The following is a 54,419-nucleotide window of genomic DNA, read 5'->3' as shown; positions in this document are numbered from 1 at the left end:
CGGGGTAGCGCAGCCGCACCGTCGGGTTGCGCAGCGCGGCGGCCAGCAGGACGTGGGTGGTCACGCCGGTGGGGAAGAGCCAGGACGTCACCTGCTGGTGGAAGGGCGCGGCGGGGTCGAGGGCCGCGAGGCCGGTCTCGATCCGCCGGCGGGCGTCCTCGCACCTGCGGCGGACCCAGGGCAGCGCGGCGAACCGCGCCGCGATGTCGGCGTGCAGGGCGCGCAGGTGCCCGGTGGGGTCGTCGATGACGGAGTCGGTGCGGAAGCTGCCCGCCAGGTGGTAGGACCCGAGGACGCCGTCGGCGGTGGCGAGCAGCGACCAGGGCAGGTAGCTGACTTCCAGGAGGACACCGCGGTGGCGGAGTTTGCCCGGCTTGGCCGGCGGGGCGTCCGCGGCGGTGACGACCACCACGTCGACGTCGGAGGACGGTGCCAGCTCGGCGCCGTCCGGCAGCCCGACCGTCGAGCCGCTGAAGTACGCCCCGCGGAAGCCCGCGTCCGGCCGGGCGTACCGCTCGACCCACGCGGCCGCGGCGGACCGCCCCCTGCCCACGTTCACGTCGTCCCCTCCTCCCGCGCCCCCGCCCGGGGCCGCACCACTGTACGGGCTCAGGCCGCTCCGACGGGGGCGGCGGGGCGCGTCACCCTGCCGGGCCGGAGCGCGCGTCACCCTGCCGGGCCAGGGCGGTCAGGAGCTGAGCGCGCCCAGCGGGTCGTCCAGCACCGGCTGCCACGCCAGTTCCGCGGCGCCGACCAGCCCGTTGTGCTTGAGCTCGCACGCCAGCAGGGGCACACTCCCGCTGCGCCCCCACAGGCTGCGGTCGGCGACCACGGCCCGCAGCCGGTCGGGGTCGGCGTCGAGCAGGTGGCCGTGGAGGCCGCCGAGCAGGATGCGGTCAGGGTTGAGCACGTTGACCAGCCCGGCCAGGCCCGTGCCGAGGCGGTCGATCAGGGTGTGCGCGGCGCCGCGTACGGCCGGGTCGTCGTACTCCGCGCGCAGCAGGTCGCGGCTCTGCTCCAGCAGTGAGACCTCCGGGCCGGCCGGGCGCCCGGCGGCCTCGAGGAAGGCGAGCGGGTCGGCCTCGACGTCGAGGCAGCCGCGCGAGCCGCAGTGGCAGGGGCGGCCGTCCGGCCGGACGGTCAGGTGGCCGACCTCCAGGGCGAGCCCGGAGCTGCCGGTGTGCAGGCGGCCGTCGAGCACCAGGGCACCGCCGACCCCGCGGTGGCCGGAGGCGACCACCAGGAGGTGCTGGGCGCCGCGCCCGGCGCCGTGGCGGTGCTCGGCGAGCGCCGACACGTTGACGTCGTTGCCCACGAAGCAGGGCACCGGGCGGCCGGTGGGGCCGGTGATGCCGGCCTTGGCGACCTGCTCGGTGAACACGCGCCGCACGGGCGCGCCCGCCGGCCACGCCAGGTGCAGCGGGTTGAGCGCGGTGCCCTCGGGCTCGGCGACCGCGGACGGCACGGCGAGCCCCGCGCCCACGCACACCCGCCCGTGGGCGCGCAGCAGTTCCGCGCCGGCGGCGACGACCTCGCCGAGGACGTGCGCCGGGTCGGCCGGCACGGTCATGGAGCCGGGCGCGGTGGCCACGGTCCCGCCGCCGAGGCCGACCAGCGCGGCGCGGAACCCGTCGGCGTGCACCTGCGCGGCGAGCACGACCGGCCCCTCGGGGGCCACCTCCAGCCGGTGGGAGGGGCGGCCCTGGGCGCCGGAGGGCCCGGTCGGCCGGGTGTCGACCCGGATCAGGCCGAGTGCTTCGAGTTCGGCCGCGACGGCGCCTGCGGTGGCCCTGGTCACGCCCAGTTCGGCGGTGAGCAGGGCGCGGGTCGGGGCGCGGCCGGTGTGCACCAGGCCGAGCGCCGGACCGAGCGCGCCTCGGCCGCGCTCAAGCCTTGTCCGAATCTGTGTCACCAATCTATTCTCACTTTGTGCCGACGCTGAACAAAATAGGGACGGCGCTGTCCCGATCCCACCACACATTCGCCGCCGATCCGGGCCTGCGGGCCCTGCGCGTCGCGGTCACCGTCTTCTTCGCGGTCGACGGTTTCCTCTTCGCCGGGTGGGTGGTGCGCATCCCCGCGATCAAGGCCCAGGTCGGCGCCTCGGCGGGGCAGTTGGGGCTGGCCCTGCTGGGGGTGTCGGTCGGTGCCATCGCCACGATGGTGCTCACCGGGCGGCTGTGCCGCGTGTTCGGCAACGAGCGGGTGACCGTCGCGACCGCGGCCCTGCTGGCGGTGAGCGTGGCCCTGCCGCCGCGCACCCACTCCGCCCTCGCCCTCGGACTGGTGCTGCTGCTGTTCGGCGCGTCCTACGGCGGCCTCAACGTCGCGATGAACAGCGTCGCGGTGGACTTGGTCGCCGCGCTGCGCCGCCCGGTGATGTCCAGCTTCCACGCCGCCTACAGCCTCGGCGGGCTGCTCGGCGCGGGCATCGGCGGCCTGCTCGCCTCGCACCTGTCGCCCGCCACCCATCTGATGCTGCTCACGCCGATCGGCTTGTTGACGGTCCTGTTCGCGGGGCGGGTGATGCTGGCGCACCGGATCGGCCACGCACGCGTGACGGCGCCCGCCGCCCGGGCCGAGGCCGCGCCCCGTCCGGAGGCGGCCGGGTCTGCCGGGACCGTCGGGACCGTCGGGACCGGCAACAGCGGTACAGCGTACGGCGATACGGCGCACGGCGGAACGGTCCGCGCCGATCCGGTCCCCGGCGGGTCCGCCGGCGGCGGGCGGCGCACGACGGCGCCAGGGGCCGTACCGGAGGCCGTACAGCGAGCCGTGGCCGAGGTCGCGGCGGAGGACCCACCGGCGCGGGCCGGTGCGCGCGGTGCGGCGGCCGGGCACCGGACCGCCCTGCTGGTCGCCGTGTTCGGCCTGATCGCGGCGTGCTCGGCGTACGGCGAAGGGGCGCTCGCCGAGTGGGGCGCCCTGCACATCCAGCAGGACCTGCACAACGGGCCCGGCGTCGCGGCCGCCGGCTACGCCTGCGTCACCTCGGCGATGACCCTCGGGCGGCTGTCGGGCACCGCGCTGCTCACCCGCCTCGGGCAGAGCCGCGCGCTGGTGCTCGGCGGCCTGACCGCCTGCGGCGGCATGCTGGTGGGCGCGCTCGCGCCGGTCACGGCGCTGGTGATGGTGGGCTTCGCGCTCACCGGGCTCGGTCTGGCGAACCTCTTCCCGACCGCCATCGCGCGCGCCGGGGCGCTGACGGGCGCCGGCGGGGTGGCCGCCGCCTCCACCCTCGGCTACGGCGGGATGCTGCTCGGCCCGCCCTCGATCGGCTTCCTGACCGACGCCGTCGGCCTGCCGACCGCGCTGACCACGGTCTCCGCGCTCGCCGCCGTCGCCGCGGTGATCGCCTGGTCGGTCCGGCACACCTCGCCGCCGCAGGCGGCCTGACCTACGGAAACCGGGTCCTCGAAGGGCTCCCCCACGGCGGCGCGCGGTTGACGGGCGGCGCTGGAGCCGCACAATTCCCTTGTGGAGAACACCGAGTTCGTAGAGACGCTGCGCCGCGAGGGACCGCTGCTGGCCGGGGCGGCGCGGCGCGCGGGCCTGGACGCGCCCGTGCCCGCCTGCCCGGGCTGGCAGGTGCGCGACCTGCTGCGACACACCGGGGCGGTGCACCGCTGGGCGGCCGGGTTCGTCGCCGAGGGGCGGACCGAGCCGGTCGGGATGGACGAGGAGGCGGCGCCGAGCGGCAAGGGCGCCGACGGCAGCGGGGACGACGGCGGCGAACTCGCCGACTGGTATCTGCGCGCGCACGCGCGGCTGGTGGAGGTGCTGGCCGCAGCCCCGGCGGACGTGGCGTGCTGGACCTTCCTGCCCGCACCCTCGCCGCTGGAGTTCTGGGTGCGCCGCCAGGCCCACGAGACGGCCGTCCACCGGGTCGACGCCGAGTCCGCCGCCGGCCTCGCCCCGGCGCCGATCGACCCTGCCTTCGCCGTGGACGGTGTGGCCGAGATGCTGCTCCGCTTCGAGCTCAAGGGCCGCAAGCGGGCGCGCAGTCCGCAGCCCCGCACCCTGCGGGTCCGTGCGGACGACGTGGCGGGGGACCCCGGCTGGACGCTGCACTTCACCCAGGAACCGCCCCGCGCCGAGCGCGGCGGCCCGGACGGCCCAGCCGACTGCGAAGTGAGCGCGCCCGCCGCCGAGTTGTACCTCGCCCTGTGGAACCGCCTCCCGCACGACCGCCTCGTCCTGCGCGGCGACCGGTCCGTCATGGACCTGTGGCACGCCTCGGGCGCCGCGTCCTGAGCCGCGCCTTGAGGAGCTGAAGCAGGACGGGCCCGGCGGGACGGCTCAGGACTTGACGAGCATCCGCTCCAGGACGGCGCGGTGGTGGGGGCGGGCCTGCTCGTAGCGCCTGCGGCCGGCCGCGGTGATGGCGACCTTCACCCCGCGCCGGTCCTCGCTGCAGGTGCCGCGGTCGACCAGGCCCTCCTTCTCCAGGCGGGCCACCAGCCGGGACAGCGCGCTCTGGCTGAGGTGGACGCGGTCGGACAGCTCCTGCACGCGGAAGGAGCAGCCGTCCTCCGCGTCGCCGGCCAGTACGTCCAGCACCTCGAAGTCGCTGGCGCCGAGTCCGTACTGATGCAGCTCGCGGTCGATCTCACAAGCCGTACGGGCGTGAACAGCGAGGATGTCCCGCCATTCCTGCACGAGCGCGCGCTCACCCTTGTCGCCGGTCATGGCGCCACGGTAGCAGAAAACGGACGATTATGCACGAGCAATTAATGCACTTGCATTGGATGCGTATGCATGTACTCTTCTCGGCATGACCTCTCCGTCATTGCCGTCCCCTACCGTCCCCCGCCACGACGAGCGATGGAGCGCCCTGCAATGGGGCACCCTCCTCGTGCTGTGCGCCGCGCTCTTCCTCGACGCCCTCGATGTCTCGATGGTCGGCGTCGCGCTGCCCTCGATCGGCAGCGACCTCCACCTGTCCACGTCCTCGCTGCAATGGGTCGTCAGCGGCTACATCCTCGGCTACGGCGGCCTGCTGCTCCTCGGCGGCCGCGCGGCCGACCTGCTCGGGCGGCGCCGCGTATTCCTGATCGCGCTCGCGGTCTTCGCCGTCGCCTCGCTGCTCGGCGGCCTCGTCGACTCCGGCGACCTGCTGATCGCCACCCGCTTCGTCAAGGGCCTCAGCGCCGCGTTCACCGCGCCCGCGGGCCTGTCCATCATCACCACGAGCTTCGCCGAGGGCCCGGTCCGCAACAAGGCGCTGACCATCTACTCCAGCTGCGGCGCCACCGGCTTCTCGATGGGCCTGGTGCTCTCCGGCTTCCTCACCGAGGCCGGCTGGCGCTGGACGATGCTGCTGCCCGCGCCCGTCGCCGTGGTGGCCCTGGTCGCCGGGCTCAAGCTGATCCCCAAGTCGCCGCGCGAGAAGGCCGGCGGGCGGGGCTTCGACCTCCCGGGCGCCGTCACCGGGGCCGGGGCCATGCTGCTCCTGGTGTTCACCGTGGTCTCCGCGTCGTCCGCCGGGTGGGCCTCCGCCCGCACCCTCGGTTCCTTCGCCGCGGTCGCGGCCCTGCTCGCCGCCTTCACCGCCATCGAGCAGCGCTCGTCCCACCCGCTGGTCCGGCTCGGGGTGCTCCGCGACTCCCGGCAGGTGCGCGCCAACCTCGGCGCCGCCACCTTCTTCGGGTCCTACGTCGCCTTCCAGTTCCTGGTCACGCAGTACCTCCAGAACATCCTCGGCTACAGCGCCATGCAGACCGCGCTGGCGTTCCTGCCCGCGGGCTCGCTGGTGGCGATCCTGTCCACCCGGATGGGGCCGGTCGTCGACCGCTTCGGCACCCCGCGGGTGATCGCGGCCGGCTTCACCTCGCTGGTCGTCGGCTACGTCCTGTTCCTGCGGCTGAGCCTGCACCCCAGCTACGCGGCCGTCATCCTGCCGTCGATGCTGCTGCTGGGCGCCGCCTTCGCCACCGCCTTCCCGGCGCTGAACATCCAGGCGACCAACGGGGTGCGCGACGAGGAGCAGGGCATGGTCTCCGGGTTGCTGAACACCTCCTTCCAGGTCGGCGGCGCGATCTTCCTCGCCGTGGTCACCGCGGTGGTCACCTCCGGCGCGAGCGGCCACGCCGCCAGCCCGCAGGAGACCCTCGACAGCTACCGGACCGGCCTGTGGGTCGTCACCGGCGTCGGCTTCGCCGGGCTGCTGCTGACCCTGAGCGGGCTGCGCCGGCGCCGTCCCAGCTACGGCATCCTCGTGGCCTCCTCCGAGACCGAGGCGGCCCGCGCCGCTGAGGACGACGGCAGCCGGGTGACCGTACGCGACTGACCCGCAAGACCGTACGCGACCGAACCACCGGAGCGTCCCCACGGACGTCCCGGCACGACCGGCCGGCCCCGCGCGAGGAGGGAACGCGCGGGGCCGGCCCGTTGTTGTCACCGGCGGCCGACCGCCGGGCGCAGCACGCGCCTTCGGGGGAACGCGGCCGGACCGTACGCCGTCTACTGCCGTGCCGGCGCCATGGGCAAGGGGCGGGCGGCGCGAGCGCAGGGGGAGGCGGGCATGAGGAACACCGGGAACAGGGGCGGCAGCGGCGGGCACGGGCTGACCGGGCGCCGGACCCAGGCCGAGCGCGAGGCCGCCGCGGTCGAGGCGATGTACGCCCTGGCCACCGCCGCGGTGCTCGGCGCGGCCGGGTTCGTGGTGGCGGCCGCGCCGGTGCTGGCGGGCGCGGTGCGCGGCCCGGTCCGCGACACGTGGCTCGGCGCCGCGGCGGTCCTGGCGGCCGGGCTGTTCTTCGGCCGGGTCGTGCTCACCCTGCACCGCTTCGAACGCCGCACCCGGCAGCAGCGCCGGGCCGCGCCGCCCGCACCGGCGCTCCTCCCGCGCGGCTACGGCGGCGGCCCCGGCGACACGGCCGCCCCTGACACGGCTGCCCCTGACACGGCCGCGCCGCTCGTACCGCTGGTCACCCCGCACCGGCCGCGGCGGGTGGTGCGGCAGGCCGCCCGCAGCGGCGGCGAGCGGCGGGCCGACCGGCCCGGCTGAGCACCCCCGCCGGCCCGGCCCCCCGCGCGTCCGGTCAGGTGCGGTCGACGGCGTCCAGCGCGCGGCGGGCGAGGGAGTGCGTACGCACCAGCTCGGCCAGCGACCGCTTGCCGCGGGTTATCCCGGCGAACGCCCGCCAGGCCGGCGGGAAGGTGGTGAGCGCCGCGTGCAGCAGCCCGGGGCGCCGCTCGAACAGCGCCAGCATCCGCCGCCCCACGCCCATCTCGACGCCCAGCCCCGCCTTGACCGCGAAGGCGTAGTTGAGCGCCTGGCGGCGCGCGTCCACCGCGTCATGGGCCTCGGCGATCCGCACCGCCCACTCGCCGGCCAGCCGGCCGGAGCGCAGCGCGTACGAGATGCCCTCGCGGGTCCAGGGCTCCAGCAGCCCCGCCGCGTCGCCGCAGACCAGCACCCGGCCGCGGGAGAGCGGCGAGTCGTCGGCGCGGCAGCGGGTCAGGTGCCCGGAGGAGACGCTCGGCTCGAACCCGGCAAGGCCCAGCCGGGCCACGAAGTCGTCGAGGTAGCGCTTGGTGGCGCCGCCGTCGCCGCGCGCGGAGATCACGCCCACGGTCAGCGAGTCGCCCTTGGGGAAGACCCAGCCGTAACTGCCCGGCAGCGGGCCCCAGTCGATGTGCACCCGGCCGGCCCAGTCCTCCGCGACCGACGCGGGCACCGGGATCTCCGACTCCAGGCCCAGGTCGACCTGGTCGAGCTTCACCCCGACGTGTGCTCCTATCCGGCTGGCACTGCCGTCGGCGCCGACCACCGCGCGGGCGTAGACGGTCTGCTCCTCGCCGCGCCCGGCCCCCGCGCTGCCGGTCACCACGACCGCGACCGTACGACGGTCGGGCACGCCCGGGCCGTGCTGCTCCACCCGGGAGACGGTCACCCCGGTGCGCACCTCGGCGCCGGCCTCGCGCGCCGCGTCCACCAGCCCGGCGTCGAACTCCGGCCGGTTGATCAGGCCGAAGAGCATCTGGCGCGAGCGCTTGGTGCGGGTCAGCCGGCCGTTGAGGCTGAAGGTCACCGCGTGCACTCGGTCGCGCAGCGGGAGTTCGAAGCCCGGTGGCAGCGAGTCCCGGGACGGCCCGATGATGCCGCCGCCGCACGTCTTGTAGCGCGGCAGCTCGGCCTTCTCCAGCAGCAGGACCCGCCGGCCGGTCACCGCCGCCGCGTGGGCCGCCGAGGCGCCCGCCGGTCCCGCGCCGACCACCACGACGTCCCAGACCGGCTCGGTCCCGTCGTTCTCCGCACTGCTGCCCTGGGCCGGCTGCTCACCGCTCACGTCGTTTTCGCTCCCGCTCGCCACGCTCGGCTGTCCTCGCTGTTCAGCGCTGTCCGCAAGCATCCTATTGCGCCCGTGGCCTAGGGCTCGCTGTGGCACCATCGGCAGCGGCCCGCCGGCCCCGGCGGGGGCACCGGTCTGCCGGTGCCTGTCACGCTTTGCCGGCGTTCGTCCGGCCGTGCCGCCCGTCCCTACCAGGAGCGTTCATGTCGTCAGATCCGAAGTCCGAGGCCCCGCAGCCGTCCGAGCCGCAGGCTGAGCCGTCCGGCCCGCTGGCCGGCACCGTCGCGTCGCTGATGCCCCGTGCCAGGACCGAACTGGCCGAGCTGGTGTCCTTCGCGTCGGTGGCCGACGAGCGGCAGTACCCGCGCAGCGAGTTGCGGAAGGCGGCGGACTGGATCGCGGCGGCGCTGACCGCGGACGGCTTCGAGGACGTCGCCCTGCTCGACACGCCGGACGGCACCCAGTCGGTCTACGGCCTGCTGCCCGGCCCGGCCGGCGCGCCCACGGTGCTGCTGTACGCGCACTACGACGTGCAGCCGCCGCTGGACGAGGCGCAGTGGCTGTCCCCGCCGTTCGAGCTGACCGAGCGGGACGGCCGCTGGTACGGGCGCGGCGCGGCCGACTGCAAGGGCGGCCTGCTGATGCACCTGACCGCGCTGCGGGCGCTTCGCGCGCACGGCGGTGTACCGGTCAACGTCAAGGTGATCGTGGAGGGTTCGGAGGAGCAGGGCACCGGCGGCCTGGAGCGCTACGCCGAGGAGCACCCCGAACTGCTCACCGCGGACGCCATCGTCATCGGCGACACCGGCAACTTCCGGGTCGGCCTGCCCACGGTCACGGCCTCGCTGCGCGGCATGGCGATGGCCGAGGTGCGGGTGTCCACCCTCGCCGGCAACCTGCACTCCGGGCAGTTCGGCGGCGCCGCCCCCGACGCGCTGGCCGCGCTCATCCAGATGCTCGCCTCGCTGCGCGACGCCTCCGGCGCGACCACCGTGGACGGCCTGGACAACACCGGCGAGTGGACCGGACTGGCCTACGAGGAGGCCGACTTCCGCAAGGACGCCAAGGTGCTCGACGGGGTCGGCCTCGTCGGCGGCGGCGCCATCGCCGACCGCCTGTGGGCCCGGCCGGCCGTGACCGTCCTCGGCATCGACGCCCCGCCCGTGGTCGGCGCCACCCCGTCCGTCCAGGCGGAGGCCGGCGCCCTGGTCAGCGTCCGGGTGCCGCCCGGCACCGACGCCGCCGAGGCCGCGGAGGCGCTGGAGAACCACCTGCGCGCGGCCGCGCCGTGGGGCGCGAAGGTGCGGGTGGAGCGGCGCGGCAGCGGCCAGCCCTTCGCCGCCGACACCGCCAGCCCCGCGTACGCCTCGATGTCCGCGGCCATGCGGGAGGCGTACGGCCAGGAGATGGCGATCGCCGGCCAGGGCGGTTCGATCCCGCTGTGCAACACCCTCGCCACCCTCTACCCGTCCGCCGAGATCCTCCTCATCGGCCTCAGCGAGCCGGACGCGCAGATCCACGCGGTCAACGAGAGCGTCTCGCCGCAGGAACTGGAGCGCCTGGCCCTGACCGAGGCGCTCTTCCTGCGCCGCTACGCTGCCGCCCGGGCGAACTGACCCGTCCGCGCTCCCGCGCCGCGCGCCCGGCACCCGCGGAACGGGGCCGGGCGCGGCGCGGCCGGTCAGCGGGCGGGCTGGCCGGCGGCGAGGTTGAGGGCGCGGCCCTGTTCGCGGGCGCGCAGCGCCCAGCGCAGCCGGTCCAGCCGGATCGGGGGCAGCAGTCCGGCGGCCTCGTCCTCGGTGACGAAGCGCCAGCCGCGCAGTTCGGTGTCGGGCAGCAGCAGCCGGCCGATGTCGGAGGAGGGCATCCGGCCGCCGTCGAAGAGCAGGCGCAGCCCGCCGTGGCCCGGCGGCTGGGGCGGTTCCCAGTCCACGACGAGCAGTTCGAGGCCGCCGGTCAGCTCGATGCCCAGTTCCTCCGCGACCTCGCGGTGCCCGGCCCGGACCGGCGACTCGCCGCGCTCGACGATGCCGCCGGGGAACTCCCAGCCGGGCTTGTAGGTCGGGTCGACCAGCAGCACGCGGTCGGCGTCGTCGAAGAGCAGGACACCCGCGGCCACCGTCTCCGCGCGCGGCTCGGGCGTCTGCACGATGCCGCACACGCCCTCGCCGCGGCCGACCGCCTCGGCGACGGCCACCGCGGTCTGCCGCGGGTCGAGCCCTGCGGTGTCGACGACGTACGCGTCGCCGGTCAGCCAGGGCAGCGCCGCGGTGTAGTCGGCGATACGGTCCAGTGCCCAGCGGCGGGCGGCGTCGTCGGCGCCCGGCTCGCCGGGGTGTTCGGCCCGGGCGGTGATCCGGGCGCGCAGGATCGTTTCTCCCGGGTCGAGCAGGATGTGCCGCACCTCGATGCCGCGGGCCGCGAGCGCGCCGAATATCTCGTCGCGGTGCTCCTGGCGCAGCAGCGTCATCGGTGCGACGAGCACCCCGCCGACCTCGGCGAGCAGCGAGGCCGCGGTCTCCACCACCAACCGCCGCCAGATCGCCAGGTCCTGGTAGTCGGTGGCCTCCTGGAGCCGCTTCTCCGGCAGCAGTCGGCGCAGGCACTCGCCGAGCACCTCGGGCTCGTACAGGGTGCTCTCCGGTACCAGGTCCAGCATTTCGCGCGCCGCGCCGGACTTGCCGGCGCCGAACGCCCCGTTCACCCAGATGATCACGGTGCCCCCTTCTCCGTAGACCCCTACGAATTGCCCGGAACTTCGGGCCCGGCAAACGCGCCCGGTCACGTGGTGAGACCCGCCCGGTCCACCGCGCGCCCGCGCAGGGCCGGTGCACGGTGTCCGGCGCGCAGTCGGAAGCGCGGTCGGAAGCGCGGTCAGAACAGGGCCTCCGGCAGCGGGGGAGGGGAGCGCAGCGGCGCGGTCGGGGCCGGGGCGGACGCCGCCGGGTCCTGGTCGGCGGCAGGACGGCGCAGCGGCCAGCCCGCCGCCAGCCGGGCGTCGAAGAGCAGCGGGCCGCCGGGCGTGTCCAGGTACACGTCGTGCCCGGCGACCGCGCGGACCGTGCCGGCCAGGGCGTGCCCGGGCAGCAGCGCGGTGACCTCGGCGGCCGGGGGAGGGGGCGGCGGGTCGGCGGCGAGCCCGAACAGCCCGGCGTGGTCCACGCAGCGCGGCTCCGCGAGGGTGAGCGCTTCCGGCAGCCGGTCGCGCAGCGCCGTGACCCGCGCGTGCAGCCGCGCCACCTCCGCGGCGCGGTCCGCCGGGCCCGGCAGCCGGTGCCGGGCCGCCCGCTTGGCCGGGTCCGCGACCCGGTCCGGTACGCCGAGGGCGGCGCCCAGCACCGATTCGGTGCGGCGTGCCGCCATCAGGGGGCCCTCGCCGAGGAAGGCGAAGCACACCGCGGCCTGCTCCAGCAGCCGCAGCCGCCCGCGGGCCGCCGCGGTGATGCCGACCTTGAGCAGGCCGGGCCCGAAGTACGCCAGGTACACGCGGTACGGCCGCGGGTCGTCCGGCACGGTGTCCGCGGCCACCGACGACCTGCGGTCCAGCGCCCCGCACTCCTCGCACTGGTCGCGCCGCGCGGCCGGCGGCAGTTCGGCGCCCCGCGGGCAGGGGACGGCGCGGTCCGCGCGCCACACGCCCGCGCAGCGCCGGACCGCGGCGGCGTCCAGCGCCAACCGCAGCTCGGCGCCGAGCGGCAGCGGGCTCGCGCGCCGGCCGTACGAGGGGTGCCACCACGTCCAGCGGGCGCCCTCCTCCCGCCAGCCCATGCCTGTGCTCCGCCACATGCCTCCACGGTAGGGCGAGGGTGTGACAACGCCGCCGGGCCTGCCGGACGACAACGCCGCCCGCCTCCCGCCCGCCCGCCGGACGACAACGCCGCCCGCCCGCCCGCCGGACCGGCCGCCTCCTCCCTGCTCACGGGAGGCGGCGGCCGGTCCGGCGCTCACTTCTGCGGTGCACGTCCGCGGCTGCGGTGGGGCGGGGTCGGGCCGCTCGGGCCGGTCGCGTCCGGCGGGCCCGGCGGGCGGTCAGGCGACCGAGGCGACGGCGAGTTCCGGGGCCGCGGTCGCCGCGGTCTCCTCCAGCGGGACCGTGACGGACCGCAGCGGGACGAGCTTCGGCTGCTGGGTGGGCGTGCGCAGCACGAACCACACCACCTTGCCGCTCTCGTCGGGCAGCAGGTCGGTGCCCCAGCTGTCGCACATCGCCTCGACCATCGCCAGCCCGCGGCCGGTGGTGGCGGTCGGCTCCATCGGCTGGAGGTGCGGCAGCCGGGTGTCGTGGTCGGTGACGGCCACGGTGAGGCGGCCGGGCACCAGGGTGAGCTGCACCGCGCACTGCTTGTCCGGACGCGCGTGCCGGTGCACGTTCGCCAGCAGTTCGCTGATGCCGGTGGAGGCCGCGTCGACGAGCGACTCCACCCGCCAGTAACGCAGTTGGGCCGACACGATGCGGCGGATCTGCTGGATGCGGTACGGATGCGCCTCGAGTTCGAGTGCGCACTCATGGCGTACCGGGTCGGTCTGGTCGGATTGCATGATCACGGCTGCGACTCCCTCCGCGGTGGGGCCGGCGCCCTGCGGGGCCGGGATGCACCGCTCCGATGGGAACACTTGAGCGGGAATGCGTAGAGTGACTGCGGCAGTACTCCGTGATGCGTAATCAGGTTCACCCGTTGTGGGGGCGGGCGCAACTCGGAGTCTTACGGCGCCTTTACCGCCCGCCCGTCCGGAGCGCCCCCGCACCCGCGGCCCGCCGGCGCGGCCCCGGCGCTACCAGGCGGCCGCGGCCTGCCGCAGCCGGTCCTGGACGCGGCGCACGTCGGGATGGGTGTCGGCGCCCGGCCGCCGGACGAGGAAGAGGGTGTTCAGCGGCGGCTCCGCCGGGTTGTGCAGGAGCGCCAACCGGCCCGTGTCCAGGTACTCCTGGCACAAGGAGCGAGGCAGCACGCTGTATCCGGCGCCCGCGTTCACCGCCGACAGCACCGCGTACAGGTTCGGCACGGTGACCGCCGGGCGGGCGCCGAGCGGCCGGCCGAAGACGGTGCGCCAGTAGCGCCGCACGATCGGCAGGTCCTCGGCGTACGCCACCAGCGGGACCTCGCGCAGCGCCGCGCACAGGCCGTCCCCGCCGGTGCGCGGCGGCAGGCGCCCGGCCCAGGCGGGGGCGGCGACCAGGACGTACTCCTCGTCGGCGAGCGGCACCGACTCCAGGGCCCGGCCGCGCGGGCGCCGGGTGGCGATCACCAGGTCGTGCCGGCCCGAGCGCATCTCCTCCAGCAGCGGTTCCGGCAGCCCCTGGGCGACCCGGAGCCGTACGCCGTCGGCCGTCAGCGGGGCCAGCGCGGGCAGCACGCGTACGCACAGCAGCTCCGACGGCCCGGCCAGCCGGACCGGCGCGGCCACGGCGCCGGTCTCCGCCAGCGCGGCCAGGGCGTCCAGCGGTCCGGCCGCCTGCCCGGCCAGCTCGTGCGCGTACGGCGTGGGCTGCGCGCCGCGCGGCAGGCGGGTGAACAGCTCGCGGCCGGTCTGCTGCTCCAGGGCGCGGATCTGCGCGGTCACCGTGGGCTGGGAGAGCCCGAGGCGCGGCGCGGCCGCCGTGAAGGAGCCGGTCCGGTACACCGCCAGGAACGTCCGCAGCAGGTTCAGGTCCGCGTGTGGCGGCAGCTGCTTGCCGTCGGCCGGTATCGGGTGCCCCATGGCCGCCACCGTAACAATCGGCGGCATCAGAGTTCCGATGGCGGACATCGGCGGACCGATTGGTTGCCGGATGGCGTTTCGGCCTACGGTCGAAGAGGCAGCCCGTCGGCGCCGACGCGGGCGGCGGCCGCCCCGGCCACGGCGGCGGCAGCAGACGGCACATCCAGGACACGGGAGAGACACGTGGCGAAGATTCTGTTCGTGATGACCGGAGCCGACCGGTGGACGCTGGCCGACGGCACCGCCCACCCCACCGGCTACTGGGCCGAGGAGGCGGCGGTCCCGTACGAGATGTTCCGGGCCGCCGGCCACGAGATCGCCGTCGCCACCCCGGGCGGCGTGGTCCCGCCGGTGGACGGCGCGAGCCTGGCGCCCGCCGTCAACGGCGGCGCGGACAACGCCCGCCGAGTGCGGGACATCCTGGACGGCGCCCCGGAGTTCGCGGCGCCGATCGCCCTGGCCGACGCGGATCTGGAGGGCGTCGACGCGGTCTACGTCCCCGGCGGCCACGGCCCCATGGAGGACCTGGCAGTCGACGCGGACTCCGGGCGGCTGCTGACCCGGGCCCTGGAGCGCGGCCTGCCGGTGGGCGTGGTCTGCCACGGCCCGGCCGCGCTGCTCGCCGCCGTACGGCCGGACGGCACCAACGCCTACGCCGGCCACCGGATCACGGCCTTCACCAACGCCGAGGAACGCCAGGGCGGACTGGCCGACCAGGCCAGGTGGCTGCTGGAGGACCGGCTCAACGCGGCGGGGGTGGAGGTGTCGGTCGGCGAGCCGTGGGCCCCGCACGTCGAGGTCGACCGCAATGTCGTCACCGGCCAGAACCCGGCCTCCTCCGGCCCGCTCGCGGCCGAACTCCTCAAGAAGCTCTGACCGCGCCGCGCCGCGCCGAGAACCGCTGAGCGGGCCGCGCTGACCGAGCCGCCGCCGGCCGAGAACCGCTGACCCACCGCACGACCGCGAAGGACCCCGTCATGACCACGCAGAACGCGATCAACTGGCCCGAGAAGTACCTGCCCGGCACCGGCGACAACTTCGTCTCCAACGAAGTCGTCGTCAGGGGCGTGACCGCCGCGCAGGTGTGGCGCCTGCTCACGGACACCTCCACCTGGGAGTCGTACTACGACAACGTCGCCGACATCTCCTTCCCCGACGGCGGCGGCCCGGTGCTCGCGGACGGCCGGGACTTCCGCTTCGGCACCTTCGGCTTCCCGCCGCTGGCCGCCCGGGTCGTGGAGTTCGCCGCCCCCGCGGCGGGCACGCCCGGCCGGCTGTCCTGGACCGCCCGGCAGGACGGCGGCCCCGACGAGCGGCTCGACGTGCTGCACGCGTGGCTGGTGGAGGACCTCGACGGCGGGCGGGTCCGCGTCCTGACGCAGGAATCCCAGATCGGCCGGCCCGCCGCGGAACTGGCCGGGCAGGTGCCGAACCCGATGCTCAACGGCCACCAGGCGTGGCTCGACGGACTTCTCCGCGCCGCCGCACGGTGACAGCCCGCCGCACCGGGGCGTACCTTGCCCGGCACGGGGCCGACCGGGGCGCCGCCGGACGGGCAGGGGGAAGCGCCAGGTGGGCACGGTAGCCGTGGGCGGGGTCACCATCGGGTACGACGACAGCGCCGGGGGAGCGGACGCGCCCGGCGGCGGCAGCACCGGGCCGGTGCCGCTGCTGCTCGTCCACGGGCACCCCTTCGACCGCACGATGTGGGCCCCGCAGGCCGCCGCGTTCGGCGCCGGGCGCCGGGTGGTCGTCCCCGACCTGCGCGGCTACGGCGCGAGCACCGTACAGCCCGGCCGTACCGGACTCGACGTGTTCGCGGGCGACCTCGCCGCGCTGCTCGACGCGCTCGGCATCCCGCGGGCCGTGCTGTGCGGGCTGTCCATGGGCGGCCAGGTGGTGCTGGAGTTCCAGCGGCGGTTCGCCGGGCGCGTGGCCGGGCTGGTGCTCGCCGACACCTTCGCGCGGGCCGAGACCGAGGCCGGCCGCAAGGAGCGGTACGACCGGGCCGCGGTGCTGGAACGCGACGGCATGGCGGCCTACGCGCACGGCGTGCTGGACTCGATGGTCGGCCCCGCGACCGTACGCGACCGGCCCGAGGTGGCCGCGCACGTGCTGCGGATGATGCTCGGCGCGCCACCGCAGGGCGCCGCGGCCGCTCTGCGCGGCCGGGCCGAACGCCCCGACTACACCCCGACGCTGGCCCGGATCGCGGTGCCCACGCTGGTGGCCGTCGGGCGCGACGACGTCTTCACACCCGTCTCCGACGCGCGGTTCCTGCACGAACACATCGCCGGCTCGCGGCTGGTGGTCGTCGAGGGCGCCGGGCACCTGCCCAACCTGGAGCAGCCCGCCGCCTTCGACGCCGCGCTGGCCGACCTGCTCGCGGCCGTCGACGCGGCAGTCGACGGGGCAGTCGACGGGGCCGGGCCGGGCGGGAGTTGACGGGCCGCGGCCCGCCGCCGGTGTGAGGAAGGACGGAATCGGCCGCCGCCACTGGCTTTCGGCACCTGCGCGTGCTCGAATCGTTGCATGGACAACCAGACGGCCGGGCCCGCGGCGGACGCCGCGCCCGGCCCCGAGGACGGCCGCGGCACGCCGGTCGGGCGGCGGGTGGTGCTGGGCATGCTCGGCCTCGGCGCCGCGGGCGTCGCGGTCGGCGGCGCGGTGCAGGGCCGGCTCGACTCGATCCTCGCCTCGGTCAGCGCGAAGGACCCGACCGGGGTGACCGGACTGCTGCCCGGCGGTGGCGGTTTCCGGTTCTACTCCGTCTCCGACTCCATCCCGCACCGCGGCGAGAGCGACTACCGGCTGACCGTCGGCGGCCTGGTGGACCACCCCGCCTCCTACGCGCTCGCCGACCTGCGCGCGCTGCCCCAGGTGCGGCTGGTGCGCGACGTGCAGTGCGTCACCGGCTGGCGGGTGCCGAAGACCGCGTTCTCCGGGGTGCGGTTGTCCACCCTGCTCGACGCCGCGGGCGTGAAGTCCCCCGGCGCCGCGGTGCACTTCACCTGCTTCGACGGCGTCTACACCGAGAGCCTCACCCTCGCCCAGGCCCGCCGCAGCGACATGCTGGTGGCCCTGACCATGAACGACAAGCCGGTCACCGCCGCCCACGGCGGCCCGGTGCGCCTCTACGCGGCCCCGATGTACTTCTACAAGTCCGCGAAGTGGCTGTCCGGCATCACCGTCACCGAGCACGTGCAACGCGGCTACTGGGAGCAGTACGGATATGACGTCGACGGATGGGTCGGAAAGTCCAACGGCCGCCATGACGCGCCGACGTCGTGACCGCCCGGTCCCGCCGGGCACGGTACGGCGCTTCACCCGCGCCGAGACCTGGGTGCACCGCACCCTGAACACCCTCATGGCGGTCTGCGTGGCCAGCGCCGCCTGCCTGTACTTCCCGCCGCTCGCCGAGATCGTCGGCCGCCGCCGGCTGGTGGTCACCGTCCACGAGTGGTCCGGCATCCTGCTGCCGGTGCCGCTCCTGCTCGGCCTCACCTCCCGCGCCTACCGCGCCGACACCAGGCGGCTGGGCCGGTTCTTCCCGCACGACCGGGCCTGGCTGCGCACCGCCCTGCGCGAGCGGCGCCGCGACCGGCTGCACGCGGGCAAGTTCAACGCCGGCCAGAAGCTCTACGCGGCCTTCGCCGTCGGCGCGGTCCTGGTCATGCTGGGCACCGGGCTGCTCATGTGGTTCCCGCGGCTGAGCCCGCTGGTGTGGCGCACCGGCGCCACCTTCGTGCACGACTGGCTCGCGCTGCTGGTGGCCGCCGTCATCACCGGGCACGTCTGGTTCGCCGCCGCCGACCCCGAGGCGCGCCGCGGCCTGCGCACCGGCCGGGTGGAGCGGGCCTGGGCCCGCCGCGAGCACGCCCTGTGGCGCACACAACCGCCCGCCCCCGGCGAGGGCGCGCAGGACCGGGCCGAGGACGCCCGCTGACGGCGCTCCCGCCGCACCGCGCGCCCCCAACTGCCCTGGTTCCGCCGCCCGTTCCGTTCCGTTACAGCCAGGACACCGTACGGCCGCCGGACAGCCACCGGGGTTTCGCCGCCCGCACCTAGCGTCACCGCATGACCACGTCGCAGTTGACGAGCCGAAGGGCCGCCGGGCCGGCCGAGCCCGAGGCGCGGTCCACACCGCCCGCCGCCCCGCCCGAGCCCTACCGTGCCCGCCGCCGGCTGCGGCTGCGGCTGACCGGCCCGGGCCTGCTCGGCGCCCGCGCGGCGCTGGCCGTCCTGCTGCTCGCCGCCCTGTGCGCCACCGCCGTGATCGGCGCGGTCACCGTCCGCGGCGACACCTCGCGACTGCGCACGACGGTGTCCGAACGCGCCGCCGTCGCCGCCCAGTTGAGGTTCGCGCTGGCCGACCTCGACGCCCAGCACGCCGACACCCTCGCGCCCGGCATGTCCGCCGACGGCAGCGGCGCCTACGTCGGCAACCAACTCGAAGCGCTCATCACCGCCCAGCAGCGGCGCACGGAAGTCAGTGACGCGCTAAGGCAGTTGAGCGGCGACAGTGCCCACAGCGACCAGGTGGGCGCACTCCTCGACGGACTGAGCCGCTACGACGACCTCAGCGGCCGCGCCGCCTTCGTCGACGAGCAGTCGCCCGACCGCCTGGCCGGCCACCCGCCCGCCGTCACCGTGGCCATGAACGCCCAAGCCGGCGCCGTCATGACGCAGACTCTGCTGCCGACGGCCGACAAGCTTGCGGCGGACTACCGGCAGCAGGCCGGCCGCGCCGCCGCGAAAGTGCACACCGACACCCGCCGCTGGATCGCCGTGGTCGGCGCGCTCGGCGCCGCCGCCCTGCTCTTCCTGCTGTGGTGGCAGCGCGAACTGGCCCGCGCCTACCGGCGGTTGCTCAGCCCGCCGCTGGTCGCCGCGACCGCCGCGGTGCTCGCGGTGTGCCTGGCCGGCACCGTCGCCCTCAGCTCCGGCGCGGGCGCCGCGGGCACCGCCGACAGCCAGGGGCTGCGGCCCTGGTCCCGGCTGGCCGAGGCGGGCGCGGTGGCCGCGCAGGCCGCCGCGGCCGAGAGCCGCTGGTTCGTGCAGGGCGACGACCTCGGCCGCAGCGACGCGGCCCGCTACACCGCCCTCACCAAGCGCCTCGACACCCTGCTGGCCCCCGACGGCTACGCCACCGCCGCCGAGCGCCCCGCCTACGAGGACGTCCTCACCCGCTACCGCCGCTTCCGCGCCGACGACACCGCGCTGCGCCGCCTGAAGGACGCCGGGCGGACCGACGAGGCGGCGGTGCTGCTGACCACCGTCGGCCGCGGCGACATCGCCTTCGACTTCTGGGACTTCGCGACCACCCTGGACCAGCTCGCCGCCCGCCGCCTCGACGACTTCGCCCACCACGCCGGCGACGCCCGCGGCGCCCTCGGCGGGTGGCCGGCCGTGCCGGCGGGCGCGCTCGGCGCCGCCGCGGCGCTGGTACTACTGGCGGTCCGGCCGCGGCTGGCCGAGTACCGCTGAGCGACGGCCCCGGGCCCGCCCGGCACCCCGGTTTTCCGGGCCGCTGCCGGAGCCCGCGCCACCGGGCGCCGCACGAACGTATATTGGATCGAAGCCGTACCGCCTGGGGGAGGCGTGCAGCCCGGCACCTCACCCCGGCCGTCCTGGACGAGATGAGAGCCCGCCCGATGACCACAGACTCCGCGCCCACCCCGGAAGGGGAGTCGTCCATCCCGGACGAGGTGTGGGAACAGTTCCTCTCCGACAACGAGCGGGACATCCGCGCGTCCGCGCCCAAGGAGCCGTCCGCGCGCGCCCGGATCGTCGCGCGCCGGCTGCGGGAGCAGCAGGAGCAGGCCGCCGCGCAGGGCAGCCGGCGGCGCCGCGGCCGGCGCAGGACCGCGGCCGCACCGGCCGACACCTCCTGGCGGACCGGCCGCACCGACGAGGGCGACCGGCGGACGCTGCGCCGCGGCCGGCTGCGCGGGGTGGCGGCTGTGCTGCTGCTCGTGGTGGTCCTGCTGGTGGTGCTCTCCCCGAGCCACGCGTGGTCCCTGGTCACCGGCAACGGCTGAACCGGCAACGGCTGAACCGGTGGCGGCTGAACCGGCAACGGCTGAACCCGCTGAGGCCGCGGCCGGCCCGGCGGCCATCCGGCCCGCGCGCCGCCGCGGTTCAGTCGGCGGCGGGCGGGCCGGGCTCGCCGGCCACGATCAGGTCCGGCAGGTGCTCGGCGATCTCCTCGCGCAGCACCTCGGGGATGCCCGCGTCGGTGACCAGGGTGTCCACGTCCTCCAGGGCGGCGAAGGAACTCAGGCCCACCGTGCCCCACTTGGTGTGGTCGGCGATCACCACCACGCGCCGCGCGGAGCGGACGAACTGGCGGTTGGTCTCGGCCTCCGCGAGGTTCGGCGTGGACAGCCCCGCCTCCACCGAGATGCCGTGCACGCCCAGGAAGAGCAGGTCGAAGTGGAGCGACTGGATCGCCCGGTCCGCGACCGGCCCGACCAGCGTCTCGGACAGCGTCCGCATCCCGCCGGTGATCACCACGGTCGCCGCACCGGCGCCGTGGGCGCCGCCGGCCGTGCGCTGCCCGGACTGGAAGACGTCCGCGACCCGCACGGAGTTGGTCACCACCGTCAGGTCCGGCACGTCCAGGAGCTGCTGGGCCAGCGCGTAGGCGGTGGTGCCGCCGGCCAGCGCGATCGCGGCGCCCGGCGGCACCAGGGTGGCGGCCGTCCGCGCGATCGCCTCCTTCGCGCCCAGCTCCAACCCGGACTTCGCCTCGAACCCCGGTTCGTGGCTGCTCGGCTCCACCACCGGCACCGCGCCGCCGTGCACCTTCTCCACCACGCCCTGGCGGGCCAGCGCGTCCAGGTCGCGGCGGACCGTCATGTCGGAGACGTTCAGCCGGCGGGTCAGCTCGTTGACCCGCACACCGCCGCGCCGCCGGACCTCGTCCAGGATCAGGGCCCGGCGCTGCTCAGCGAGCAGGTTCTGGTTGTCGCTCACCCGTGACCTCGTCCCGTCCGTGAGGTTGTCCTATGGGCCGACCGCTTATCTTAGGCCGACTCCACCGCCGGGTCAGCCGTCACGTCAGGTTGGGGAGATCTTCGGGGTACAGCAGCTGGAGTTCGTCGTGGGTGGGATCGTCGACGTGCGCCATTCGGACCGCGTGCCGCTCGATCATGCCCTCGAAGGTCTGGCGCGCGGTACGGCCGTTGCCGAAGGCGGGACCCTTGGGGATCGCGGTGAAGTACTTCAGCAGCGCCTCGGCCGCGTCGTCGCCGAGCCGGTACTGGTGCTCGGTCGCCTGCGCCTCCACGATCTGCAGCAACTCCTGCGCGGTGTAGTCGCCGAAGGTGATCGTGCGGGAGAAGCGGGACGCCACACCCGGGTTGGAGGCGAGGAACCGCTCCATCTCGGCGGTGTAGCCGGCCACGATCACCACGACCGCCTCGCGGTGGTCCTCCATGAGCTTCACCAGCGTGTCGATCGCCTCGCGCCCGAAGTCGCGCCCGGCGTCCTCCGGTGCGAGCGCGTACGCCTCGTCGATGAAGAGCACCCCGCCGCGCGCCCGGTCGAACGCCTCCTGGGTGCGGATCGCGGTCGAGCCGATGTGTTCGCCGACCAGGTCGACCCGGGCGACCTCGACCAGGTGCCCGCGCTCCAGGACGCCGAGCGACGCCAGGATCTCCCCGTACAGCCGCGCCACCGTGGTCTTGCCGGTGCCGGGGGAGCCGGTGAAGACCAGGTGGCGGCGCGGTGAGGGCGCCTTGAGCCCGGCCTGCTCCCGGCGCCGCCCGACCGAGATCAGGTCGATCAGGGTGCGCACCTCGCGCTTGACGCTGTCCAGGCCGACCAGCGCGTCGAGGTCGCCGAGCACCACGTCGCTCTCCCGCGTGGCCACCCGCACCGGCGCGTCCTGCGGCGGCACCTCGGCCGGCCGCTGCGCCGGGACGCCGCCCAGCAGGCCGTACGACTGCGTGCCGGTGCTCAGCGCCCGGGCCGGCGGCGTACCGGCCGCGGCGGACCCGCCGGCGGTGCGCGCCGCGGACGGTACGGGCGCGGGCAGGTCGTCGGTCGCGGCGCGGTCGCTGGTGCAGTCCTCGGTGACCGGGCCCGGCTCGGCGAACTCGTAGCCGCCGCGGGCGCACCGCTCGGTGCGGCAGCGGGTCAGGTGGGAGCGGCAGCCGTCGATGATGTGGAAGCCGAAGCCGCGGCTGCCGACCACCCGGCAGCCGGTGAAGGCGCCGCGCCCGCCGGCCGAGACGTACACCCCGGCCTCGGCGGGGTTGGTGACGGTGCAGCGCTCCAGCGCCGGGTCCGCGCCCTTGGTGACGATCACCCCGGTCGCGGTGTCGTCCACGGTCACCTGGGAGAGGGTGCCGCCGCTGCCGTGGTCGCGGAACCACGCGCCGGTGGCCGCCTCCTTGATCCGGCAGTCGTCCAGCTGCACGCTGGCGCCGTCGCTCACCGACACCGCGGTGTTGCGGATCTGCGTGAAGTCGCTGTCCACCACGTCCGCGCGCGAACCGCGGTCCAGCACGAACAGCGCGTCCGGCACGTCGTGCACCCGGCAGGAGTCCAGTATCGTCACCGCGCCGTCGCTCACCCACACCGCCGGGTAGTCGCCGGTGCTGTCGTGGATCTCGCACTGGTTGGCGTCCGCGCGGGTGCCCGGGTCCCAGACCGACAGGCCGTTGCGGCCGAAGCCGCGGATCGTGCTGCGGGTGAGGGTCAGCACCGAACGGGCCCGCAGGTCCACCGCGTTCTCGGGGATGTCGTGGATGACGCAGTCGGACATCGCCAGCACCGCGTCGGTGTCCAGGGTGATGCCGTCGCCGGTGGTGCGGTGCACCTGGCAGTCGGTGAACTGCCCGCTGCCCTGCGCCGACAACTGCACGCCGGTGCCCCGGACTTCGAAGACCTCGCAGCTCACCGCCTCCAGCGAGCTGCCCTCACCGGTGACCGACAGGCCCGCGCCGGTGGCGTGGTGGACTCGGCAGCGCTCCAGCCGCGGGGTCGCGCCGCCGCGCACCGCGAAGCCGTTCTGCCCGGCGGAGACCACCTCGCACTCCTCGAACAGGCCGCCCGCGCCCTCCAGCAGGCTCACCCCGACCCCGGCCGGGTTGTCCACGGTGCAGCGTCGTACCGTCGGCCGGGCGCCGTCGCGCACCTCCAGGCCGACCGCCGAGCGGGTGCTGATCCGCACCCCCGACAGCTCCGGGGCGCCCGCCTCGACCAGCAGCGCGGCCGACGTGACGTCCTGGCACTCGACCACCAGGTCCTGCACCAGCGCGGCCCCCCGCAGCGTGAGCGCCACCCCCGAGGCGGGGGCGAGCCGCACGGTGCCGGGCCCGTCCGCGCAGCGCAGCGTCACCGCGCGGTCCACCAGGAGGTTCTCCCGGTAGGTGCCGGCACCCACCGAGAGCACGTCGCCGTCGCCGGCCGCGTCCAGCGCGGCAGCAAGGGTCTCGTACTCACCTGTGCGGCGGCGCCACCGAGAACTGCTCGGATTGGTCACCTGCACCACGCCATGTGCCATCGGGCTGCTCAGCCCCCACCCTCTTGCGTCGCCGACCGGGGATCAAACCGTAGCGCGGCCGGAGGCATGCTGGTGACGCGCGGCCACCCGGTGGACATCGTAACGGGCTTGCGGCAGCGCGCCGGTGGGCGGTTTCGCGCCCCCGCGGACCGGTCAGCCGCCGGCGCCGGCGCGGCCCCAGTCCTGGCCGACCCGGGCCCACTCGCGCGCCCAGGACTCCAGCCGGCGCAGCATCAGCCGCCACATCAGCAACTGGCGGGAGAGCACCAGCAGTCCGGCCGCGGCCGACCCGGCGGCGACCCCGGCGAGCACCGCGTGCGTGCCGGCGGTGGCGGAGTCCAGCGGCGGCGGCGCCAACCTGCCGGCGCGGTCGGTCCAGACCTTGATCCGGCCCTGCTGGAGCACCTCGACGTCGGAGGAGACCGTGGCGGTCCGCGTGCTGCCGTCGGGGCCGGTCCAGCGCAACTGCTCGGTGGGACGCGTCTTCGAGCCGGACGCCTTGTCGCGCGCGAGGGTCGCGGTCACCAGGGTGCGCTCGGCGTGCTCGGTGGCGACCTCGTGGCTCAGCACGCGGCCCACCGATCTGTCCGCCCACCAGCCCAGCAGCGGTGTCGCGCACAGGGCGACGGCGAAGAACAGCGCGAGCCATGTCTCGACCACGTCCGTGCGCCGGCGCAGCGGATTGCGCCGCCAGCGCCATCCGCGCACGGTGCCTGTCGTGCGACCCCTCATCGGCGGCCACCCCCTTCACACCCATCAACTACCGCAACCGGCGCGGTTCAATGCACGCCCTTTCCGCGGGGGTGCGGAAAAGGCGGGTGGAACGTCAGTCCACCACGCTCAACGCGTCGCCGACGTGCAGGGTTCCTGACGACTCGGGCACGAGGTTCTGGCCGAAGACCAGCCGGCCGTCGAGGTTGCGGTGCCGGCCCAGGGAGCGCAGCGGCTCGCGGCCGCGGACGCCGGTGCGCTGGTCGGTGGTGGTGATCACGCACCGCCCGCAGGGCTTGGGCACGCGGAAGACGACCTCGCCGATCCGGACCCGCTTCCAGTCGTCCTCGGCCCACGCGGCGGTGCCGTCCACGACGGCGTTCGGCCGGAACCGGTCCATCGGCAGCGGGCCCTCCTTCGCCCGGTCGCCCGCGGAGATCAGCTCGTTGAGCGCGTCGAGCGACGCGGTGGTGGTGACCAGCAGCGGGAAGCCGTCGGCGAGGCTGACGGTCTCGCCGGGCAGGGCGTACTCGGGCGCGATCGGCCGGCGCAGGTCGGGCCGGTCGAGGTGGACCAGCCGCACCGGGGTGCCGAGGTAGCCGGTGAACCACCGCGCGGCGGCCTCGCCGGCGGCGCGCACCTCCAGCGATCCGGCGAAGATCCGCGCGGTCTCCAGCGGGCCGGGCGGCGGCACGTCGACATGCAGGGGCGCCCGGCCGGGTGCGGACAGCCGCAGCCCGCCGCGGTCGTCGAGCGCGGTGTCCACCAACGCCAGCCGGGCGTCCTCACGTTGCGTGACCGCCTTGCCGGTGGCGGCGTCGACCAGCATCCAGCGGCGGTCCCCCGCGAGCCCCCACGGCTCCACGACCGCCGCCGGCGTGCTGGTGGCACGCATCGACTTGACCGGGTAGAGGTGCAGCGCGCTGACGGTGGGCATGGTCATGCGACCATCGTGCCATCCGGTCGGCTGCCGCCCGCAGCTCGGCCTGCTGTTGGCTCAGCCCTGGTAGTAGCCCCCTCCGGGCTGCGCCGGCGGGACGCCGAGGCCGAGGTTGCGGCGCTGGTAGTTCTCCTCCGGGTGCCCGACCGGGCCCTGCCGGGGCGCCATCGGCCGCGGGGGTGCCGGGCGGGCCGCCTGATAGCCGGACGGCGACGCCTGCTGCGGTTGCGCAGGGTAGCCGCCGTAGCCGTTGGCCGGCGCCGGGCGCTGCATGGCGGCCTGCTGCGGCGCATATGCCGCGGGCTGCTGCTGGTAACCGCCGCCCTGGTACCCGCCCGGCCCCTGCTGGTGCTGCGGCTGGGGCTGCTGGTGTTGCTGGCCCATCTGCCCCGCCGGGGCCGAGGGGCCGGCCGGCAGCGCCGGGAGCGCGGCGGGCAGGGCAGGCAGATTCCCGCTGCTGCCAAAGGAGTTGTAGCCGCCGGAGTCGTACGAGGGGTACGGCGCGGGCACGCGGATGGGGGCGATCTGCGGGGTGCCGCGCTCGGCCACGAGGCTGTCGTAGATCGGGGTGTCCGGGAAGGACGCAGACGAAGGGTAGTAGCTGCCGTAGCCGCCACCGTACGAACCGCGGGGGGTGGTCATGGGCCATAAGTTAAGCCCACGATGTGGTCGTTGGGGAGACCGATTGGATGGTTGTTTTGCGTGCTGTGAGTGACCTTGGTTCATTAATACGAGCGAATCCCCGGAAAACGGTCACCATCTCAGGATGTGATCAGGTAAAAGCCTCGTTTCCCGGGTGTGCCGCGCGGGCGCTCCGCCGCTCCTGACGATACGTCAACAAGGCCGCACGCAGGGCGGAGAGCGCCGGACGGTACGGTTGAGGAGGCGGTCGCCCGGCCGTACGGCCAGGCCGTACGCCGCCGGTCCGCTGTGCCCTCACGCCCGCGCCGGTCCGCCGCCTCCGCACGCCCGCCGCCGTCACACGGTCGCGTCGGGCTTCGCGTAGGTGCGGCCCTTCCACGCCGCGCCCCGCCCGCGGTAGTGCTGCACCGCCGAGTCCACCGTCATCAGCAGGTACAGCGCCGCGGTGTACGGCAGCAGCGGGGCCAGCGCCCACGGCTGGCCGTAGTAGCGCAGCATCGGCAGATAGGTCCCCGCCATCACCGCCCACGCCGCCGCGCCCAGCACGCACAGCGGCCACGCGCCCGCGACCGCCCCGCCGACCGCCGCGACCGGCGGCACCAGGTAGATCAGCGCCAGCCCCAGCACGGTCCCCGCCAGCACCAGCGGATTGTGCCGCAGTTGGGCGTACGCGCTGCGCGCCACCATCCGCCACAGCTCGGCCAGGTCCGGGTACGGGCGCACGCTGTCGACCTGCTCGGCGAGCCCGAGCCAGATCCGCCCGCCGGACCGCTTCACCGCGCGGGCCAGCGCCACGTCGTCGATCACCGACTGCCGGATCGCGTCCGGCACGTCCGCCGCCTTCGCCGCGGACGCCCGCAGCAGCACGCACCCGCCGGCCGCGGCCGCGGTCCGCCCGCGCGGGCGGTTGATCCAGCGGAAGGGGTAGAGCTGCGCGAAGAAGTACACGAACGCCGGGACGATCAGCCGCTCCCACCCCGTCTCCACCCGCAGCCGGGCCATCTGGGAGACCATGTCCAGATCCTCGCCGACCGCCGCCTCCACCAGGGCCCGCAGGCTGCCCGGGCGGTGCGCGATGTCCGCGTCGGTGAGCAGGAAGTACTCCGCGCCGGTGCGCTCACCGGCCAGCGCCATCCCGTGCCGCACCGCCCACAGCTTGCCGGTCCACCCCTGCGGCGGCTCGCCCGGGGAGGTCACCGTCAGCGGCAGCGCGCCCGGCCGCGCGCCCAGCTCCCGGGCCAGCTCGCCGGTGCCGTCCGTGCTGCCGTCGTCCACCAGGAAGACCTCCGCGCGGCCCGGGTACTCCTGGGCGAGCAGCGAGGACAGGCTGACCCCGATCACCTCGGCCTCGTCCCGCGCCGGCACCACCACGGCCACGTCCGGCCACCTCCGCACCGGCGCGCGCCCGCCGCCCCGCGGCAGCCGCACGTCCGTGCGCCAGAACCCTCCCTGCCCCGCCAGCAGCCACACCCACGCCACCAACGACACCCCTGCGATCCCAGTCATCACGCTCACCCCCGCAGTCTGCCCGAGTTCCCGCCCGGCGCCCGCGCGGGGCACCTCCCGCGGCGCGCCCGGGCCCGCGCGGCGGTGCGGGCCGCGGCAGCGGCAGCGCGTCGCGGGGGAGCGCTTAGAGTGGTGGCGTGAAGATCGGCTTGGTGGATTCGGGTGTCGGGCTGCTCGCCGCTGCCGCGGCGGTGCGGCGGGTGCGGGCGGACGCCGACCTGGTCCTCGCGTCGGACCCGGCGGGCATGCCGTGGGGCCCGCGGTCGGCGCAGGACGTCGCGGCGCGGGCCCTGGACTGCGCGCGGGCCGCGGCCGCCTACGGGCTGGACGGCCTGGTCGTGGCGTGCAACACCGCCTCGGTGCACGCGCTGCCCGCGCTGCGGGCGGCGTTCGAGCCCGGGCTGCCGGTCGTGGGCACCGTCCCGGCGATCAAGCCCGCGGCGGCCGCCCACCGCGAGGTGGCGATCTGGGCCACCCCCGCCACGACCGGCAGCAGCTACCAGCGCGGCCTGATCGCCGAGTTCGGCAACGGCGCCCGGATCACCGAGGTGCCCTGCCCCGGGCTGGCCGACGCGGTGCAGCACGCCGACCAGGACGCCGTCGAAGCGGCGATCGCCGCGGCGGCGGCCCTCACCCCGTCGGCGGTAAGCGCCGTCGTCCTGGGATGCACCCATTACGAACTCGTCGCCGACCGCATCTCCGCCGTCCTACCGGGCGCCGCGCTGTACGGCTCCGCCGACGCCGTGGCCGCCCAAGCCCTGCGCAGGGTGGCCGCCACGCCCGGCGGCGGCACCCTCGAGGTCCTCCTCAACGGCCGCCCCGCGCCCCTGCCCGCCGCCGCCCTCGCCTACCCCCAGGGCGCCGCCCTGGCCGTGACGGCCGCCACGGCCTGACGCTCGGACGGTGCCAGGCGCGCCGCGGGTGGGTACGCTGCGGGCATGACGCACGCTCCCCGGCCGGAGACCGGCGCGTCCCGTGTGTGGACGGGCCGGGCCCGCAACCGTATGCAGTGGGTTCCCGCTGCCGTGGGCGCCGCCTGTGTGGCGCTCGGCATCTCCCTGGCGGTCGAGGGCCCCGGCCCCACCGCCAGCCTCGTCCCGCTCGTGATGTCGGTGGTCGGCTGCCTCGCCGTGGGGCTGCTCGTCCTCTTCGGCACCGTGGCCTTCACCCACGTCCACGTCCGGGTCGACCGCGAGGCGGTCCAGGTGCGCTGCGGGCACATCGGTGTGCCGCGCCGCCGCATCCCCATGGGCGAGGTCAGCGGCGCCCGGCTGGCCCCGGTGATCAGCCCCCGCTCCTGGGGCGGCTGGGGCTACCGCTGGCGACCGGAGAAGGGCACGGCCGTCGTCGTACGGCGCGGGCCGGGCATCGTCATCGACCTCGGCGGCGGCCGCTGGTTCACGGTGACCGTCGACGACGCCGAGGGCGCGGTGCGCGCCATCCGCGAGATGCTCGGCCTCGCCGCGCCCCAGGACCCCGCCGGCCGCTGAGTCAGCCCGCCGGCGCCGGCCAGGGCCGGGAGGTGGCCACGCCCGCCAGGAGGCCCGCCGCCGAGGTGACCGCCGCGTAGCTGAGCACATGGTCCACGGTGGCGAGCAGGCCGAGCCCGGTCAGCGCGGCGGCGGCGGTGAGCACCGCCGGAGTGGAGCGCGGGGAGCGCCACAGCGCGCACAGCGTCCACAGGTACGCGCCGCCGAGCAGGACCACCCCGGGCACGCCCTGCTCCGCGGCGAGTTGGAAGGGCGCGGACTGGGGGCTCTGCGCGGTCGGGGTGTCCGAGGGCAGCGGGGTGCTCTCCTCCGCGAAGCGCCCCGGCCCGACCCCGCGCAGCGGATGCCGTTCGGCCAGCTCCACCGCCTCGTGCCACAGCGCCACCCGCGGCTGGGTGAGCTGCCCGGTCAGCGACTGCGACAGCCCGCCGGGCAGCGCGTCGACCGCGGTCGCGTAGCTGCCGCCGACCGCCAGCGCCGCGGCCAGCGCCAGCCCGGCCAGGCCGGTCAGCCGGTGCCGCATCCGGGCGGCGGCCAGCGAGCACAGCACGACCGCCACGCCCGCCGCGAAGGCCGCGGACGACCCCAGCAGCAGCGCGGAGAGCGCGCAGGTCAGCGCCAGCAGCCGCAGCAGGCTCCGCCACACCACCGCCGGCAGCCGCCAGAGCGGACCGGTGACGCCGCAGGCCGCGCAGCAGGCCGCTCCGGCGGCGAGGACGAGCAGCGCGGCGTCGGCGTTGGCGTAGCCCAGCGGCGGCGCGCTCCCGCCGCGGGAGAGCCGGCCCGCCGGGACCAGCACGAGCGCAGGCACGGTCACCGCACCCGCGGCGAGCGTCAGCTTCGGCAGCATCGCGCCGAGCACCCGCCCGGCCGCGTATCCGGCGGTGACCGCCAGCAGCGCGAGCAGCGCGCCCTCCGGCCGGGCCGCGCGCCCGCCGGCGCAGACCACCGCCCAGACCGCGCAGCACGCCAGCACGATCATCCCCGCGGCGTCCACCCCGCTCGCCGACGGCCGCGGCTCCTGCCGGGCCTGCCGCAGCGGCCGCCCGCCGGGGCGCGGCCCCGTGGCGCGGCCCGTGCGGCTGCCGTGCGGCGGCGCGCCGCCGGTCGTCGTGTCCATCCCCGACCCCCTGCCGCCACGCGGACGCGACGGTGCCGCCGCACCCGCGTTCCCCGCGTGGGCGCTGTTGTCCGGATCACCGTAACGGGTGACGGCCCACCCTGTGGACACGTCGCACAGGAAGCTCTTCGAGCGCGTGAAACCTGGTGCTGATGTGGCGTTCACCTGGCATCTCGTAGGCTCGGGGCATGGCGACTCCCAAGTTCATCCAGGACATCCGCGGCAAGGCGGGGAACGTTCTCCTCCTGCTGCCCGGCGTGGTCATGGTGGTGTTCGACGACCGCGGCAGGGTGCTGCTCAACCGGCGTACCGACACCGGCCGCTGGGCGCTGATCAGCGGCATCCCCGACCCGGGCGAGCAGCCGGCCGAGAGCGCGGTACGGGAGATCCAGGAGGAGACCGGTGTCTCCGCGGTCGTCGAGCGGGTGCTGAGCGTCTTCAGCAACGAACCGGTGGTCCACGGCAACGGCGACCGCGCGCAGTACATCGACATCGTGCTGCGCTGCCGGGCGGTGGGCGGCGAGGCCCGGGTCAACGACGACGAGTCGCTGGACGTGCGCTGGTTCGCGCTGGACGAGCTGCCGCCGCTCGGGCCGATCGCCCGCGGCCGGATCGAGGAGGCGCTGCGCGACGAGCCGACGTGGTTCGCGCCCGCCCCGGCGCCGCCGGTCGACCCGGCCCCCGGGACCGCCGCCGCGGGCCTGCTTCCGTAAGCGCCGAACCCCCGCCCGGCCAGGGGGCTTTGTCAGTGCTTGGCGGTAAAATCGACAGTGTTCGAAAGCGTGGGCCGACGCCTCAGGAGGAAGCCGATGGCCGCTGCCGCACTGCCCCTGGACCACCGCCGACAGACATCCCCGCCGCTGGCCGCACTGCCGAAGAAGCCGCTGCCCGCGGGCCTGCCCCGTGAGTGGTACGTGGCGCACAACCGCCGTCTGAAGACGATGCGCCTGACCATCGCCCTGCTCGACTCGGGGGTCTACGAACCGGCCCAGGCCGGAAACGGGAGGATACGCCGCACCGCCGAGCGGATCGGCGTCCACCCGCCGTCCGACATCACCTGCCGCATGGTCCGCAACCTGCTCCGCTACGGGCGCTGACCGCCCGCGCTGACCCCCGCGCCGACCGGCGTGCCCCGGTGCCCCCGCCGCGTGCGGGGGCACCGGGGAACCGTCACTGCTTGCGGTAGGTGTACGCCTCCGCCGCTGCCGCCGCCACCGCGTCGAGGTCCGCGCCCGTGGACGCGGTGACGACGGCGGCGACCGCCCCTTCCAGGAAGGGGGCGTCCACCAGCCGCGCCCCGGCGGGCAGTTCCTCGTCGGCCAGCAGCGCCTTCACGGTGAGCACCGCGCTGCCGAGGTCGGCGAGCACCGCCACACCCGCCCCCCGGTCGACGCTGCGCGCCGCCGAGGCGATCAGGTCGGAGCTGGTGCCGAGCCCGCCGTCCGGGCCGCCGCCGGCCGGGGCGAGCGGGACCTCGCCGCCGCCGCTGAGCGCGGACGCCAGATCGGCGACGGCGTTCGCGGCCGCGGCGCTGTGCGAGACCAGCACGATCCCGACCAGCGCCTGCGCGGACTCCCCGCCGGTGCCGGTGCCGGTGCTTGCGCCGGTGTCAGTGCTGGCAGTGCTGTCAGTGCGGTCAGAGGTGTCGGGGCTGCCGGTCATGAGGAGGACGCCTCCCTTGCGGTGTCGGCGAGCGCGGTGAGCAGGAGGGCCGCCGAGGTCGCGCCCGGGTCCTGGTGGCCGATGCTGCGGTCGCCCAGATAACTCGCCCGGCCCTTGCGGGCCCGCAGCGGGGTGGTCGCCACGGCGCCCTCCTCCGCGGCCCGCGCCGCCGCGGTCAGCGCCACCGCGGTGCCGTCGCCGGCCGCCAGCGCCGCGCCGAACGCGTCCAGCGCGGGCACCAGCGCGTCCACCATCGTCTTGTCCTGCGGCACCGCGCCACCGAGCTGGCACAGGGCCTCCACCCCGGCCGCCAGCCCGTCCCGCAGCTGCGCCGCGGTCACCGCCGGCGCCTCGCCCAGCGCCTTCCCGGTCCGCCGCAGCAGCGTCCCGTACAGCGGGCCGGAAGCGCCGCCGACGGTGCTGATCAGCTGGCGGCCCACCGCGACCAGCACCCCGCCGGGCGTGTCCGGCGGCTCCTGCTCGATCGCGGTGCGCGCGGCGAGGAAACCGCGGCGCATGTTGCTGCCGTGGTCGGCGTCGCCGATCGGGGAGTCCAGCTCGGTCAGCTGGGCGGCCTCCCGCTCGATCACGGTCGTCGCCGCGTCGAGCCATCGGCGCAGCAGGGCCGCGTCTATGTCGGCCGGCAGTTCGGGCTGTTCGGGCACGGCGTTCATACGGTGAGCCTTTCCACGGTGGGTCGAACCGGCACGGCGCGCGGTGCGCGCCCGCGGACCCGGCGCCGGCCGGGCACCGCGGTCAGCAGCCCCAGCGCAGCGCCGGGGTCGACACGGGCGCGTCCCACAGCCGCAGCAGCTCCTCGTCGGCCTGGCAGATCGTCACCGAGGCACCCGCCATGTCGAGCGAGGTCACGTAGTTGCCGACGAGGGTACGGGCCACCGCGACCTTGCGGGCGGCCAGTACCCGGTGCACCTCGGCCGCGAAGCCGTACAGCTCCAGCAGCGGCGTCGCCCCCATGCCGTTGACCAGCAGCAGCACCGGCGCGTCCGGGCGCAGGTCCTCCACGACCGCGTCCACCGCCACGTCCGCGATCTCGCCCGAGGTCATCATGGCGCGGCGCTCCCGGCCGGGCTCGCCGTGGATGCCCACGCCCAGCTCCAGCTCGCCCTCGCCCAGGTCGAAGGTGGGGCCGCCCTTCGAGGGGGTGCTGCACGCGCTGAGCGCCACCCCAAAGCTGCGGGAGACCTCGTTGACCCGGTGGGCGAGGGCCGCGACCTGGTCCAGCGGGGCGCCCGCGTCGGCCGCCGCGCCGGCCAGCTTCTCCACGAACAGCGTCGCCCCGGTGCCGCGCCGGCCGGCGGTGTAGAGGCTGTCGGTCACCGCCACATCGTCGTTGACCAGCACTTTCGCCACCTGCACGCCTTCGTCCTCGGCGAGCTCGGCGGCCATGTCGAAGTTGAGCACGTCGCCGGTGTAGTTCTTCACGATGAACAGCACGCCCGCGCCGCTGTCCACGGCGGCCGCGGCCCGCACCATCTGGTCCGGCACCGGCGAGGTGAAGACCTCGCCCGGACAGGCCGCGGTGAGCATGCCGCGCCCGACGAAGCCGCCGTGCAGCGGTTCGTGCCCCGACCCGCCGCCTGACACCAGCCCGACCTGCCCGTCGTACGGCGCTCCGCGGCGGACGATCACCCGGCGCTCCACGTCGACGGTCAGGTCGGTGTGCACCGCAGCGAAGCCCCGCAGCGCGTCCGGGACGACGGTCTCCGGTACGTTGATCAGCATCTTCACGGGAATCTCCTCGCCAGGCCGGCAGCCAGGGCAGCCGCCTGTGTCGTAGCAGGTCAGAGGCTGGGTCAAGGGTGCTGGGTGACGGCGTCCCGCGGGTGTGCGCGGTGCTGCGGCGCGGCGGGTCCGGGTACGCCGGGGCCCGGTGCGGAGGTCACTCGTCCGGGCGTGCGATCCATGCCCTCCAGTATCCGCCGGTGATCGGAAAACGTCACGACGTGGAGCGCGGTCCGCATCTCCACCCGATCTCCACCCGGATCTCCACCCGGGGGTGGATCGCCCGGCCGGGAGCGGCGCCTAGCGTGCGGGTGTCGGCGGCATGCCGTGCGGTGTGCCGGTGGAAACGCACGTGGGAGGGCCCGGGATGAGCCCCTTGGACATCGTCTTCCTCGTGTCCGGCGTCGGCTACGTCCTGGCCCGCCGGACGCTCGGCGAGGCGCCGCACGCCGGGCTGCCGCTGGTGGCGCCGGTGGCACTCGCCTGCGAGGGTCTGATCTCGCTGAGCGGCGCCCACCCGACCGGCCCGGCCGCGGCCACGGCCGCACTGGCCGGGGCGGGCTGCCTGCTCAGCGTCGCCGTCGGGCTGGCCCGCGGCGCGGCCGTACGGATCGGCGAGCGGGACGGCGCGCCCTGGCTGCGGTACGGCTCCGGCGCGCTGCTGCTGTGGCTGCTCGACGCGGCGCTGCACACGGCGCTGGCGCTGCTCGGATGGTCCCGGGGCGTGCTGCTCGCGGTCGGGCTCGGCATGGTGGCCGAGACGCTGGTGGCGCTGCACCGGGCCGCGCGCGCCGGCCGTACGGCGCCCGGGGCGCCGCACGATCCGCATGACACGCACGACCTGCGCGCCCCGGACGGCGGGAGGGCACCGAGGGCGCCGGTGCCACCGTTCCGTCGGCGCTGGTAGCTTTTCGCAGCAGCCGGCCGGCAGGCCGCTCGACCGGCTGATCAGCAGACCGGCCGGCCGGGCGCCCGGCCGACCGCGGGAAGAGAGCTTCAGTTGCACCGACTTCGCGCCACGGCCCACTGGCTCGCGCAGGACAACAACCTCCTCCAGCTCTTCATCAGCGGCACCGGCATCGCGGTGTGCGCGGTGCTGGTCCACCCGCGCGGGACGTCCGGCACCGGCCTGGTGGTGCTGTGCCTGCTCGTCCTCAACTCGCTGCTGCTGACGATGCGGCTGATCCCCGAGGGGGCGCTGTCGCCCGGGCCGCAGACCGCGCTGCTGTGCTTCGGGGGCGTCGCCGCGGCCGCGCTGATGAGCCAGGACCACTCCGGGGCCGCCTCGCTCTTCGCCTTCTACCTCGCCGGCCACGCCGGGTTCCGCCTCGAACGCCGCCGCGCGCTGGCGGTCGCCGCGGCGACCGCCGTGATGTGCGCGGCCGTACGGCTCTTCCCGATCGGCAGCGACCCCGGCGAGGTGCCGTGGTACCTGGGGGTGCTGGCCGGGACCACCGTGCTGGTCGGCATCTCCAACCGGCTGCACGCCGAGTCGCTGCGCTCGGCGCGCTCGGCCGCCGAGCAGGCCGAACTGGCCGCGCGGGCCGAGGCGCGCGCGGAGGCCCTGGCCGAACGCGCCCGGATCGCCCGCGACGTGCACGACGTGCTCGCGCACTCGCTGGCCGGGGTCAACATGCAACTGGAGGTCGCCGACGCGCTGTTGGAGTCCGGCGCCGCCGCCGAGGCCCGGCAGGCCACCCAGCGCGCGCAGAGCCTGGTGCGCGCCGGGCTGACCGAGGTCCAGCGCACCGTCCGCGACCTGCGTGAGGACGCGCTGCCGCTGCTCGACACCCTGCGCTCCATGCTCGGGTCGATCCCCGGCACCGGTACGCTGACCCTCGACGGTCCGCCGCACGAACTGCCGGTCCGGCCGGCCCAGGTGATCGTGCGCTGCGCCCAGGAGGCGCTGACCAACGCGCACAAGTACGCGCCCGGCGCACCGGTCCGGCTGCACCTCGCCTACGGGCCGGAGGCGACCACCTTCGAGGTGGTCAACTCCGCGCCGCCGGACGGCTCCCGGCCGCTGGCCGGCGCCGGCAGCGGCATGGGGCTGGTCGGGATGCGCGAGCGCGTCGAGCTGGTGGGGGGCACGGTGACGGCCGGACCGATCGTGGACGGTGACGACGCGGGAGGTTGGCAGGTGCGTGTGGTGATACCGGCATGAGCGGCCGCGACCCGGGCCGGGTGGGCCCGCAGCCGTACGGGGGCGGGGCGGAGCGCGGCGAGCAGCCGGTGCGGGTGGTCGTCGCCGACGACCAGACCGCGATCCGCGAGGCGCTGGCGGTGGTGCTCGACCTGCAACCGGGCCTCGAGGTGGTCGCCACGGCGCGCGACGGCGGGGAGGCGGTGACCGCCGCGGAGCAGCACGCCCCCGACGTGATCCTGATGGACCTCAACATGCCGCGCACGGACGGCGTGGAGGCGACCCGGCTGATCTCCGAACGCTTCCCGGACGTCGCCGTGGTGGTCCTCACCACGCTCGCCGACGAGCAGTACATCCTCGCCGCGCTGGGCGCCGGGGCGCGCGGCTACCTGACCAAGGAGTCCGGCCGCGAGGACATCGCGCGCGCGGTGCGGGCGGCGGCCGCCGGGCAGGCCGTTCTCGATCCGGCGGTCCAGGAGCGGCTGCTGGCGGCCGCGGTGAAGAGCGCGGCCCCGGTGGAGCAGCCGCTGGCCGGGCTCGCCCCCGACCTCACCCCGCGGGAGGTCGAGGTGCTCACGCTCATCGGCGAGGGGCTGACCAACCGCGGTATCGCCGAGCGGCTGGTGGTCAGCGAGGCGACGGTGAAGACCCACGTCAACAACCTGTTCGCGAAGGCGCATCTGCGCGACCGGGCGCACGCGGTCAAATACGCGTTCGTCCACGGGCTGGTGAAGGCCCGTGGATGAGGTCGGGGACCAGGCGGCGTAGGGCGGCGGGCGTGCCAAGGGGCCGGGGACACGCGGTACGTGTCCCCGGCCCCGTCAGGCCGCTGCTGCCGGTGGCGGCGTCAGCTCGTGCCGACCGGTGCCATCTGGTCGACGATGTCGGGGTTGTCCTTCACCCACTTCTTCACGCCGTCGGTGGTCCCGCCCTGGCCGGCGGCCTGGATGTCGGCTTCGAGCGAGCTGAGTTGGGACTCGCTCATCTTGAAGTTCTTCATCCAGGTGGTGACCTGGGGGATCTTGGTAGCGCTGTTCTTGTTCGCGACGTTGTGGATGGAGTCGCTGGCGCCCCACAGGCCCTTGGGGTCGGTGAGCTTGGTCAGCTTGTAGGTGCTGTAGGCCCAGTGCGGCGACCACAGCACGACCGCGACGGGCTTCTTCTGGTCGTAGTCCCGCTTGAGTTCGGCGAGCATGCCCGCGGTGGAGCTGGCGACGAGCTTGTACTCCTTGTCGAGCCCGTAGCCGGGCAGGACCTTGGTGCTGAGCAGCTTCATCTCTCCCGCGCCGGGCTCGATGCCGATGATCTTGCCGCCGAACTGCGAGGACTTGCCCTTGAGGTCCGCCATGGACGTGACGCCCTTGACGTAGGACGGCACGGCGATCTCCAGGGACGTCTGGTCGTACCACTTGCCCAGGTCCGACAGCTGACTGCCGTACTGCTTCATGTAGGAGGCGTGGGTCGTCGGTAGCCAGGTGTCGGTCAGGTAGTCGAAGTTGCCGTTGGCCAGGCCGGTGTAGGCGGCGCCGGGGTCGTAGGTGTTGACCTGCGTCTTGTAGCCGCGCTCGTCGAGGACCTCCTTCCAGAGGTTCGCCGAGGCGATCGACTCGTCCCAGTTGAAGTCGCCGATCTTGACCGTCTGGCCCTTGCCCACGTTCGTGGCGCTCGACCCGGCGACCGGTGCCATCTTGTCCACGATGCCGGGGTTGTCCTTCACCCACTTCTTCACGCCGTCGGCGGTCCCGCCCTGGCCGGCGGCCTGGATGTCGGCTTCGAGCGAGCTGAGCTGGGACTCGCTCATCGTGAAGTTCTTCATCCAGCTGCTGACCTGGGGGAGCTTGGCCGCGCTGTTCTTGTTGGCGATGTTGTGGATGGAGTCGCTGGCGCCCCACAGCCCCTTGGGGTCGCTGAGCTTGGTCAGCTTGTAGGTGCTGTAGGCCCAGTGCGGCGACCACAGGACGACCGCGACGGGCTTCTTCTGCTCGTAGTCGCGCTTCAGCTCCGACAGCATGGCCGCGGTGGAGCTGGCGACGAGCTTGTACTCCTTGTCGAGCCCGTAGCCGGGCAGGACCTTGGAGCTGAGCAGCTTCATCTCGCCGGCGCCGGGCTCGATGCCGATGATCTTGCCGCCGAACTCCGAGGACTTGCCCTTGAGGTCCGCCATGGACGTGACGCCCTTGACGTAGGAGGGCACGGCGACCTCCAGCGAGGTCTGGTCGTACCACTTGCCGAGGTCGGTGTAGCTGCCGGCGTACTGCTTCATGTACGAGGCGTGCGTGGTCGGCAGCCAGGCGTCCGTGAGGTAGTCGAAGTTGCCGTTGGCCAGGCCGGTGAAGGCGGCGCCGGGGTCGTAGGTGTTGACCTGGGCCTTGTACCCGCGCGCGTCCAGGACTTCCTTCCAGAGGTTGGCCGAGGCCACGGACTCGTCCCAGTTGAAGTCGCCGATCTTGACCGTCTGGCCCTTGCCCACGTTCGTGGACGCGGTCGTCGGCGAGGAGCTGTCGCTGGTGCCGGAGAAGGCGCCGATGCCGCCCGCGACCAGTGCGAGGACGACCACCGCGGACAGGCCGATCGCCGGGCGCGGCCGGTAGTTCAGCACCTTCAGGCCGTGGGTGGCGCTGCGGGCGCGGGCCAGGGCGCGGCGGCCCAGCGGCGAGACCTGGTCGCCGAGCGCGCCGGTGATCCGGTCCAGGTAGATGGCGAGCACCACCACGGAGATGCCGCCCTCGAAGCCCAGGCCGATGTCGACCTGGCTGATCGCGCCGAAGACGGTGGAGCCCAGGCCTTCCGCGCCGACCATGCCGCCGATGACGACCATGGACAGCGCCAGCATGATGACCTGGTTGACGCCGGCCATGATGGTCGGCAGCGCCAGCGGCAGCTGGACGCGCAGCAGGGTGCGGGACGGCGGGGTGCCGAACGCCTCGGCCGCCTCGACCAGTTCGGGATCGACCTGCCGGATGCCCAGCTCGGTCATGCGCACGCCGACCGGCATCGCGAAGACGATGGTGGCGATGACGGCGGGCACCGTGCCCAGGCTGAAGAAGATGATCGCCGGAATCAGGTACACGAACGCGGGCAGCGTCTGCATCACGTCGAGCACCGGGCGGATCAGCACGCTCGCGGCGCGCCGCCGCGCGGCCCAGACGCCCAGGGGCACCGCGATCACCAACGCGATCACCGCGGAGACGACCACCAGGGACAGCGACTGCATCGCCTCGTCCCACTGCGCGACGGAGTCGATGAGCGCGAAGCCCACGAAGGCCAGCACACCCGCGGTCAGCCCGCGCATCCACAGCGCGAGCACCGCGAGGATCGCGGCCATCAGCAGCGGTGACGGGCCGCCGAGCGCCCACTCCACGCCGTTGTACATGCCGTTGACGATGTGGCTGACGAAGTCGAAGAGCCAGGACAGGTGGTGGGTGAGCCAGTGGACGACGTCCTCGGCCCAGTTGCCGAAGTGGAGCCTAGGCATGGGTGGCCTCCTTGCCCTCGGCGTCGTCACCGTCGTCGGGGCTGCCGCTGCCGCCGCTGTCGCCGCCGTCCGGTCTGTCCGGGCCGTCCGGCGCGGGGCTGTCGTCCAGCGCCACGAAGTCCGGCAGCCGGTGGCTGCCGGTGTCCTCCTGGCCCTCGCCGAGCGCGGCGAGCAGCGTCACCCGGGGGATGACGCCGGTCAGCCGGCCGTTGTCGTCGAGCACCGCGAGCGGCAGCTTCGACTGTGAGGCGGGGGTGAGCAGCTCCGACAGCGGAGCGTCGGCGTGCGTGGTGACACAGTCGGTGTCCATCAGGTCGCGTACGGTGCCCTCGGCCTTGCGCAGCGCCTCGGTCACCCGGCCCTCGGTCACCGTGCCGACCAGCCGGCGCCCGCGCTCGACCACGAAGGCGGCGGACGCCTGGTCGGTGCGCAGCGCGCGCATCGCGGCGCGCGGCCCGTCGTTGGGGCTGACCATCACCCGCGGCTCCTCCATGATCGAGGCCGCGGTGAGCACCCGGGAGCGGTCGACGTCCTGCACGAAGCTGGCGACGTAGTCGTTGGCCGGGTCGGTGAGGATGTCCTCGGCCGTGCCGATCTGGACGATCCGGCCGTCGCGCATCACCGCGATCCGGTCGCCCAGGCGCATCGCCTCGTTGAGGTCGTGGGTGATGAAGACGATCGTCTTGTGCAGCCGCTGCTGGAGCTCCAGCAGCTGGTCCTGCATGTCGCGGCGGATCAGCGGGTCCAGCGCGGAGAACGACTCGTCCATCAGCAGCAGGTCGGCGTCGGTGGCGAGCGCGCGGGCCAGGCCGACGCGCTGCTGCATGCCGCCGGACAGCTCGTCGGGCCAGGACTGCTCCCAGCCCTCCAGGCCGACGAGGGACAGCGCCTCGGCCGCCTTCGACTCGCGCTCCTGGGCCGGGCGGCCCTGGACCTCCAGGCCGTAGGCGGCGTTCTCCAGCACGCTGCGGTGCGGGAAGAGCGCGAAGTGCTGGAAGACCATGCTGATCTTGCGGGAGCGCAGGTCGCGCAGGGCCTTCGCGGACAGGCCGGTGAGGTCCTGGCCGTCGAACATCACCCTGCCCGAGGTGGGCTCCAGCAGGCCGTTCAGCATGCGCAGCAGGGTGGACTTGCCCGAGCCGGACAGGCCCATGACGACGAAGATCTCGCCCTGCTCCACTGCGAAGGAGGCGTCGATCACCGCCGCGGTCGTGCCCTCCTCTCTCAGTTCCGCACGGTCGGCTCCCTCCTGAAGCCGCCGGATACCTTCCTTCGGCTTGCGGCCGAAGACCTTGAATACGTGCTCGATGACGAGCTGTGACACGTTTGCCTCTCGGGGCAGGGGACAGGCCGAACCCGAGGGCCGTCGGAGCGCGGCCGGCGGGTTCCTCACGAAACTAACCGGCGGCGAACCGGGTGTCCTGGGGCGGCGACCGCCCCCTGGATGCGGACCCTCTGGTTCGCGTCGCCGCCTACCCCGTGCCGTGCACAGTGCAAACAACTTCGGAAAAGCCGGTGTCTTTTGTCCTCTTGTGTCCAGATATGAAGACCCGTTTATCGTGACCGGATCGTGCTTCTTATGACATCGATCCGCAGGCTGGCAACTGTTGACCCGGCCTTGACCAAGTGTTAACGATTTCTGTGGCAATTCTGTGGGCGTAGAGTGCGTGAGGGTGAACGTTCAGCCATTGCACGGGCATGGACACGGGCATGGACATGGACGCGGGCAGGGGCACCGGAGCGCACGGAGGCGGCCGATGGCGGACAGCGCGGACACGGCGGACAGCGCGGACACCGCGGACACGGCGGGCGGCGTGGGCGGTACGGGGCGGGGCGGCTCGCCGCGCCGGGCGCTGTGGATCACGGCCGCGGCCGGGCTCGCGGTGGACCAGGTGACGAAGGCCGTCGCCGCGGTCACCGTGGAGGGCCGGCAGCCGGTGCATGTGCTCGGCGGCGGCGTGACCCTCACCGCCTTCCGCAACCCCGGCGCCGCCGGGTCCTTCGCGCCGCACGCCACCGTGGTCTTCACGGTGCTGGCCGCCTGCGTGCTCGCCTTCATCGCCTGGGCGTCGTCGTCGGTGCGCTCGACCGGCTGGGCGGTCGGCCTCGGCCTGCTCTTCGCCGGGGCCGGCGGCAACCTCACCGACCGGCTCTTCCGGCACCCCGGCTTCGGCCGCGGCGCGGTGCTCGACTTCCTCCAGGTCGGCCACTCCGGCATCTTCAACCTCGCCGACCAGTGCGTGACGTTCGGCGCGCTGACGATCCTGGTGCAGACGTTCCGCGGGGTGCCGATGCGGGCGGACAGCCCCGCGCACTGAGCGCCGTCGGGAGGCCCCGTCAGGAGGCGTCGTCCGGCACGGTCCACACCTCCGGGCCGCCGCCGTGCCAGACGAACAGCTCGGGGTCCTCGAGACTGACCTGGTCCGGGTCCAGGCCCGCCCGGCGCAGGAACTCCAGCAGGTCACGCGGTCCGCGGGCCACCCCCAGGGACTCCCGGCCGACCCGTATCCGCCGGCCGCCGGGGGTCGGCGGCTCCACGATCACCTGCGTTCCGTGTTCCGCGTCCATGCCCTCCAGCCTGCCCACCCGCTCCCGTCTTCGCACATCGGTACGTTCGCACGTCAGTACGAGGGAAAGGGCCGGGCGCCGCGGGCGGTGTCAGCGCCGGGCACCGAAGGCGCGCCGGTACGCCTGGGGGCTGACGCCGGTGGTGCGCTTGAAGCGGTCGCGGAAGGCGGTGGGGGAGCCGAAGCCGACCTGCGCGCCGATCCGCTCGACGGTGTGCGGGGTGGTCTCCAGCAGGTGCTGGGCCTGCCGGACCCGGGCGCGGTGCAGCCACTGGAGCGGGGTGACCCCGGTCTGGTCGCGGAACCGCCGGATGAGGGTGCGGGTGCTCATGCCGGCCCGGGCGGCCATGTCGGCGAGGGTCAGCTCGCGTCCGAGGTCCTCCTGGAGCCAGGCGAGCAGCGGTTCCAGCGCGGCGCCCTGCGGGCTGGGCGGGTAGGGGCGGGTGATGAACTGGGCCTGGCCGCCCTCGCGTTCGAGCGGGACCACGGACAGCCGTGCGGCGTCGGCGGCGACCGCCGAACCGTGGTCGGACCGGATCATGTGCAGGCACAGGTCGAGACCGGCGGCCGCGCCCGCGGAGGTGAGGATCTGGCCGTTGTCGACGTACAGCACGTCGGGGTCGACCTCGACCTGCGGGTAGGTGGCGGCCAGCAGGTCGGTCACCAGCCAGTGCGTGGTCGCGCGCAGGCCGTCCAGCAGGCCGGTGGCCGCGAGCGGGAACGCGCCGGTGCAGATGGAGGCGATGCGGGTGCCGCTCGCCGCGGCGGCGCGCAGGGCGTCGCGGACGGCGGGGCTGATCGGCGCGGTCGGCACGGCCGTACCCGGCACGACGACCGTGTCCGCGCCGGCGAGCGCGTCCAGGCCCCAGCGCGCGGTGAGGGTGAAGGCGCCCGCGTCGACCTGGGGCCCTTCCGCGCAGACGCGGACCCGGTACGGCGTCCGCCCGTCCGGCAGCCGGGTGCGGGCGAACGACTCCAGCGGCGTGGACAGGTCGAACGGAATCACCTGGTCCAGCGCGAGTACGGCGACGGTGTGCATGGCGCGAACATACCCCGTCGAATCACGGGCTGACGGGGCCGGACGCCCTTTGACGCGTGCAGATACCCAGCTCAGGCAGTACAGGATGCCGGAGCACGGGTGTTGGCGAGATCCCGTTGGAAGGTGGCATTGGTGCCACTGGAGCGGCGCCGGCCGGCGCCTTAGCGTCAGGGGCGAACCGGCCCGACCGGCCCCCGCACCCGAAGGAAGCTCCATGCGCGTCCCGTCCGCCCTGCCGTACCCCCTCGCCGCCCCCGCCCCGACACCGGGCGGTGACGACCCGGGCGGCGCTGACCCGGGTGGCGCGGCGGCCGCGCGTCGCCCGGCGGCCGGGTGCGCGGGGCGCCGGCCGTGACCAAGTTCCTCCTCTCCCTGCACGTCCTCGCGGCGCTGCTGAGCATCGGCCCGGTCGCGGTGGCCGCGAGCATGTTCCCCAGGACCCTGCGCGCCGCCCGGCCCGCTGCCGACGGCACGGCCCCCTCCGACGGCGACCGGTCCGTCACGACCCTGCGGCTGCTGCACCGTATCTGCCGCGTCTACGCGGGGATCGGCGTCGCCGTGCCCGTGCTGGGCTTCGCCACCGCGAGCAGCCTGGGCGTGCTGGGCAGCGGCTGGCTCATCGCGTCGATCGTGCTGACCGCGGTGGCCGCGGCCCTGCTGGCGCTGCTGATCCTGCCGGCCCAGGAGCGTGCCCTCGAGGCCGTGCCGTCGGCCGGGGCGGCTCCGCTCGGATCGCTCGCCGGGCAACTCGCCTCGCTCACCGGCGTGTTCAACCTGCTGTGGGCGGCGGTCACGGTGCTGATGATCGTCCGCCCCGGCTCGACGACGGGAGCGTGAGCATGCGGACGCCCGCCCTGCGCGTCGCCGCGCGCGTCGAACTCCTCTCGCTCCTCGTCCTGCTGGCGAACCTCGCCACGGTGCACCTCAAGGCGGTCTCGTCGCTGGTCGGCCCCGCGCACGGCTGCGCGTACCTCTTCGTGGCCGTGGCGACCTGGCGGCTGCGCGCGGCCGACCGCGGCACCAGGGCCGTGGCGTTCGTACCCGGCGTGGGCGGGTTGCTCGCGCTGCGCCGGCTCGCGGCGGCGGACGGTGCGCACCAGGGGGAGGGGGCGGACGGTGCGGCCGGGGTCAGCTCTCCGTGAGGGTCCTGGCGTAGACCGAGCAGCTGCGCCGCACCCGCATGCCGAGGTGTTCGTACAGCGACAGGGCGCCGGTCGCTGAGTGGGTCCACAGGGTGCAGCCGCGGCGCCCGCCCCGGTGGAAGGCGCGGAACGCCTCCCGCAGCAGCACCCCGGCGATGCCCCGGCCGCGGTGGTCGGCGCGTACCGCGAGCCGGTCGACGTAGCCCTCGGCCGATCCGGGTACGTCCAGGGCCACCAGCGCGCCGACCATCTCGCCGCCCGCGAACGCCACCGGTGACATCGCGGGCGCGAACGCCGCCTGCTCCACGGTGAGCCGGGCCCACTCCGGATACGGCAGCCGGCGCCGCTGCCAGCCCTGGAACGCGTCCTCCACCAGCCGGTGCGCGGCCTGCCCGTCCCCGGCGTGGAACGGCCGTACGATGACGCCCGCCGGCGGATCGGGCACCTGCGGCTCGTCGGGCACCTCGATGCCCAGCAGCCACTGCGTCACGAACGGCGCGTACCCGCGCGAGCGCAGCAGGGCGACGGCCGCCGTGTCGCCGTCCTCGGCCGGCTGCGCCAGCCGCACCCCGCCCGCCCGGCGGGCCCGCGCCTCGGTCCAGTCGAGCAGCGCGGTGCCCAACCCCCGCCCGCGGTGGGCGGGATGGACGTCCACCTCGCTGCGCCGCCCGGCGTGCACCCACGCCCGGGCCACCAGGCGGGGCCCGGGAGCGGACGGGGGCGCGTGGACCAGCAGCGTGTCGAGCTCGGGGTCGAGGCCGGGCAGCGCCAGGCGCGCGGCGACGGCCTCGGGGCCGGTCTCCGCCCGGCCGAGCAGGTCCCGCTCGCAGGCGGCGACCAGTCCGTGGATCGCGTCCGCGTCGGCGCGCGTGGCCGGGCGGGCGCGATACGGCGCGGGAAGCCGGGGGACCAGGGGGAGCGGGGGCCGCGCGGCGCCGCCGGGGGCCTCAGGCACCGGCGCCGCCCGGCAGCTCGGAGACGGGCTCACCCGCCTCGCCCCCACTGCCCTCCGACCCGTCCCCGAGCGTGTAGCGGACGAAGAGCACCGCCTCCACGTCGCCCCGCGGCGCGCTGTACAGGTGCGGGCGGTCGGCGTGCCAGTGCGCGTACTGCCCGGGGCCCGCGGTGACCGGCGCGGCGGGCTCGCCGACCACCGCGGTGCCGTCGAGGACGTACAAGTGCTCCTGGACGCCCGGCAGATGGGCCTGCGAGTGCTGGACGGCGCCGGCCCGGATACGGAGCCGGAAGACGTCGGTGACGGCGCCGGGGCTCTCGTGCCGCTCGGTGAGCAGCGCCGTGACGACCTGCTCGGCGCCGCCGACGGGCGCCGCGCCCGGCGGCGGCGGCGCGGGCGGGCCGAGCGGATCGGCGAGCACCGAACTGAGCGGGGTGCCGAGCGCGGTGGTGAGCGCGTACAGCGTCTCCAGGGTGGGGTTGCGGCGGCCGCCCTCCAGCTCCGACAGCGTCGCCTTGCCCACGCCCGACCGCCGGGCCAGCTCCGACAGCGACAGCCGCCGCTCCTCGCGCAGGGCCCGCAGGCGCCGCCCCACCTGCTCGTTCAGCTCCATCGACCTTCCCAGCGCAGCCAGGCCGCGGCCGTAACCGATTGACGGCCGCGCTGCGCCCACTCTAGCGTTCCGTTCGCGGAACGTTCCGTACGTGGAACGGTCGCGTCCCCGCATGTTCCGACCTCCCCGGGAAGTACGCCATGTCCACCTCCGCGCCCCGCCGCGCCACGGCCCTCATACGCGCGGCCGCGCCCCCGTCCGCGGTCACCGCCGGCCTGGTCACGGTGCTGGTCGGCACCACCAGCTCGGCCGCCGTCGTCCTCGCCGCGGCCCGCGCCGCCGGCGCCGGCTCCGCCGAACTCGCCTCCTGGATGCTCGCCCTGGGCGTCGGCCTCGGCGCCACCTGCATCGGCCTGTCCCTGCGCTACCGCGCGCCCGTGGTCACCGCCTGGTCCACCCCCGGCGCGGCGCTGCTGGCCACCGGCCTGACCGGCGCGTCGATGGGGGAGGCGGTCGGCGCGTTCCTGCTGTCCTCGGTGCTCATCCTCCTCAGCGGCGTGACCGGCTGGTTCGCCCGGGCGATGGCCTCGATCCCGGTGCCGATCGCCTCGGCGCTGCTGGCCGGGGTGCTGATGGAGTTCGGCACCGGGCTGTTCCGCGCCATGCACGGCAGCTTCGGCGTCGTCTTCCCGATGTTCGCCGCCTACCTGCTCGTACGCCGCTTCCAGCCGCGCTACGCGGTGCTCGCCGCCCTCCTCGTCGGCATCGCCGCGACCACCGCCGCCGGGGACTGGGGCGGCGCGGCGGGCCACATCCGCCTCACCCCCGCCGCACCCGTCTTCACCGCGCCGCGCTTCGACTGGCACACCCTGATCGGCGCCGGGGTGCCGCTGTTCGTGGTCACCATGGCCTCGCAGAACCTGCCGGGCGTCGCGGTCCTGCGCGGCGACGGGTACGACGTGCCCGTCTCGCCGCTGATCGGCTGGACCGGCGCGGCCGGCGCCGTCCTCGCGCCCTTCGGCGCCTTCGCGCTCAACCTCGCCGCGATCTCCGCGGCCATCTGCACCGGCCCCGACGCCCACCCCGACCACGAGCGGCGCTACCTCGCGGCGGTGTGGGCGGGCGTGTTCTACCTGTGCGTCGCGGTCTTCGGCGGCACCATCGGCGACCTGCTCACCGCGATGCCGCAGGAGTTGGTGCTCGGCACCGCGGGGGTCGGGCTGCTCGGCACCGTCGCGAGCTCCCTGTCCAGCGCGCTGGCGGACGGCGGGGACCGCGAAGCCGCGGTCGTGACCTTCCTCGCCACGGCCTCCGGGGTCACCCTGCTCGGCATCGGCTCCGCGTTCTGGGGGCTGCTCGCGGGGGTGTTCACCATGGCCGTCGCCCGGGTGCGCCTGCCCGCGAGGGCGGAGCGCGCCGCCGGGTGAGGCGGCCGCTGCCGGCGGTGGCGGCCCCCGCGGCGCGCGGGCAGGCCGCTACCATGGTCGTTGCGGACCTCCTTTGGGCCGCACGGCGGTGGGGCCCGCCGTACCCGAACCGCGGCGAGGACGCCGCCAACGGTCCCTGCTTGCGAAGCGCATCCGCGTGCCCGCGCCCGGCGAGGCGCGGCCCGGTGCGCCGTACCGATGCGAGTAGGAGACGCACATGGCAGAACCGCGCCCCGCCCTCTTCGAGGAGCCGGTCGACCCCGACATCGACCTGCACATCCCCGATCAGCGCACCGAACTCGGCAAGCACCCGGCCGTCGTGCTGTCGGTGATCGCGGTCGGCGGCGCGATCGGCGCGTGCGGCCGCTACGGCGCCGCGCTGCTGTGGCCGACCGCGCACGACGCCTTCCCCTGGACCACGTTCGGGGTCAACGTGGCGGGCTGCGCGGTCATCGGCGTGTTCATGGTGCTGATCACCGACGTATGGGCCGCGCACCCCCTGGTCCGGCCGTTCTTCGGCACCGGGGTGCTCGGCGGCTTCACCACCTTCTCCACCTACGCCACCGACATCCGCGGGCTGGCCGACCACGGCCATCCGCGGCCCGCGCTGGCCTACCTGGCGCTGACCGTGGCGGCCGCGCTGTGCTCGGTGTGGGCGGGGGCGAACGCGACCCGGCGGGTCGTGGCCGCGGTGACCGGCCGGGAGGTCCGGTGAACTGGCTGCTCGTGATCGCCGGCGCGATGATCGGCGCCCCGGCGCGCTACCTCACCGACCGCGCGGTGCAGGCCAGACACGACACGGTCTTCCCCTGGGGCACCTTCGCGGTGAACGTCAGCGGGTCGGCGATCCTCGGCCTGGTCGTCGGCGCCGCCGCCGAGGGCGCCCTGTCCGCCCACGTCCAACTCCTGCTCGGCACCGGCTTCTGCGGCGCCCTCACCACCTACTCGACGTTCTCCTACGAGACGTTGCGGCTGGTGGAGAACCGCGGCCGGTTCTACGCGGCGGCGAACATCGCGGGCAGCCTGACCGCGGGGCTGGGCGCCGCGTTCACCGGGAGCGCGCTGGCCCAGGCGATCTGGGGCTGACCGGTCCGCGCCCTTCGCCCGCCCGACCGCGCCGACTACCGTGGACGGGGAAAGGTGAAAAGCGAACGGTGAGCGGTGAGCAGCGTACCTTGCCGCGGTCGGGCACGGCGGAGGAGGCGGCCATGCACGGTGCGGACCCGAAGGTGGACCCGAATCCGAATTCGTACCCGAGCCCGGCACCGGGCCCCGACCCCGGCCCCGGGCTCTTCGGCCCGGACTCGGTGACCTGGCAACTGCACGCCGACCCGATCATGTGGATCGCCGGTATCCGCGCGCTCTACCTCCAGGCGCTGCACCCGCGCGCGGTGCGCGGCGTCGCGCAGAACTCCGACTTCCGCCGCGACGCGTGGGGCCGCCTGCTGCGCACCGCGTCCTTCGTCGGCCGCATCACCTACGGGACCGCGCCGGACGCGGAGGCGGCCGGGGCCCGTATCCGCGGCATCCACCGCCGGCTCTCCGCCGTCGACCCCGCGACGGGGGAGCGGTTCGGCGTCGACGACCCGGAACTGCTGCTGTGGGTGCACTGCGCGGAGATCGACTCCTACCTGCACGTCGCGCGCCGCTCCGGCTTCCCGCTGACCGACGCGCAGGCGGACGCCTACGTCGGTGAGCAGCGCGAGGCCGCGCGGCTGGTGGGCCTGGACCCGGCCGGCGTGCCCGGCGACACCGCGCGGCTGGCCCGCTACTTCGCCGAGGTCCGCCCCGAACTGGCCGCCACACCCGAAGCGTTCGACGTGGTGCGGTTCCTGACGGCGCCGCCGGTGCCCGCAGTGCTGCGCCCGCTGCGGGCGCTGGTGTGGCCGGCGGTCGCGGGCACGGCGTTCGGGGCGCTGCCGCCGTACGCCCACGCGCTGTACGGGCGCGACGCGCCGCCGCGGGCGGCGGCCGACCGCCGGCTGCGGGTCGCGGGGCGGCTGCTGCGGGCGGTACCGGCCGCCGTGCGCTGGCGGCTGCCGCCCGGCCACATCCCCAAGGCGGTCGCCCGGCTCGGCCCCGACACGCGCCCCTCGGTCCGGCGTCTGCCGTCCGGCGAGCCCGAAGTGCCCTGACGCGCTGTCCCCCTTTGTCGCCCCTCCCGGCCATACTGGGGGCGGGGAAGCACCGAAGAGCACCGACAGGCACGGGGGCACGGCGCTGATGGAGGCTGGACACCGCAACGGCCAGTACGGACCCGGCGGCGCGGCACCGCCCGCCGACCGGTCCGCCGGCATGACCACCGGGATGACCACCGGTACGGACACGAGAACGGCGACAGGGACGGCGGGCGTGGGCACTGCGGAGCCGAGAGGCGGCCGCGACGACAGCATGCTGATCCAGAGCCGCTACCGGCTGCACGAACTGATCGGCCGCGGCGGCATGGGCGAGGTGTGGCGCGCGCTCGACGAGTCGCTGGGCCGCCGGGTCGCCGTCAAGTGCCTCAAGCCCATGGGGCACTCCGGGGACGCCGGGTTCACCCGTGTCCTCCAGGAGCGGTTCCGGCGCGAGGCGCGGGTGGCCGCCGCCCTCCAGCACCGCGGCATCACCGTGGTGCACGACTTCGGCGAGCACGACGGGCTGCTCTTCCTGGTGATGGAGTTGCTCGACGGCCGCAACCTGCTCCAGGTCCTCGACGACGCCGGGCGGCGCCCGCTGCCGGTGCCCGACATCAGCGACATCGCGGAGCAGGTCGCCGCGGCCCTGGCCTACACGCACGCCCAGGGCGTGGTGCACCGCGACCTGAAACCGGCCAACATCATGCGGCTGACCGACGGCACCGTGAAGATCTGCGACTTCGGCATCGCCCGGCTCGGCCACGACATCGGCTTCACCTCGCGCCTGACCGGCACCGGCGTGGCCATGGGCACCCCGCACTACATGTCGCCCGAGCAGATCGGGAACTCCGCCGTCGACCAGCGCAGCGACCTGTACTCGCTGGGCTGCGTGCTGTACGAACTGGCCACCGGGCACCCGCCATTCGACCTCGGCGACGCCTGGTCGATCCTGGTCGGGCACCGCGACAACACGCCCGAGCCGCCGCGCACGGAGCGGCCCGAGCTGCCGGTGGAGCTGGAGCGGCTGATCCTCGACCTGCTCGCCAAGGACCCCGACGACCGCCCGCAGGACGCCGCCGACGTCGCCGGGCGGCTCAAGGCGATGAACGCGGCGGAGAAGGCCGCGCTGCCGCCCGGCGGCGCGGTGCCCGACTGGGCGCGGGGGCTGACCACCGGACCGCAGGCCCGCTCCACCCGGCCCCGTACGGCCGCCGCCGGCGCCCGGCACGAGCTGACCGGTGCCTGGTCCACCCGCACCGTCACCGCCTCCGCCGACCCGACCGCGCTGGCCGAACTCGCCGCCCGCCAGGCCGAGGCCGACGACCTGGGCCGGATCGGCAACTGGCAGCAGGCGTACGAACTGCACACCGCCGTCGCCACCGCCCGCGACCGCGCCCAGGGCACCGAGCACCCCGACACCCTCGCCAGCCGCCACGAAGCGGCCTACTGCCTGACGCAGCTCGGCCGGGCCGAGGAGGCGCTGCGGCTGTACGCGTACGTCGCCGAGGTGCGCCGCCGGGTGCTCGGCCCCGACCACGGCGACACGCTCGCCGCGCGGCACGAAGCGGCGTACGCGCTCGGCTCGCTCGGCCGGCACCTGGAGGCCCACCAGGAGTTCTCCGAGGTGCTCGACGCCCGCGAGCGCACCGTGGGCGCGGAGCACCCCGACACGCTGCGGTGCAAGCACAACCTCGCCTACAACCTGGCGCAGTTGGGCCGCACCCAGGAGGCGTACACCACCGCGGTGGAGGTCGCCGACGCCCGGTCGCGGGTGCTCGGCCCGGAGGACCCCGAGACGCTGGGCACCCGGTTCGAGGTCGGTTTCACCCTCGGCCGCTCCGGGCGCTGGGCCGACGCGCTGGAGGTCTACCAGGAGGTCGGCGCGGTCCGCGCCCGCGTGCTCGGCCCCGAGCACCCCGCCACGCTCGCGGTGCGCTACGAGACGGGCATCTGCCTGACCCGGCTGGGCCGGGCGTCCGACGCGCTCGCGCTCTTCGAGGAGCTGGTCGCCGACCTCACCCGGACCGTCGGCTCCGGCGACGAGGAGACGCTGCGGGCCCGGCAGGCGCTCGGCGTCAACCTCGGCCGCCTCGGCCAGTGGGACCGCGCGCTGGCCGAGGCGCGCGACGTGGCCGCCGTCCGGCAGCGGGTGCTGGGTGCCGACCACGCCGACACCCTCGTCAGCAAGCGGGAGATCGCCGTCTGCCTGGGGTGGCTCGGCCGCTGGGGCGACGCGCTGGGCGTCTACCGCGAGGTCGCCGACGCGCGCGAGGCCCTGCTCGGCCCGGCCCACCCCGACACCCTCACCAGCCGCAACGACGAGGCGCGCTGCCTGGAGCACCTCGGCCGCACCGAGGAGGCCCAGGCCCTCTACCGCCAGGTCGCCGCGCACGGCGACGGGCCCGAACGCCTTTAGGCCGTGTCCCAGTGGCCCCGCCGGTTCACGTCTCACGGCACGACGTGGGACGCGATCGTACGGGCGCAGGCCGCCGGGCCGGTGCGGGTGGTGTCGACCTCCAGGTCGTAGTCGACGCCGGTGTGGACGACGGCCGCCTGCCGGGCGGCCATACCGGGCGTGCGGTCGCCGCGGGCGGCCTCACGGGCGGCGGCGACCGCGGGCGCGCAGCGCACCCCGACCCACAGCACCCCGAGCCCGGCGGTCGCCTCGCGCCAGCGGGCCTGGGAGGCGGCGCCGCCGAGGAAGACCTCGTCGATGACCAGGTGCGCGCCGGCGCGGGCGGTCGCGGCCATGCCCAGCGCCCAGGCGTCGTCGAGCCGGCGGAACTCCTCGCCCGGCACCACCTCGCCGTCCGGCCCGAACGCGATGCCCCCGCTGCTCGCCGCCGTGCCCTCCCCGCGCATCCGGGCCGGCAGTGCCGCGACGAGCGTGTCGGTGCCGAACGTCAGCCACGGCGGGCCCGGCAGCACCTCCTGGAGGGCGCGGGCGATGCTGGTCTTCCCCGCGCTGGAACCGCCGTTGAGAATGATCACCTGAGTCGACATCCCGCCACCGTAGGCGGACCGGAAGGACGGGCCCAGTGAATTCCGACGGCACCGCAGCGATAAGGGTCATGACCTGGAACCTCTGGTGGCGGTTCGCCGGCTGGCGCGAGCGGCGCGAGGCGATCCTGCACACGCTTCAGGCCGAACGGCCGGACGTGCTCGGCGTGCAGGAGGTGTGGGCGGACAGCGGCCCGGGCGGCGAGAACCTGGCCGGGTGGCTGGCCGAGCGCCTCGGCATGCACTGGACCTGGTCACGCGCCACGGCGCAGGAGCGCTGGCACGCCCGCAACGGCGGCGACACCGGTGTCGACGTCGGCGTGGCCGTGCTGAGCCGGTATCCGTTCCTGGCGGTGGCCGAGCGCGCGCTGCCCACGCCGCCCGGCCACCGCGACGACGGCAAGACCGCGCTGCACACCCTCCTGGACGCCCCCGGCGGGCCGCTGCCCTTCTTCACCACCCACCTCGACTCCGGCCTCGCCGCGTCCGAGGTGCGCTGCGCGCAGGTCCGGGAGCTGGCCGCGTTCGTCGCCGAGCACGCCCGCGGGCCCTACCCGCCGGTCGTCACCGGCGACTTCAACGCCGAACCCGACTTCGACGAGATGCGGCTGATCCGCGGCTACCAGACCGCGCCCGCCGTCCCCGGCCAGGTGCTGCTGGACGCGTGGCGGTTCGCCGATCCGGCGCTGCCGCAGGGCACCTGGGACATCCGCACCCCGGAGGCGGTGAACTTCGGCGGCCGCCCGAGCTGCGTCGACCACATCCTCGTCGGCCCGCCGGGGCCGGACAGCCGCGGCTGGGTCCGCACCGTCCGCCGCACCGGGGACCGGCCGGTCGCCGGGGTGTGGCCCTCCGACCACGCCGCCGTCCTCGCCGAACTCAGCCCGCCGGACCCGTCGTTGCGGCTGAGCGGCGCCTGACCGGGCCCGCCCGCGACCGGGGCGGCCGCCGTCCGCGCAGCCCTCAGGCGGGGCCGGCACCGGTGTCGATGATGTCGAGCCCGGGGCGGGAGAGGTGCAGCACCTGGAAGCGTTCGGCGCCGGGCTCCTCGGGGGCCGCGTCCCGCCAGAGCGTGAAGTGCAGCAGCTCCCAGTGCCGCGGGTCGAGCAGTAGCGCCGCGCAGTGCACGCCGGGCCGCGCCGCGTCCTCGCGCAACTGGGCGGACGCGCGGGCCGCGACCTCTTCGAGCGGTTCGTCCGCGCGCAGCGGCCGGGCCGCGCGGGTGGCGGCCGCGGGCACCTCGGCGGCGGCCGGGCCGCGGGCGAAGGCGAGTCCGGTCCAGTGCTCGACGGCCGGGCGGCCGAAGTCCGCGACCAGGCCGCGGAATCCGGGGCCGCACAGGAAGCTGTTCATCCCGTGGGCGGTGTTCCACAGGTAGAACGGGGCGTACTCGTTCACCGGCGACCCGTCGGTGCCGCGCTCCCGGATCAGGTACGCCTTCAGCCCCAACCCCGGGAAGGCGTCCAGCAGATGGCCCCGGGTCTCGACGCGGTGGCGGATGACGCCCATGTCGTAGTCGGCGGGCAGGACGATGCGGTAGTTCATGCCGTGCACGGGCGGCTGCTCCTGGGGTTCGGTTCCAGCGGGCGGTCGGGGCGGTCAGGCGAAGCACACGTCGGCGCAGGCGACCACCGTGCCGAAGCGGGGGAAGTCCAGGGTCACCGAGGCGTCGTGCTCGGCCGCGGTCATGCCGGACATCGCGTCGTGGGCGAAGACCAGCCGGTAGCCGAGGTCGGCGGCGGTGCGGGCGGTGGACTCCACGCCGACGTTGGTGGCGATCCCGGCCAGCACCAGGGTGTCGATGCCGTGCGTCCGCAGCAGCGCGTCCAACTCGGTGCCGTGGAACGCCCCGATGGAGCGCTTGACCACCAGCGCGTCCGCGAGCGCGGCGACCTCCGGCACCAGGTCGCTGCCGGGCGGCTGCTCGGCCGCCCCCGAGCGCTGCGCGCGGACCGCCACCACCGGCGCGCCCGCCGCGCGGAAGGCCGCCGCCAGCCGCACCGCCGCGGTGACCACCTCCGGCCCCGGGTACGGGGCGAGCGGCAACGCGACGAGCCGGTCCATGAGGTCGACGAGCACGAGTGCGGTACGGGCGGGGTCCAGACCCGGCGCGAGCGGGGACTCGCGCTCGGGGACGCCGCCGGCCGCGCGGTAACCGTGATCATGTGCGGTCATGATCGCGACCATACCGGCCGCGTCCGGCGTGCGGGCGGGATTCGAACAGCCATGTACGGCACGGGAGTTGGCGCGCGGACCGGGGCACGGGGTGGGTGCGGGTGGGCTCCCGGACGGCGCGCGGGGCGGGGCGGGGCGGGTGCGCGCCGGGAGCGCCATACCGTATCGGGGCGGGGGCACGTGCGGGTTCCGGTATGTTCCGCAGGTCCCGGGCGACCCCGATAGTGTGGGGGCGGACGTCGATGCGGGAGATGTGGGAGGAGTCGGGACGTGGCCGAGAGCACTGCCGGACAGCCGTTGGCCAACGGGAAGAAGCCGCAGGTGGATCTGACCGGGGCGGAGTGGCTGTCCAGCAGCCAGGGCACCGGGGACGTGCAGATCGCCTTCGTGGAGGGCTATATCGCGATGCGGGACGGCCGCAACCCCGACGGCCCCGCGCTGATCTTCACCCCCGCGGAGTGGCGGGCGTTCGTGCTGGGCGCGCGCGACGGCGAGTTCGAC

General features: G+C 75.2%; 56 protein-coding genes (1 of these 56 running past the window's edge). 29 read left to right on the top strand and 27 right to left on the bottom strand.

Annotated elements, in window-relative coordinates:
* Together AC3EVP_RS28110 and AC3EVP_RS28105 are read right to left on the bottom strand one after the other, a co-directional pair.
* On the bottom strand, window positions 1-559 hold the 5' portion of the coding sequence (locus tag AC3EVP_RS28110; RefSeq protein WP_435134543.1) for a hypothetical protein. 479 nt of this gene lie to the left of the window's left edge; the window shows 559 of its 1,038 coding nt (coding positions 1-559); its start codon is at window positions 557-559; the stop codon falls past the left edge of the window.
* A gap of 129 nt (window positions 560-688) precedes the next feature.
* Window positions 689-1,912 (bottom strand): ROK family protein, encoded by a 1,224-nt coding sequence (locus AC3EVP_RS28105; protein ID WP_335980027.1) that lies wholly within the window; start codon window positions 1,910-1,912, stop codon window positions 689-691.
* 17 nt (window positions 1,913-1,929) lie between these two features.
* Between AC3EVP_RS28105 and AC3EVP_RS28100 the strand changes: the two genes are divergently transcribed.
* Both AC3EVP_RS28100 and AC3EVP_RS28095 read left to right on the top strand, forming a co-directional pair.
* Window positions 1,930-3,396 (top strand): MFS transporter, encoded by a 1,467-nt coding sequence (locus AC3EVP_RS28100; protein WP_435134539.1) that lies wholly within the window; start codon window positions 1,930-1,932, stop codon window positions 3,394-3,396.
* 81 nt (window positions 3,397-3,477) lie between these two features.
* The gene (locus tag AC3EVP_RS28095; RefSeq protein WP_435134536.1) at window positions 3,478-4,254 is read left to right on the top strand and encodes a maleylpyruvate isomerase family mycothiol-dependent enzyme; all 777 of its coding nucleotides are present in this window, start codon (window positions 3,478-3,480) and stop codon (window positions 4,252-4,254) included.
* 45 nt (window positions 4,255-4,299) lie between these two features.
* Here AC3EVP_RS28095 and AC3EVP_RS28090 read toward each other — a convergent pair whose 3' ends face one another.
* On the bottom strand, window positions 4,300-4,689 hold the full coding sequence (locus tag AC3EVP_RS28090; RefSeq protein WP_335980023.1) for a MarR family winged helix-turn-helix transcriptional regulator: 390 nt from the start codon (window positions 4,687-4,689) through the stop codon (window positions 4,300-4,302).
* A gap of 85 nt (window positions 4,690-4,774) precedes the next feature.
* Here AC3EVP_RS28090 and AC3EVP_RS28085 point away from each other — a divergent pair, with 85 nt between their 5' ends.
* Together AC3EVP_RS28085 and AC3EVP_RS28080 are read left to right on the top strand one after the other, a co-directional pair.
* On the top strand, window positions 4,775-6,289 hold the full coding sequence (locus AC3EVP_RS28085; RefSeq protein WP_435134532.1) for an MFS transporter: 1,515 nt from the start codon (window positions 4,775-4,777) through the stop codon (window positions 6,287-6,289).
* A gap of 234 nt (window positions 6,290-6,523) precedes the next feature.
* Window positions 6,524-7,009 (top strand): DUF6332 family protein, encoded by a 486-nt coding sequence (locus tag AC3EVP_RS28080; protein WP_435134530.1) that lies wholly within the window; start codon window positions 6,524-6,526, stop codon window positions 7,007-7,009.
* A 34-nt stretch (window positions 7,010-7,043) separates the two neighbouring features.
* Here AC3EVP_RS28080 and AC3EVP_RS28075 read toward each other — a convergent pair whose 3' ends face one another.
* On the bottom strand, window positions 7,044-8,357 hold the full coding sequence (locus tag AC3EVP_RS28075) for a geranylgeranyl reductase family protein (RefSeq protein ID WP_335980015.1): 1,314 nt from the start codon (window positions 8,355-8,357) through the stop codon (window positions 7,044-7,046).
* Window positions 8,358-8,500: 143 nt separating this feature from the next.
* Between AC3EVP_RS28075 and AC3EVP_RS28070 the strand changes: the two genes are divergently transcribed.
* Window positions 8,501-9,913, top strand: a complete 1,413-nt coding sequence (locus AC3EVP_RS28070) for a dipeptidase (protein ID WP_435134527.1) — start codon at window positions 8,501-8,503, stop codon at window positions 9,911-9,913.
* A gap of 65 nt (window positions 9,914-9,978) precedes the next feature.
* On the opposite strand, the gene AC3EVP_RS28065 is transcribed toward AC3EVP_RS28070, so the two are convergent.
* The 4 genes from AC3EVP_RS28065 to AC3EVP_RS28050 form a co-directional block, all read right to left on the bottom strand.
* Window positions 9,979-11,013 carry an NUDIX hydrolase gene (locus AC3EVP_RS28065; RefSeq protein ID WP_335980012.1) on the bottom strand — a complete coding sequence of 345 codons (1,035 nt, stop codon included), beginning with the start codon at window positions 11,011-11,013 and terminating at the stop codon, window positions 9,979-9,981.
* A 158-nt stretch (window positions 11,014-11,171) separates the two neighbouring features.
* On the bottom strand, window positions 11,172-12,083 hold the full coding sequence (locus AC3EVP_RS28060; RefSeq protein ID WP_435134524.1) for a DUF2797 domain-containing protein: 912 nt from the start codon (window positions 12,081-12,083) through the stop codon (window positions 11,172-11,174).
* Between the two features lie 243 nt (window positions 12,084-12,326).
* A complete protein-coding gene (locus tag AC3EVP_RS28055; protein WP_335980139.1) occupies window positions 12,327-12,836 on the bottom strand; it encodes an ATP-binding protein in 510 nt (169 codons plus the stop codon).
* Window positions 12,837-13,070: 234 nt separating this feature from the next.
* Window positions 13,071-13,997 (bottom strand): LysR family transcriptional regulator, encoded by a 927-nt coding sequence (locus AC3EVP_RS28050; protein ID WP_435134521.1) that lies wholly within the window; start codon window positions 13,995-13,997, stop codon window positions 13,071-13,073.
* Between the two features lie 183 nt (window positions 13,998-14,180).
* Between AC3EVP_RS28050 and AC3EVP_RS28045 the strand changes: the two genes are divergently transcribed.
* The 7 genes from AC3EVP_RS28045 (at window position 14,181) to AC3EVP_RS28015 (ending at window position 20,038) form a co-directional block, all read left to right on the top strand.
* Entirely contained in the window at window positions 14,181-14,873 is a 693-nt protein-coding gene (locus AC3EVP_RS28045; RefSeq protein ID WP_335980006.1) for a type 1 glutamine amidotransferase domain-containing protein, read from the top strand.
* Between the two features lie 101 nt (window positions 14,874-14,974).
* Window positions 14,975-15,490, top strand: coding sequence for an SRPBCC family protein (locus AC3EVP_RS28040; protein WP_335980005.1), 516 nt, complete (start codon window positions 14,975-14,977; stop codon window positions 15,488-15,490).
* 79 nt (window positions 15,491-15,569) lie between these two features.
* On the top strand, window positions 15,570-16,442 hold the full coding sequence (locus tag AC3EVP_RS28035; protein WP_435134517.1) for an alpha/beta fold hydrolase: 873 nt from the start codon (window positions 15,570-15,572) through the stop codon (window positions 16,440-16,442).
* Between the two features lie 87 nt (window positions 16,443-16,529).
* Window positions 16,530-17,288 (top strand): molybdopterin-dependent oxidoreductase, encoded by a 759-nt coding sequence (locus AC3EVP_RS28030; protein WP_335980001.1) that lies wholly within the window; start codon window positions 16,530-16,532, stop codon window positions 17,286-17,288.
* On the top strand, window positions 17,269-17,943 hold the full coding sequence (locus tag AC3EVP_RS28025) for a cytochrome b/b6 domain-containing protein (protein WP_435134514.1): 675 nt from the start codon (window positions 17,269-17,271) through the stop codon (window positions 17,941-17,943). Before AC3EVP_RS28030 ends, AC3EVP_RS28025 begins: the two co-directional genes overlap by 20 nt.
* Window positions 17,944-18,074: 131 nt before the next feature.
* Entirely contained in the window at window positions 18,075-19,484 is a 1,410-nt protein-coding gene (locus tag AC3EVP_RS28020; RefSeq protein WP_435134511.1) for a hypothetical protein, read from the top strand.
* Between the two features lie 167 nt (window positions 19,485-19,651).
* Window positions 19,652-20,038: a hypothetical protein gene (locus AC3EVP_RS28015; protein WP_435134508.1), complete on the top strand. Its 387-nt coding sequence runs from the start codon at window positions 19,652-19,654 to the stop codon at window positions 20,036-20,038.
* Between the two features lie 100 nt (window positions 20,039-20,138).
* Here AC3EVP_RS28015 and AC3EVP_RS28010 read toward each other — a convergent pair whose 3' ends face one another.
* The 6 genes from AC3EVP_RS28010 to AC3EVP_RS27985 all read right to left on the bottom strand — a co-directional run bounded on the left by AC3EVP_RS28010 (window position 20,139) and on the right by AC3EVP_RS27985 (window position 27,310).
* Window positions 20,139-20,975: a DeoR/GlpR family DNA-binding transcription regulator gene (locus AC3EVP_RS28010; protein WP_435134505.1), complete on the bottom strand. Its 837-nt coding sequence runs from the start codon at window positions 20,973-20,975 to the stop codon at window positions 20,139-20,141.
* A 79-nt stretch (window positions 20,976-21,054) separates the two neighbouring features.
* Window positions 21,055-23,511: a right-handed parallel beta-helix repeat-containing protein gene (locus tag AC3EVP_RS28005; protein WP_435134503.1), complete on the bottom strand. Its 2,457-nt coding sequence runs from the start codon at window positions 23,509-23,511 to the stop codon at window positions 21,055-21,057.
* A 153-nt stretch (window positions 23,512-23,664) separates the two neighbouring features.
* Window positions 23,665-24,243, bottom strand: coding sequence for an Rv1733c family protein (locus AC3EVP_RS28000; RefSeq protein WP_435134500.1), 579 nt, complete (start codon window positions 24,241-24,243; stop codon window positions 23,665-23,667).
* Between the two features lie 94 nt (window positions 24,244-24,337).
* Window positions 24,338-25,165, bottom strand: coding sequence for an MOSC domain-containing protein (locus tag AC3EVP_RS27995; protein ID WP_435134497.1), 828 nt, complete (start codon window positions 25,163-25,165; stop codon window positions 24,338-24,340).
* Between the two features lie 54 nt (window positions 25,166-25,219).
* Complete coding sequence (locus AC3EVP_RS27990; RefSeq protein ID WP_335979988.1) at window positions 25,220-25,804, bottom strand: DUF6643 family protein; 585 nt, start codon at window positions 25,802-25,804, stop codon at window positions 25,220-25,222.
* Window positions 25,805-26,140: 336 nt separating this feature from the next.
* Entirely contained in the window at window positions 26,141-27,310 is a 1,170-nt protein-coding gene (locus AC3EVP_RS27985) for a glycosyltransferase (protein ID WP_435134494.1), read from the bottom strand.
* Between the two features lie 137 nt (window positions 27,311-27,447).
* Here AC3EVP_RS27985 and AC3EVP_RS27980 point away from each other — a divergent pair, with 137 nt between their 5' ends.
* Complete coding sequence (locus AC3EVP_RS27980) at window positions 27,448-28,203, top strand: glutamate racemase (protein WP_335979985.1); 756 nt, start codon at window positions 27,448-27,450, stop codon at window positions 28,201-28,203.
* A gap of 45 nt (window positions 28,204-28,248) precedes the next feature.
* The gene (locus AC3EVP_RS27975) at window positions 28,249-28,800 is read left to right on the top strand and encodes a hypothetical protein (RefSeq protein ID WP_335979984.1); all 552 of its coding nucleotides are present in this window, start codon (window positions 28,249-28,251) and stop codon (window positions 28,798-28,800) included.
* 1 nt (window position 28,801) lies between these two features.
* On the opposite strand, the gene AC3EVP_RS27970 is transcribed toward AC3EVP_RS27975, so the two are convergent.
* Window positions 28,802-29,920, bottom strand: a complete 1,119-nt coding sequence (locus AC3EVP_RS27970; protein WP_435134492.1) for an O-antigen ligase family protein — start codon at window positions 29,918-29,920, stop codon at window positions 28,802-28,804.
* A gap of 188 nt (window positions 29,921-30,108) precedes the next feature.
* Here AC3EVP_RS27970 and AC3EVP_RS27965 point away from each other — a divergent pair, with 188 nt between their 5' ends.
* Window positions 30,109-30,633 (top strand): NUDIX hydrolase, encoded by a 525-nt coding sequence (locus tag AC3EVP_RS27965; RefSeq protein WP_335979981.1) that lies wholly within the window; start codon window positions 30,109-30,111, stop codon window positions 30,631-30,633.
* Between the two features lie 96 nt (window positions 30,634-30,729).
* Complete coding sequence (locus tag AC3EVP_RS27960; protein ID WP_335979979.1) at window positions 30,730-31,017, top strand: hypothetical protein; 288 nt, start codon at window positions 30,730-30,732, stop codon at window positions 31,015-31,017.
* 73 nt (window positions 31,018-31,090) lie between these two features.
* Here the strand turns inward: AC3EVP_RS27960 and AC3EVP_RS27955 are convergent, their stop codons facing one another.
* The 3 genes from AC3EVP_RS27955 to dhaK all read right to left on the bottom strand — a co-directional run bounded on the left by AC3EVP_RS27955 (window position 31,091) and on the right by dhaK (window position 33,331).
* Window positions 31,091-31,582 carry a PTS-dependent dihydroxyacetone kinase phosphotransferase subunit DhaM gene (locus tag AC3EVP_RS27955; protein ID WP_435134487.1) on the bottom strand — a complete coding sequence of 164 codons (492 nt, stop codon included), beginning with the start codon at window positions 31,580-31,582 and terminating at the stop codon, window positions 31,091-31,093.
* The gene (dhaL, locus tag AC3EVP_RS27950; protein ID WP_335979976.1) at window positions 31,579-32,256 is read right to left on the bottom strand and encodes a dihydroxyacetone kinase subunit DhaL; all 678 of its coding nucleotides are present in this window, start codon (window positions 32,254-32,256) and stop codon (window positions 31,579-31,581) included. Before dhaL ends, AC3EVP_RS27955 begins: the two co-directional genes overlap by 4 nt.
* An 82-nt stretch (window positions 32,257-32,338) precedes the next feature.
* Window positions 32,339-33,331: a dihydroxyacetone kinase subunit DhaK gene (gene dhaK, locus AC3EVP_RS27945; RefSeq protein WP_335979974.1), complete on the bottom strand. Its 993-nt coding sequence runs from the start codon at window positions 33,329-33,331 to the stop codon at window positions 32,339-32,341.
* 361 nt (window positions 33,332-33,692) lie between these two features.
* Here dhaK and AC3EVP_RS27940 point away from each other — a divergent pair, with 361 nt between their 5' ends.
* The 3 genes from AC3EVP_RS27940 (at window position 33,693) to AC3EVP_RS27930 (ending at window position 36,214) form a co-directional block, all read left to right on the top strand.
* On the top strand, window positions 33,693-34,232 hold the full coding sequence (locus tag AC3EVP_RS27940) for a hypothetical protein (RefSeq protein ID WP_435134484.1): 540 nt from the start codon (window positions 33,693-33,695) through the stop codon (window positions 34,230-34,232).
* A gap of 93 nt (window positions 34,233-34,325) precedes the next feature.
* The gene (locus AC3EVP_RS27935; protein ID WP_335979970.1) at window positions 34,326-35,489 is read left to right on the top strand and encodes a sensor histidine kinase; all 1,164 of its coding nucleotides are present in this window, start codon (window positions 34,326-34,328) and stop codon (window positions 35,487-35,489) included.
* Window positions 35,486-36,214 (top strand): response regulator transcription factor, encoded by a 729-nt coding sequence (locus AC3EVP_RS27930; protein ID WP_335979969.1) that lies wholly within the window; start codon window positions 35,486-35,488, stop codon window positions 36,212-36,214. Before AC3EVP_RS27935 ends, AC3EVP_RS27930 begins: the two co-directional genes overlap by 4 nt.
* 101 nt (window positions 36,215-36,315) lie before the next feature.
* Here the strand turns inward: AC3EVP_RS27930 and AC3EVP_RS27925 are convergent, their stop codons facing one another.
* Together AC3EVP_RS27925 and AC3EVP_RS27920 are read right to left on the bottom strand one after the other, a co-directional pair.
* Window positions 36,316-38,943, bottom strand: a complete 2,628-nt coding sequence (locus AC3EVP_RS27925; RefSeq protein WP_435134481.1) for an ABC transporter permease/substrate binding protein — start codon at window positions 38,941-38,943, stop codon at window positions 36,316-36,318.
* Window positions 38,936-40,267 (bottom strand): quaternary amine ABC transporter ATP-binding protein, encoded by a 1,332-nt coding sequence (locus tag AC3EVP_RS27920; protein ID WP_335979965.1) that lies wholly within the window; start codon window positions 40,265-40,267, stop codon window positions 38,936-38,938. The genes AC3EVP_RS27925 and AC3EVP_RS27920 overlap by 8 nt, the downstream gene beginning before the upstream one ends.
* Before the next feature lie 433 nt (window positions 40,268-40,700).
* Between AC3EVP_RS27920 and AC3EVP_RS27915 the strand changes: the two genes are divergently transcribed.
* Window positions 40,701-41,261 (top strand): signal peptidase II, encoded by a 561-nt coding sequence (locus tag AC3EVP_RS27915; RefSeq protein ID WP_435134478.1) that lies wholly within the window; start codon window positions 40,701-40,703, stop codon window positions 41,259-41,261.
* 19 nt (window positions 41,262-41,280) lie between these two features.
* Here AC3EVP_RS27915 and AC3EVP_RS27910 read toward each other — a convergent pair whose 3' ends face one another.
* Window positions 41,281-41,511, bottom strand: coding sequence for a hypothetical protein (locus AC3EVP_RS27910; protein ID WP_435134475.1), 231 nt, complete (start codon window positions 41,509-41,511; stop codon window positions 41,281-41,283).
* Between the two features lie 90 nt (window positions 41,512-41,601).
* Window positions 41,602-42,549, bottom strand: coding sequence for a GlxA family transcriptional regulator (locus AC3EVP_RS27905; protein ID WP_335979959.1), 948 nt, complete (start codon window positions 42,547-42,549; stop codon window positions 41,602-41,604).
* Between the two features lie 351 nt (window positions 42,550-42,900).
* Here AC3EVP_RS27905 and AC3EVP_RS27900 point away from each other — a divergent pair, with 351 nt between their 5' ends.
* Window positions 42,901-43,386 (top strand): hypothetical protein, encoded by a 486-nt coding sequence (locus tag AC3EVP_RS27900; RefSeq protein ID WP_435134473.1) that lies wholly within the window; start codon window positions 42,901-42,903, stop codon window positions 43,384-43,386.
* A gap of 2 nt (window positions 43,387-43,388) precedes the next feature.
* Window positions 43,389-43,691, top strand: a complete 303-nt coding sequence (locus AC3EVP_RS27895; RefSeq protein WP_435134470.1) for a DUF3817 domain-containing protein — start codon at window positions 43,389-43,391, stop codon at window positions 43,689-43,691.
* Here the strand turns inward: AC3EVP_RS27895 and AC3EVP_RS27890 are convergent.
* Together AC3EVP_RS27890 and AC3EVP_RS27885 are read right to left on the bottom strand one after the other, a co-directional pair.
* On the bottom strand, window positions 43,678-44,646 hold the full coding sequence (locus AC3EVP_RS27890; protein ID WP_435134468.1) for a GNAT family N-acetyltransferase: 969 nt from the start codon (window positions 44,644-44,646) through the stop codon (window positions 43,678-43,680). The two genes, AC3EVP_RS27895 and AC3EVP_RS27890, sit on opposite strands and share 14 nt — an antisense overlap.
* Window positions 44,639-45,259, bottom strand: a complete 621-nt coding sequence (locus AC3EVP_RS27885; protein ID WP_435134465.1) for a helix-turn-helix domain-containing protein — start codon at window positions 45,257-45,259, stop codon at window positions 44,639-44,641. The genes AC3EVP_RS27890 and AC3EVP_RS27885 overlap by 8 nt, the downstream gene beginning before the upstream one ends.
* A 140-nt stretch (window positions 45,260-45,399) precedes the next feature.
* Between AC3EVP_RS27885 and AC3EVP_RS27880 the strand changes: the two genes are divergently transcribed.
* The 5 genes from AC3EVP_RS27880 (at window position 45,400) to AC3EVP_RS27860 (ending at window position 51,159) form a co-directional block, all read left to right on the top strand.
* Window positions 45,400-46,626: a benzoate/H(+) symporter BenE family transporter gene (locus AC3EVP_RS27880; protein ID WP_435134463.1), complete on the top strand. Its 1,227-nt coding sequence runs from the start codon at window positions 45,400-45,402 to the stop codon at window positions 46,624-46,626.
* A gap of 217 nt (window positions 46,627-46,843) precedes the next feature.
* The gene (locus tag AC3EVP_RS27875) at window positions 46,844-47,341 is read left to right on the top strand and encodes a fluoride efflux transporter FluC (protein ID WP_435134460.1); all 498 of its coding nucleotides are present in this window, start codon (window positions 46,844-46,846) and stop codon (window positions 47,339-47,341) included.
* On the top strand, window positions 47,338-47,712 hold the full coding sequence (gene crcB / locus AC3EVP_RS27870) for a fluoride efflux transporter CrcB (protein ID WP_435134458.1): 375 nt from the start codon (window positions 47,338-47,340) through the stop codon (window positions 47,710-47,712). The genes AC3EVP_RS27875 and crcB overlap by 4 nt, the downstream gene beginning before the upstream one ends.
* Before the next feature lie 122 nt (window positions 47,713-47,834).
* The gene (locus AC3EVP_RS27865; RefSeq protein ID WP_435134665.1) at window positions 47,835-48,761 is read left to right on the top strand and encodes an oxygenase MpaB family protein; all 927 of its coding nucleotides are present in this window, start codon (window positions 47,835-47,837) and stop codon (window positions 48,759-48,761) included.
* 256 nt (window positions 48,762-49,017) lie between these two features.
* A complete protein-coding gene (locus AC3EVP_RS27860; RefSeq protein ID WP_435134662.1) occupies window positions 49,018-51,159 on the top strand; it encodes a serine/threonine-protein kinase in 2,142 nt (713 codons plus the stop codon).
* Window positions 51,160-51,191: 32 nt separating this feature from the next.
* Here AC3EVP_RS27860 and cpt read toward each other — a convergent pair whose 3' ends face one another.
* Window positions 51,192-51,746 (bottom strand): chloramphenicol phosphotransferase CPT, encoded by a 555-nt coding sequence (gene cpt, locus AC3EVP_RS27855; RefSeq protein WP_335979941.1) that lies wholly within the window; start codon window positions 51,744-51,746, stop codon window positions 51,192-51,194.
* 68 nt (window positions 51,747-51,814) lie between these two features.
* Here cpt and AC3EVP_RS27850 point away from each other — a divergent pair, with 68 nt between their 5' ends.
* Window positions 51,815-52,663, top strand: coding sequence for an endonuclease/exonuclease/phosphatase family protein (locus AC3EVP_RS27850; protein WP_435134455.1), 849 nt, complete (start codon window positions 51,815-51,817; stop codon window positions 52,661-52,663).
* A gap of 43 nt (window positions 52,664-52,706) precedes the next feature.
* Here the strand turns inward: AC3EVP_RS27850 and AC3EVP_RS27845 are convergent, their stop codons facing one another.
* Together AC3EVP_RS27845 and AC3EVP_RS27840 are read right to left on the bottom strand one after the other, a co-directional pair.
* A complete protein-coding gene (locus tag AC3EVP_RS27845) occupies window positions 52,707-53,297 on the bottom strand; it encodes a DUF4865 family protein (protein ID WP_435134452.1) in 591 nt (196 codons plus the stop codon).
* A 45-nt stretch (window positions 53,298-53,342) separates the two neighbouring features.
* Complete coding sequence (locus AC3EVP_RS27840) at window positions 53,343-53,918, bottom strand: isochorismatase family protein (RefSeq protein ID WP_335979936.1); 576 nt, start codon at window positions 53,916-53,918, stop codon at window positions 53,343-53,345.
* A 270-nt stretch (window positions 53,919-54,188) separates the two neighbouring features.
* Between AC3EVP_RS27840 and AC3EVP_RS27835 the strand changes: the two genes are divergently transcribed.
* A partial coding sequence (locus tag AC3EVP_RS27835) for a DUF397 domain-containing protein (protein ID WP_435134449.1) occupies window positions 54,189-54,419 on the top strand: 231 nt, incomplete at its 3' end.

It is taken from the genome of Actinacidiphila sp. bgisy144 (assembly GCF_057708105.1).
Note: the sequence above shows the minus strand (reverse complement) of the source record. Positions and strands in the feature narration are given on the sequence as shown.

Bases quoted from the DNA above. Each gene is read 5' to 3' on its own strand.
- AC3EVP_RS28005 (WP_435134503.1), bottom strand. From the start codon at position 23,511: ATGGCACATGGCGTGGTGCAGGTGACCAATCCGAGCAGTTCTCGGTGG.
- AC3EVP_RS28080 (WP_435134530.1), top strand. From the start codon at position 6,524: ATGAGGAACACCGGGAACAGGGGCGGCAGCGGCGGGCACGGGCTGACC.
- AC3EVP_RS27925 (WP_435134481.1), bottom strand. From the start codon at position 38,943: ATGCCTAGGCTCCACTTCGGCAACTGGGCCGAGGACGTCGTCCACTGG.
- AC3EVP_RS28060 (WP_435134524.1), bottom strand. From the start codon at position 12,083: ATGTGGCGGAGCACAGGCATGGGCTGGCGGGAGGAGGGCGCCCGCTGG.
- AC3EVP_RS27850 (WP_435134455.1), top strand. From the start codon at position 51,815: ATGACCTGGAACCTCTGGTGGCGGTTCGCCGGCTGGCGCGAGCGGCGC.
- AC3EVP_RS27860 (WP_435134662.1), top strand. From the start codon at position 49,018: ATGCTGATCCAGAGCCGCTACCGGCTGCACGAACTGATCGGCCGCGGC.
- AC3EVP_RS28015 (WP_435134508.1), top strand. From the start codon at position 19,652: ATGACCACAGACTCCGCGCCCACCCCGGAAGGGGAGTCGTCCATCCCG.
- AC3EVP_RS27865 (WP_435134665.1), top strand. From the start codon at position 47,835: ATGCACGGTGCGGACCCGAAGGTGGACCCGAATCCGAATTCGTACCCG.
- AC3EVP_RS28075 (WP_335980015.1), bottom strand. From the start codon at position 8,357: ATGCTTGCGGACAGCGCTGAACAGCGAGGACAGCCGAGCGTGGCGAGC.
- AC3EVP_RS27880 (WP_435134463.1), top strand. From the start codon at position 45,400: ATGTCCACCTCCGCGCCCCGCCGCGCCACGGCCCTCATACGCGCGGCC.
- AC3EVP_RS27965 (WP_335979981.1), top strand. From the start codon at position 30,109: ATGGCGACTCCCAAGTTCATCCAGGACATCCGCGGCAAGGCGGGGAAC.
- AC3EVP_RS28040 (WP_335980005.1), top strand. From the start codon at position 14,975: ATGACCACGCAGAACGCGATCAACTGGCCCGAGAAGTACCTGCCCGGC.
- AC3EVP_RS28020 (WP_435134511.1), top strand. From the start codon at position 18,075: ATGACCACGTCGCAGTTGACGAGCCGAAGGGCCGCCGGGCCGGCCGAG.
- AC3EVP_RS27960 (WP_335979979.1), top strand. From the start codon at position 30,730: ATGGCCGCTGCCGCACTGCCCCTGGACCACCGCCGACAGACATCCCCG.
- dhaL (WP_335979976.1), bottom strand. From the start codon at position 32,256: ATGAACGCCGTGCCCGAACAGCCCGAACTGCCGGCCGACATAGACGCG.
- AC3EVP_RS28030 (WP_335980001.1), top strand. From the start codon at position 16,530: ATGGACAACCAGACGGCCGGGCCCGCGGCGGACGCCGCGCCCGGCCCC.
- AC3EVP_RS27885 (WP_435134465.1), bottom strand. From the start codon at position 45,259: ATGGAGCTGAACGAGCAGGTGGGGCGGCGCCTGCGGGCCCTGCGCGAG.
- AC3EVP_RS27905 (WP_335979959.1), bottom strand. From the start codon at position 42,549: ATGCACACCGTCGCCGTACTCGCGCTGGACCAGGTGATTCCGTTCGAC.
- AC3EVP_RS27940 (WP_435134484.1), top strand. From the start codon at position 33,693: ATGAGCCCCTTGGACATCGTCTTCCTCGTGTCCGGCGTCGGCTACGTC.
- AC3EVP_RS27975 (WP_335979984.1), top strand. From the start codon at position 28,249: ATGACGCACGCTCCCCGGCCGGAGACCGGCGCGTCCCGTGTGTGGACG.
- AC3EVP_RS28090 (WP_335980023.1), bottom strand. From the start codon at position 4,689: ATGACCGGCGACAAGGGTGAGCGCGCGCTCGTGCAGGAATGGCGGGAC.
- AC3EVP_RS27915 (WP_435134478.1), top strand. From the start codon at position 40,701: ATGGCGGACAGCGCGGACACGGCGGACAGCGCGGACACCGCGGACACG.
- AC3EVP_RS27995 (WP_435134497.1), bottom strand. From the start codon at position 25,165: ATGACCATGCCCACCGTCAGCGCGCTGCACCTCTACCCGGTCAAGTCG.
- AC3EVP_RS27910 (WP_435134475.1), bottom strand. From the start codon at position 41,511: ATGGACGCGGAACACGGAACGCAGGTGATCGTGGAGCCGCCGACCCCC.
- AC3EVP_RS27930 (WP_335979969.1), top strand. From the start codon at position 35,486: ATGAGCGGCCGCGACCCGGGCCGGGTGGGCCCGCAGCCGTACGGGGGC.
- AC3EVP_RS28050 (WP_435134521.1), bottom strand. From the start codon at position 13,997: ATGGGGCACCCGATACCGGCCGACGGCAAGCAGCTGCCGCCACACGCG.
- AC3EVP_RS27875 (WP_435134460.1), top strand. From the start codon at position 46,844: ATGGCAGAACCGCGCCCCGCCCTCTTCGAGGAGCCGGTCGACCCCGAC.
- AC3EVP_RS28070 (WP_435134527.1), top strand. From the start codon at position 8,501: ATGTCGTCAGATCCGAAGTCCGAGGCCCCGCAGCCGTCCGAGCCGCAG.
- cpt (WP_335979941.1), bottom strand. From the start codon at position 51,746: ATGTCGACTCAGGTGATCATTCTCAACGGCGGTTCCAGCGCGGGGAAG.
- AC3EVP_RS27970 (WP_435134492.1), bottom strand. From the start codon at position 29,920: ATGGACACGACGACCGGCGGCGCGCCGCCGCACGGCAGCCGCACGGGC.
- AC3EVP_RS27955 (WP_435134487.1), bottom strand. From the start codon at position 31,582: ATGACCGGCAGCCCCGACACCTCTGACCGCACTGACAGCACTGCCAGC.
- AC3EVP_RS27840 (WP_335979936.1), bottom strand. From the start codon at position 53,918: ATGACCGCACATGATCACGGTTACCGCGCGGCCGGCGGCGTCCCCGAG.
- AC3EVP_RS28000 (WP_435134500.1), bottom strand. From the start codon at position 24,243: ATGAGGGGTCGCACGACAGGCACCGTGCGCGGATGGCGCTGGCGGCGC.
- AC3EVP_RS27895 (WP_435134470.1), top strand. From the start codon at position 43,389: ATGCGGACGCCCGCCCTGCGCGTCGCCGCGCGCGTCGAACTCCTCTCG.
- AC3EVP_RS27985 (WP_435134494.1), bottom strand. From the start codon at position 27,310: ATGACTGGGATCGCAGGGGTGTCGTTGGTGGCGTGGGTGTGGCTGCTG.
- AC3EVP_RS28085 (WP_435134532.1), top strand. From the start codon at position 4,775: ATGACCTCTCCGTCATTGCCGTCCCCTACCGTCCCCCGCCACGACGAG.
- AC3EVP_RS28025 (WP_435134514.1), top strand. From the start codon at position 17,269: ATGACGCGCCGACGTCGTGACCGCCCGGTCCCGCCGGGCACGGTACGG.
- AC3EVP_RS27990 (WP_335979988.1), bottom strand. From the start codon at position 25,804: ATGACCACCCCCCGCGGTTCGTACGGTGGCGGCTACGGCAGCTACTAC.
- AC3EVP_RS28055 (WP_335980139.1), bottom strand. From the start codon at position 12,836: ATGCAATCCGACCAGACCGACCCGGTACGCCATGAGTGCGCACTCGAA.